Here is a 56,241-nt window from a genome sequence, read left to right as displayed (position 1 = left end):
CCGCACCGGATCTCCGGTGCGGGCCACGGCCGCGTGCTGGGATGGGCTACATCAGAAGCCCATGCCGCCCATCTCGTCGCCACCCGGCATGGCGGGCGCGGCGGGCTCGGGCTTGTCGGCCACGACGGCCTCGGTGGTGAGGAACAGCGCGGCGATCGACGCGGCGTTCTGCAGCGCCGAGCGGGTCACCTTGACCGGGTCGTTGATGCCGGCCTTGAGCAGGTCCTCGTAACCGCCGGTGGCGGCGTTCAGGCCCTCGGCGCCCGGCAGGTTGCGGACCTTCTCGGCCACGACGCCCGGCTCGAGGCCGGCGTTGTGGGCGATCTGCTTGAGCGGGGCGCTGAGCGCGAACTTGACGATGTTCGCGCCGGTGGCCTCCTCGCCCTCGAGGGACAGACCATCGATGGCGACCTCGGACTTGACCAGGGCGACGCCGCCGCCGGCGACGATGCCCTCCTCGACGGCCGCCTTGGCGTTGCGCACGGCGTCCTCGATGCGGTGCTTGCGCTCCTTGAGCTCGACCTCGGTGGCCGCGCCCGCCTTGATGACGGCGACGCCGCCGGCGAGCTTGGCGAGGCGCTCCTGGAGCTTCTCGCGGTCGTAGTCGGAGTCCGAGTTCTCGATCTCGGCGCGGATCTGGTTGACCCGGCCCTCGATCTGACCCTGGTCTCCGGCACCCTCGACGATGGTGGTCTCGTCCTTGGTCACGACGACCTTGCGGGCCTTGCCGAGCATGGAGATGTCGGCGGTCTCGAGCGAGAGGCCGACCTCCTCGGAGATGACCTGGCCACCGGTGAGGATGGCGATGTCCTGCAGCATGGCCTTGCGGCGGTCACCGAAGCCCGGGGCCTTAACGGCGACGGACTTGAAGGTGCCGCGGATCTTGTTCACAACCAGGGTCGACAGGGCCTCGCCCTCGACGTCCTCGGCGATGATGAGCAGCGACTTGTTCTCGCCGATGACCTTCTCCAGCAGCGGGAGCAGGTCCTTGACGGTGGAGACCTTGCCGGAGACCAGCAGGACGTACGGATCCTCCATGACCGCCTCCTGGCGCTCCGGATCCGTCTGGAAGTACTGCGAGATGTAGCCCTTGTCGAAGCGCATGCCCTCGGTGAGCTCGAGATCCAGACCGAAGGTCTGGGACTCCTCGACCGTGATCACGCCCTCCTTGCCGACCTTGTCCATGGCCTGGGCGATGAGCTCGCCGATGGCCGGGTCGCCGGCGGAGATCCCCGCGGTGGCGGCGATCTGCTCCTTGGTCTCGATCTCCGTGGCGGAGTCGATCAGGTGCTTGGTGACGGCCTCGACGGCCTTCTCGATGCCGCGCTTGATGCCCATGGGGTTGGCACCGGCGGCGACGTTGCGCAGGCCCTCGCGCACGAGCGCCTGGGCGAGAACGGTGGCGGTGGTGGTTCCGTCGCCGGCGACGTCGTCGGTCTTCTTGGCGACCTCCTTGACCAGCTCGGCGCCGATCTTCTCGTACGGCTCCTCGAGCTCGATCTCCTTGGCGATGGAGACGCCGTCGTTGGTGATCGTGGGGGCGCCCCACTTCTTCTCCAGCACGACGTTGCGGCCCTTGGGGCCGAGCGTGACCTTGACGGCGTCGGCGAGCTGGTTGAGACCGCTCTCCAGGCCGCGCCGGGCCTCTTCGTCGAACGCGATCATCTTTGCCATGGGGTGAATCATCCTCCGGGTATGGGGTGACACGCGTGTGGTCAGCGTCGGTGCCCGCGACGGACGGTGCGGACCGTGTCGGATCCGCGCCTCACCTTGCGACCTCGGTTCTCAGATCTTGCTGGCACTCAGGGTAACCGAGTGCCAATCGCTTTTCTAGCACTCGCCCCCGACGAGTGCAAAGGCCCGGACGACTGATTCGCGCTCGGCGAACGACCCTCATGTCGTCCGGTCCTGCCCTACCATCGAGACGCCGTCCCACCCGTTCGCCCGAAAGGCTCGTCAATGCCCACCGAACCCGCCGCAGCAGGCGCCATCGAGAGCTCCATCGAGATCGACGCCCCGCCGGCCCGGGTCTGGGAGGTCATCTCCGAGGTCCGCAACGCCACCCAGTGGAGCAGCCAGGCCTGGAAGATCTTCCCCCTCGGCGGTCGCACCGCCAAGGGCACGTGGGCACTGAACATCAACAAGCGTGGGCCGCTCCTGTGGCCCACGACCAGCCGTGTGGTGGAGTTCGAGCCCGGCCGCCGGTTCGCGAACCGCATCACCGAGAACACCACCGTCTGGGTCTTCGACCTCGAGCCGACCCCCGCCGGCGGCACGCTCCTCACCGAGCGCAGGGAGGTCCCGGACGGGCTGACCTTCATCTCCCGATTCCTCACCGACAAGGTGTTCGGAGGACAGAAGTCGTTCACCAGCGAGCTGGACCGGGGCGTGTCCACCTCCCTGCAGCGGATCAAGGCGCTCGCCGAGCGGAGCTGAGGCCGGGATGGCCCGGGCCGCCGCGGCCCTCATCGCGGGCTCGCTCGTCGCGTCGCTCTCCGGCTGCGCCCTGTGGTCGGGCGACGGCGACGACGTCGACGCCCCTGCCCGCGAGCAGCCCGGGCCCACCCTGGCCGCCGGCCCCCCGCCGGCGGACTGGCAGGACGTCCGCAGCCCCACCGGGCTCGTGTACTCGGTTCCGCCGGGGTGGGAGGTCGGGGACCCGTCCGGGGTCGACGACGACGCCGGCGACCCCGGATCGGACTGGGGATCGGGCTACGTCACCACCGCCAACGCCATCGCCGACCGTGGCTACTGCCGGCTCGGGGGCCTGAGCTTCCGGACCCTGGTCGGCATCAGCGCGACGGCACTGCCGGGCGAGGCGCGTGAACAAGCCGAATCGGCGTCCCGGGCCATGGCGGACTCGATCGACCGACGGTTCACCCAGGCCGGTGCCGACGTCCCCGTCCCCGATGCCCGCAGGATCGGGGTCTCGGGGGTGCCCGCCTGGTACGTCTCGCTGCGCGGCGAGGTGCGTCCCCCGCGCAACGACTGCACCCCGCCGACCATCCGCTTCGACACCATCGCGGTGTCCACGCGGGGCCCGGACGGCGCGCCGGCCTCACTGGTGTTCGTGCTCATGTCCGATGAGGGCGAGGCCGGCGTGCAGCCCACGGAGACGATCGACGCCGTGGTGGCGTCCCTGCGCTACGACATCTCGGTGTGACGCCACCCGGGCGCGGCCACCCGGTTCAGGCCGCGGTGGCGGAGTCTCGTCCGCCCGTCGCGGGATCGCCCCCGGCGGACGGTGCGATCACCTCGTCCGTCCGCGCGTCACGCGGCAAAAACTCCGCCCACCCCTGGTCGCAGCGGGCCCACGCCCAGCCGGCGTCCGCCGCGGCGTCGGCCGCGTCGACCGGGACGGTCCGTCGGCACACGGGGACGTCCGGCCCGTCCTTCGCCTGGATGAGCAGGCAGTCGCCAGACCGCTCGAAGCGGAAGCAGCGTTCGCCGTCGACCTCCAGCTCCAACCGGTCGCCGTCGATCAGGAGCTTGCCGATCAGCTGGCCCAGGAGTTCACGGGTGACCCACGGCAGCGTGCCGCGGGGTCGACCGCGCACCGCGTGGTCGGCGATCCCCGCGCCCACCATGGTGGGCCGACGGTGGACGTCGACATCAATGCGCTCGCGCGGGTCGGCCACCAGTCCCAGCTCGGGCGAGGTCACGCGGAGCTGGCGCGGGGCGGCGTACCGCATGACGGCGTTGACCACGAGTGGGCGGGTGATCACCTCGGGCCGGATGACCACGCCCACGCCGTCGATCTCCGGGCGCGAGCACAGAGCGCCGGTCTCGCCGATCGCCTCGGCCTCCGGGAACCGCTCCGACAGCTCGTCGCACAGCGCCTCGAGGTCCGCCCGCACGCGTGCGGGCAACTCGTCGACGGAGGTGAGCTCGCGGAGCTCCTTCTCAGCAGGGGTGACGATGATCACAAAGCTACTCATGTGCACACCATACTTCATGCTGCGTTCACTTTCCGTTCATGTCGCCGAGTCGTGTCGGAGCGGGCAACTACTCTGTGCGCATGGCCGACTCCCCCGCGTTCGCTGACCCCCACGCCGATCTCGCCCCGCTCGCGGCCGCGGTCGCCGCCCAACTCGACCGGGCCCGCTCCGATCTCGCCGATCTCGTCGCCCTACCGTCGGTGCACGATGCCGAGCCGGAGGCCGGCGCACAGGCCAGCGACCTCGTCCGCGGCCTGCTCACGGACCTGCCGATCCCGGGCCTGGGCCCGGACTCGGTCGAGGTGATCGAGACGTCCGACGGGTCGCGCGCGGTGTTCGCCCACCGCCCGGCCGCACCCGGCCGCCCCACCGTGCTGCTCTACAGCCACTACGACGTCCAGCCCTCCGGGGACCCGGGCGAGTGGACGTCCTCGCCGTGGGAACTGACCGAGCGCGACGGCCGGTGGTACGGCCGCGGTGCCGCGGACTGCAAGGGAAACCTCGTCGTGCACCTCGCCGCCCTGCGCGCCCTCGCCGCCCTGGGTGACGACGACGAGGTCGGCGACCCCGGGGCGGACCCGCTGGACGGCCTGGGGATCCGACTCGTCGTGGAGGGCTCCGAGGAGACCGGCGGAGGGGGCCTGGACGATCTCGTGGCGTCGCGGCCAGACTTGGTGGCGGCGGAGGCGATCCTCATCGCCGATTCCGGGAACGTCTCGGTCGGCACCCCCACGCTCACGACCAGCCTCCGGGGGATCGCCAACCTCGTCGTCGTCGTCGACACCCTGGAGGCCGGGGTCCACTCCGGACAGTTCGGGGGCGCGGCGCCCGACGCGCTCGCCGCCCTCATCTCCATCCTCGCCTCGCTGCGCGACCCCGCCACCGGCGCCACGACCGTCGACGGCCTGGACTTCACCGGCGAGTGGGACGGGCAGGCCTACCCCGAAGAGGCGTTCCGCGCCGACGCCGGGATCCTCGACGGGGTGGAGGTCTCCACGGCGGCCCCGCTCGCGGACCTGGTGTGGTCACGGCCCGCGGTGACCGTGCTGGGGATCGACTGCCCGCCGGTCGAGGGGGCGATCGCCGCCGTCCAACCCCGAGCCCGCGCCCTGATCAACCTGCGCGTTCCACCCGGGATCGACCCGGTCGAGGCGCAGCGGCTACTCACCGCGCACATCGAGCGGCGCAGGCCGTGGAACGCCCGGGTGACGGTGGAACCCGAGGCCGTCGGCCACCCGTTCCGCTCGGTGCCGGCGGGCGGCTCGGACCCGGTCCACGACCTGCTCTCGCAGTGCCTGGTGCAGGCCTACGGTGCGGAGGAGGTCGCCGTGGTCGGCTCCGGCGGATCGATCCCGCTGTGCACCGCGCTGCAGCGGGCGCATCCCGACGCGAGCATCGCACTGTTCGGCGTCGAGGATCCCGCGGCCGCTATCCACTCCCCCGACGAGAGCGTCGACCCGCGGGAGATCGAGCGCATCGCACTGGCGGAGGCGGCGTTCCTGCAGCGCTACCGCTGAGCCCCCCGGCCCGGAGAACCGGTAACGGTGTGATGCCCGTGGGCCGATACTGTCACCAGAGGCGGCGCGACCAGGTCTCGGCTGCCCGGAAGAAGGAGCCGCCATGCCCGTGCCCGCACTCGCCCACCGCGTCACCCGCGCAGGCCGCGCCCTCCTCGCGACCGCTGTCGCCGCCGCGCTGACGGTGGGGCTGCTCCCCGCCCCCGCGCAGGCGCAGGGGCTACCGGGGTCGATCAGCCCGGAGCAGATCGCCAACGGTGCTCTCGGCACCATCTCGCCGGAGAGCCTCAGCCAGCTCCTCTACTTCGGCAACCTGCCAGGCTCGTCCGGGTCATCGATGATGGGCATCGCCAACCGACTCGGATTCTCCCCCAACATGTTCGCCGGACCCCCGCCGCCGGCGCCCCAACCCAACCCGAACATCACCGAGACCCGTGTCGTGCGCAAGGACGTCGACGGCCGCTACGAGCGGTGGCTCATCGACTCGGCCGACATGAAGCGCGGGATCACCGTCGAGGTCTACCGCGCGCCCGACGGTAATCAGAACGCGCCGTTCCTGTACCTCCTCGACGGCGTCGGTTCCGAACTCCCCAGCGGCTTCATGCAGTGGGGCGCGGCAGAGCAGTTCGCGGACGAGAACGTCAACCTCGTCATCCCGACCGGTGGCCAGGGTTCGATGTGGGCGGACTGGAACGAGCCCGACCCGGTGCTGGGCATCAGCAAGTGGGAGGCGTTCATCACCCGCGACCTGCCCGCCCTGGTCGAGCCCGAGGTCAGCACCAGCCGCAGCCGCGCGATCGGCGGCATCTCGATGGGCGCCGGCGCGGCCGTGACCATCGCCACCCGCCACCCCGATCTCTACCGGGCCGTCTTCGGCGTCTCGGGCTGCTACTCCACCGGCACGCTCGGTCAGATCCTCACCCGCTACACCGTGGAGAGCCGCGGCGCGACCCTGACCAACATGTGGGGCGAGCCGGGCACCGCGCAGTGGGCGGCCCACGACGCGCTGATCAACGCGGAGGAGCTGCGCGGAAAGGCGATCTACCTCTCGTCCGGCACGGGCGTGGCCAACCCGGGCGACTGGGAGGACTACAACAACGACGCCGCCAACTTCATCGCCGGCATGGCGCTCGAACAGGCCACCGGGCAGTGCACGCGCGCGGCGGACCGTCGCCTGCGGGACCTGGGCATCCCGGCGACGATCGACCACCTGCCCACCGGGCTGCACAACTGGTCCTACTACTCGCGTCAGATCCCCGTCGCCTGGAACGCCATCCGCGGCGCGCTGTAACCCCACCGGGGACCCAGAGGAGCCGGCGCTCGCCGCGATACGCTCACCTCCGTGAACCCCCGCCCGGATCTTGACCTGACCCTGCGCCTGTCGGCGTCCGCGGCCGACTCCCGACGGGGAATCGTCCGCGCACACCCGGAAGTGATCCTCGCGCTGGGGATGCGCGAGTGGGATGCCATCGAGATCATCGGTGCCCGCACGACGGGCGCCGTGGTCGCCGCCGCGGCCACGGGCGCGCCGAGCGGCGTGCTGGTCGTCGACGAGGTGGTGGCCGCCAACTGTGGCCTCGGTGAAGACGCGCGGGTGACCGTGCGGGCCGCGGAGGTGACGGGCGCGCAGTCCGTCGAGGTCCAGGGCCTCCCGCCGGCGGGTCGCGGAGTCGCCGAGCGTGTGCTGCGGTCGGCGCTGCTGGGCAAGGTGGTGCGGGTCGGGGACTCGGTCACGCTGATGCCGCGCGACCTCGGCCCCGACTTCCCCACCTCCGACACGACCCGCACCCTGCGCAACACCATGGGCGCGGCATGGGGCACCGAGCTGCTCACCGTCACCGCGACCGTGCCCGGCGGGACCGTCTCCGTGCAGCCCACCACGGCGATCGTGACCGGCGTGGGCACCGGGGGCGCGGGGGCCGGGGGCACCGGTCCGACGGCGAGCTCCCCCACCGCGGCGGCTCCTGCCGCCGCCGGGGGCAGCGCGGGCCCGGAGACGGCCGGCGGCTCGGCCATCACTGCCGTCGCGAGGGAAGACCTCGTCGGCGTCGCCGACCGGGCCGAGGTGCTGGAGCAGTGGCTCTCCCTCGCGCTGGACCGCTCGGAGTTGTTGCGGACGCTGGGCGCGTCGCCGCACCTCGGGGTGCTGGTGGCGGGACCTCCGGGCGTCGGCAAGACGACGCTGGTCCGCTCGGTCGCCGGCCACCGGCGGCTCGAGGTGGTCGACGGGCCCTCGGTCGGAGCGCTCGACCCCGCCTCACGACTCGAGGCGGTACGTGCCGCCGCCGAGCGGGCCCGCGAGAATGGCGGGATCCTGCTGGTCACCGACGTCGACGCACTGCTCCCCGCCCAGCCCGAGCCGGTGTCCACGCTGGTCCTCGACCGACTGCGGTCGGTGGTGGCGTCCCCAGGATCGGTGCTGGTGGCGACCTGCGTGCGCCCAGAGGACGCCGACGCCCGGCTCCGGGAACCCGACCTCTGCGACCGCGTGCTCGACCTGCCCCTGCCCAACGCGGCCGACCGCGCCGCGCTGCTGGAGGTCATGCTCAGAAACGTGCCCACCGGGACGCTGGACCTGCCCGCCATCGCCGAGCGCACCCCCGGGTACGTCGCCGGCGACATGAGGGCACTGACCCGGGAGGCGGCCCTGCGGGCGGCCGGGCGGGCCGCGGGCGACAGCGCCGCCGACCACGCTGCACCCGACCGTCCCGCGCCAGACCACCCCGCCGCCCGTCTGGAGCAGGACGACCTCCTGGGCGCGATCAGCGTGATCCGGCCGCTGTCCCGGTCCGGCACCGAGGAGCTGAGCCTCGGATCGATCACCCTCGACGACGTCGGGGACATGGAGGAGGTACGTCAGGCGCTCACCGAGACGGTGCTCTGGCCGCTGCAGCACCGCGACTCCTTCGAACGGCTGGGGGTGCAGCCGCCGCGGGGCGTGCTGCTGTACGGCCCCCCGGGGTGTGGCAAGACCTTCGTCGTGCGGGCCCTCGCCGCGAGCGGCCGGCTGACGGTGCACATGGTCAAGGGCGCCGAGCTCATGGACAAGTGGGTCGGGTCCTCGGAGAAGGCCGTCCGCGACCTGTTCCGCAAGGCCCGGGACTCCGCGCCGTCGCTGGTGTTCCTCGACGAGATCGACGCGCTCGCCCCGCGGCGGGGCCAGTCCGGCGATTCGGGCGTCGGCGACCGGGTGGTCGCGGCCCTGCTCACCGAACTCGACGGTGCGGAGCCACTGGGTGATGTGGTCATCCTCGGCGCCACCAACCGGCCCGAACTCATCGACCCCGCCCTGCTGCGTCCGGGGCGGCTCGAACGCCTGGTGTTCGTCCCCCCGCCGGACGCCGAGGCCCGGGCGGACATCCTCCGGGCGGCCGGCCGGGACGTCCCGCTGGCCGACGACGTGGACCTGACCGAGCTCGCGACCGACCTGGACGGGTACTCGGCCGCGGACTGCGCCGCACTGCTGCGGGAGTCGGCGCTGACCGCGATGCGTCGCGACATCGACGCGGCCGAGGTCACCGCCGACGACGTGGATCGCGCCCGCCGCGCGGTCAGACCCTCTCTCGACCCCGTGCAGGTGGAGGACCTCCGGCAGTACGCCGAGCGTCGCGAGAGCTGAGCAGCGCGAGGGTGCCGCGCGCGGGGGCGGGGCGCCACGGGCTTGCCGGGATTTACGCCGGCGGCCTAGAGTGTCTGACCATGCGGAAGATTCTCGTAGTAACCGGACGTAACGGGGCCTGACAGACCGGCACCCCCGTTGCGTGGTTGCTCCTTCTGACGTCGGTCATCTCACCGACGCACCAGAAGCGAGAACTCCATGACCCCCACGGCGAATCCCACGTTCGGCGGACCCCACGCGACCACCGGCTCTCCCATCTGCCCCTTCGCGGATCGATTCGGCCGCCGGCTGCCACGAGGGTTCGCCTCCGAGGCCGCGGGCCTGGACTGGCGCACGCTGCTCGACACCTACGCCCCGTCCTCCGACCGCTTTCATCTGGCCGATTTCTCCCGCCGCCCGCTGGGTCGGGGCATCATCGCCTACGAGGCGATCCTGGCCACCCGTGCCGCAGGGGACGCGCCCGGCGAGTTCACCGCCCGCCGCCTGACCACCGAGTCCTGCGGTGACGTCACCGCGATGTCCGACATGCTGGGCCAGGTCGGCGCGCGTGCGGAGATCGAGCAGTTCCACCAGTACGAGGGCCACCGGCACGGCGGCCACGCCTTCGGCGAGGCCGGATCGTGGTGCACGATCCTGCGCGCCAGCTGTGGTCGCCGCGAGACGTGGGCGCTCGGGTTCGGGCAGACCTCCACCGAGGCCTCGATCGCGGCGCTGCTCAGCGCCGCGACCCGTCTCCACCTGCGGTGAAGTCGGCTCGGAAACACCGTTCTGTAAAGTGATCACAGGAACCACGCCCCGGTCGACCACCGACTCCCCGCCGCCTCGCGGCGGATACGTCCGCATGTCGTCGTCCGTTCGACGCAAGGAAAGGAGCCGCCGGTGATCGTGATCCTCGCGGCCCATGCCGTGGCCGCCCTGATCGCGATCCCGTTGGTGTCCAGGTTCGGACGCCGCGCCTTCCCGCTCCTGGCGTTGGTCCCCGCCGCCGGCGCGGTCTGGGTGGCCGCGAACCTCGACCGGGTACCCACGGAGTCCATCCAGTGGGCTCCCGGCATCCACCTGGCGCTCGACCTGCGGATGGACGCCCTGTCCGCGCTGATGTCCCTCATCGCACTGGGCGTCGGTGCGTTGGTGCTGTTCTACTGCACCTGGTACTTCGACGACTCCGAACCGCGACTCCACCTGTTCGCCGCGGAGCTCGTCGCCTTCGCGGGCGTCATGTTCGGCCTGGTCGTGGCCGACAACATGATCCTGCTGTACATCTTCTGGGAGATCACCTCCGTTCTGAGCTTCCTGCTGGTCGGCCACTACGCCGAGCGGGCCTCGTCCCGGCGTGCCGCCACCCAGGCACTGCTGGTGACCACCCTCGGCGGCCTGGCGATGCTCGTCGGCATGATCATCCTGGCGCAGGAAGCCGGGTCGTACCTGCTCAGCGAGATCATCGCGGCCCCACCGTCGGGGCCCCTCGTCCACTGGGCTCTCGCCCTGGTCATCATCGGCGCGGCGAGCAAGTCCGCCATCGCTCCCCTGCACTTCTGGCTACCGGGGGCGATGACCGCCCCCACCCCGGTGAGCGCGTACCTGCACTCCGCGGCCATGGTCAAGGCCGGCGTCTTCCTCGTCGCGGCGTTCAGTCCCGGGTTGTCCGGCTCGTCCACCTGGCAGCTGCCACTCATCGCCCTGGGCCTGGTCTCCCTGCTCATGGCCGGGTGGCGGGCGCTACGCGAGACGGACCTCAAGCTGGTGCTGGCCTTCGGCACGGTGTCCCAGCTGGGTTTCCTGCTCGTGCTGGTGGGCATCGGCTCCCGGGACACCATGCTCGCCGGGCTCACCATGCTGCTCGCACACTCGCTGTTCAAGTCGTCCCTGTTCATGGCGGTCGGCGTGATCGACAAGACGACCGGCACCCGCGAGATCCGCGAGCTGTCGGGCCTCGGCCGCTCGCGGCCCGCACTGGCGGTGTTCTTCACCCTCGCCGCCGCCTCGATGGCCGGGCTCCCGCCCTTCCTCGGGTTCATCGGCAAGGAGTCCGCGTTCGCCACCGTGCTGACCGAGGGCCGACTACACGGGATGCCCGCGATTGTTGTCACCGCGGGCCTCGTACTGGGCTCGGTGCTCACCTTCTCGTACACCGCCCGCCTGGTCATGGGCGCATTCCGGGACAAGCCGACCTTCCCCGACGGGATCAGCCCCGCGGTCGCCGACTCGAAGCCCGTCAACCCGATGTTCCTCTCGGTGCCCGCGGTCCTCGCCGTCGCCGGCCTGGTGCTCGGCCTGTGGTCGGCGCCCGTCGAGAACCTCCTCGTCCGGTTCGTCGATGTCGCGTTCCCGCCCGGCAGCCCGTGGCGCGGAGACGAGGCCTACCACCTGGGACTGTGGCACGGCGTCGGCATCCCGTTGGCGCTCACGGCGGTCGTGTACGTGCTCGGAACCATGCTCTATGTCGCCCAGCGGACCGTCGAGCGGATGCAGTTCGAGTCGCCCGCGCTGGGTAACGCCGACCGCATCTACGACGCCGTCCTGCGCTTCTTCGACCTCCTGTCGCTGCGCCTGACCGCGAGCATCCAGCGCGGCTCCCTCCCGCTGACGCTCGGCATCATCCTGTTCACCCTCGTGCTGTTCCCGTTCGCGTCCCTCATGGTCGGCACCCGCGAGGGCCTGCGGATGGAGCTGGCGGGCAACCCGGTCGTGCTGTTCGTCATGATCCCCATGACCGTCGCCGCGATCGCCGCCACCGTCCTGCGCAACCGCCTCGCCGCGGTGATCAGCATGTCCGTCACCGGCTACGGCGTCGCCATCATCTTCGCCTTCCACGGCGCCCCGGACCTGGCCCTCACCCAGGTGTTGGTGGAGACGCTGCTGATGGTCGCGTTCGTCCTGGTGCTGCGCACGATGCCCGCCGAGGTCCCGTTGTCGGACGGCTTCCGCCGGACCCGCGCCTGGCTCGGCATCGGGGTGGGCCTGCTCGTGGTGATCGTCGGCGCCTACGCGATCAACGCCCGCCAGCGGCCCGCCGTGTCCACCGTCTTCCCGGACCTCGCCTACGACATCGGCAACGGCGCCAACGCGGTCAACGTCACCCTGGTCGACATCCGCGCCTGGGACACCCTCGGCGAGATCACGGTGCTGCTCGTCGCCGCCACCGGTGTGGCCAGCCTGGTCTTCCGCAACCGCCGCTACGGCTCGGGCCCGCGCCTCGCCGACGCCGGCAAGACGCGTTCCGGCCGGCGCGGCATCGAGGCCGCCCGGATCGTCGTCGAGGCTCCCGGCGCCTCCCCCGGCCGCTGGCTGGTCGGGGCGACCGTCCGCGATCCGCGCGCGCGTTCCCTCGTCCTCGAGGTCACCACCAGGCTCATCTTCCCCACCATGATGATCCTGAGCCTGTTCTTCTTCTTCGCCGGGCACAACAACCCCGGCGGTGGCTTCGCCGGCGGTCTGGTGGCCGGTCTGGCCCTGGTGCTGCGGTACGTCGCCGGTGGCCGCTACGAACTCGGGGAGGCCATCCCCATCGACGCCGGCCGGATCCTCGGATTCGGGCTCCTGCTGGCCGCCGGCACGGCCACCGCCTCGATGTTCTTCGGGGCACCTCCCCTGTCCAGCGCCACCTTCGAGGGAACGCTTCCCGTCTTCGGGGACGTCAAGTTCGTCACGGCGCTGTTCTTCGACGCGGGGGTCTACCTCATCGTCGTCGGTCTCGTCCTCGACATCCTCCGCAGCCTCGGCGCCCGACTCGACCTGGACGCCGAGGACCTCGAGGAACTCCGCGCCGTCTACGTCGACGCCACCGACTCGCCGTCCACCGCCTCCCTGCGCCGCGTCCCCGGCGTCGACGGCGCCGCACCGCGGTCCGACCTGGCCGCCCGCCGCGCCGACCGCCTGAGAGCCGCCGAGAACCAGGGCACGACCTCCCGGGGGATGCCATGACCGCCGACTTCGCACTGCTGCTCCTGGCGGGCATCCTCAGCGCCGCCGGCGTCTACCTACTGCTCGAGCGCGCCATCATCAAGATCCTGCTGGGGATCATGATCCTGTCCAACGGCGTCAACCTGCTGCTGCTGGCGGCCGGCGGCGCCCCCGGGAACCCGCCCATCCGCGACCGGACCTGGGGCGGCAACGCCACCGACTCCGATCCGCTGGCCCAGGCCATGATCCTCACCGCCATCGTCATCACCGCCGGTGTCGGGGCGTTCATCCTGGCGCTGGCCTACCGCTCGTACCAGTTCACCACCGTGGACGAGGTCGCGGACGACGTCGAGGACACGAAGATCGCCCGACGCTCCCCCACCGACGCCTGGTCCGCTCCCGACCGTGACGCCTCCGACGACCACGCCACCGGTCAGCCCACCGAACTCGGTGACCACGTCGACTACGACGACGAGGACCTCGAGGAGGCCGAAGCCGAGGCCGCCGCCGAAGCCCGAGCGGAGGCCCGGGCCAGAGCCGAGGCCGACGCTCGCGCGGAGGCACGGGCCCGCGCCGAGGCGGAGGCCCGACGTATCGATCGACGCGTGAAGCGCAACAAGGACGCCGGAAAGGAGGAGGACCTGTGATCTCCCCCGAACTCTTCGGCTACCTCATCCCGTCGGTCGTCCTCGCCCCGATGCTGGCGGCCGCCCTCTGTCTGGTGGTCTCCCGCCGACCGCGGGTGCAGAACGTCATCACGATCGCCACCCTGACCGGGGTGTTGGTCATCTCCGGCATCCTGCTGGTGCTGACCGAACAACACGGGATGCACACCGTCCAGGTGGGAGGCTGGGACGCCCCGGTCGGCATCACCCTGGTCGCGGACCGGCTCAGCGCGCTGATGCTGTGCGTATCCGCCGTGATCCTGCTGACGGTCATCATCTACGCCGTCGGCCAGGGTGTCCGCGACGGTGACGGCGACCAGCCGACCTCGGTCTTCCTGCCCACCTACCTCGCGCTGGCCGCCGGCCTGAACGCGGCGTTCATCGCCGGCGACCTGTTCAACCTGTTCGTCGGGTTCGAGATGCTGCTGGCCGCGTCGTACGTGCTGCTCACGCTGGGTGCCAGTCAGGAACGTGTGCGCGCGGGCGTGTCGTACACCGTTGTGTCGATGGTGTCCTCGATGGTCTTCCTGCTGGGCATCGCGCTGACCTATTCCGCCGTCGGAACGCTCAACCTGGCGCAGGTCGCCACCCGGATGGCCGAGGTCCCGGACGGCCTGCGGCACACCATCTTCGCCGTGTTCCTCGTGGCGTTCGGCATCAAGGCCGCCGTGTTCCCGCTGTCCACGTGGCTGCCCGACTCGTACCCGACCGCGCCCGCCCCGGTCACCGCCGTGTTCGCCGGTCTGCTCACCAAGGTCGGCGTCTACGCGATCATCCGCTTCCACACCCTGGTGTTCCCCGGGGGCAGCATGGACGGCGTCCTCCTGGTGGCCGGCCTGTTGACGATGGTCGTGGGCATCCTCGGTGCGATCGCCCAGTCGGACATCAAGCGGATCTTGTCGTTCACCCTGGTCAGCCACATCGGCTACATGATCTTCGGGATCGCCCTGTCCACCGAGTCCGGGCTGAGCGCCGCGATCTACTACGTCGGCCACCACATCGTCGTGCAGACCACACTGTTCCTGGTCGTGGGCCTCATCGAACGGCAGGCGGGGTCGTCCTCCCTCCGCCGGTTGGGGTCCCTCGGCGTCGTCAGCCCGGTCCTCGCCGTCACGTTCCTCATCCCGGCGCTCAACCTGGGCGGGATCCCGCCGTTCTCCGGCTTCGTTGGCAAGCTCGCCGTGGTCCAGGCCGGCGCAGAGGTCGGCGGGGTACTCATGTGGGTGCTCGTCGCCGGCGCCATGGTCACCAGCCTGCTGACGCTGTACGTGGTCGTGCGCGTGTGGTCCAAGGCGTTCTGGCGGCCCCGGGCGGACGCCCCCGAGGGCGCGATCGCGCTGGCCAAGCCGCTCGCACTGCTGCCGTCCGACGAGTACGTCGAGTTCGACGAGCGCGACGAGGTCGGGCGGATGCCGTGGAGCATGCTGGCCCCGACGTGGGCGCTCATCGTCGTCTCGCTTCTCATGACCGTCTTCGCCGGCCCGCTGCTCGCGGTCACCGACGGCGCCGCCGAGAGTCTGCGGGAGCGTGTCGAGTACCTCGTGACCGTCCCCACCGACGCCACACCCGAACGCTTCGTCGACTCCGTGACGGGGGTGCGCTGACATGGCCCGGAAGATGACGTTGGAGCCGCGGGTGCTCGGCGCCCGCCTGTTCATGACCCTGTGGCTGGCATTCGCCTGGGTCCTGCTGTGGGGCAGCATCGACATCGGCACCATCGCCGCCGGACTCATCGTCGCGACCGTGGTGATGGCCGTCCTCCCGCTCCCCCGCGTCCCCGTCGAGGGTCTGCTGCGGCCGGTGTCGATGGTGTGGCTGGTGATCGTGGTGGCCTACTACCTCGTCCGGTCGTCGATCGCCGTCGCCTGGCTGTCGGTCCGGCCCCAGGCTCCCCCGCGCTCCGCCGTGCTGCGCGCCCCGATGCGGCTGAAATCCGACTTCACACTGGCGCTGGCCGTCAACACCCTCAACCTCATGCCGGGCGGCATCGTCGTCCGCGTGGATCCCGCGGCCCGGTACGTCTACATCCACGTGCTGAACACCGGAACCGACGACGCCGTGGAGCATTTCAGATCCCAGACCGCGCACATCGAGACGCTCTACCAGCGCGCCTTCGAGCGCGACGAGGACTGGAAGCCGAGCCCGGAGCACTACTCCGCACCCGCCGACAGCGCCCCGACGACCGTGGGCACCGCGGACTCCGCGGAATCCGCACCCCACGCCGCTAACCAAGCCGCGCCAGCTCACGCCGCCGCAGACCACACCGACGCAGAAAAGCCCGAAGCTGCACGAGCCGAAGCAGAGCAGGCCGCAGCCGAGCACGCGGCACACCACGCGGACGACGCCGACGGCCCCACCCCGGAACAGGAGGCCCCCCGGTGAACATCATCTCGCTCATCCTGTGGAGTCTGGCCATCATCGCGCTGACGGCCGCGCTGTTCGCCACGATGATCCGGCTCGTCGGCGGCCCCAACACCCTCGACCGCCTGATCTCCCTGGATGCGCTCGTCGCGGTCGCCCAGGGTGGCATCGGCGTCTACATCGCCTGGTCCAAGGACACCACCCCCGCCGCCGCGCTCGTCGCGCTCGCCCTCGTGGCGTTCCTCGGCTCGGTGTCCGTGGCCCGTTTCCGCGTGAACGACACCGTCGGAACGCCCGAGGAGGCCCTCCCATGACCAACGACCTGGTGGAGATCATCTCCGCACTGTTCGTCCTCGCCGGGGCGCTGCTGACACTAGCGAGCGCGATCGGCCTCGTCCGCTTCCGCGACACCCTCAGCCGCATGCACCCGGCCGCCAAGCCGCAGGTCCTCGGCCTCGTGCTGATCCTGCTCGGCGCCGGGATCCGGATCTTCCCGGACATCGACCTGGGCATGCTCGTGCTGGCCGCCATCGTCGCCGTGTGCACGGCGCCGGTGATCGCGAACCGCGTGGGCAACCTCGCCTACCGGGAGAGCGTCGAGGACGGCACCATCACCCACGAGGCCCCCGTGTTGGAGAAGTTCACCGGGTCGGGCCTCGACGGCAGCGCCGCCAACTGACCCGTCGCGCGGCCGGGGCCGGCCGCCGGCTCAACGAGGAGAGCGTCCCGCACCTGTCCCTCTCGGGGACCGTGTGCGAGACGCTCTTCTCGACGTCCGGGGGTGGTGCCGACCCGTCAGGTCAGGGTCGGGCTGCTCAGGGGGCGGGCTGCGCCGGGGCGTTGCCGGCCTGTTGTCCGGTTCCCGGGACGACGATGCCGTCATCTGTGGTGGCCTGGCCGCCGCCCTCGTCGCCGCCCTCGCCACCGGGAGTGCCCGTCTCCGTCACGCCGGGCTCGAAGTCGCCGGCACCCTCGGGCACGTCGGTCTCCTGCGTCTCCGGGATCGAGCTCGTCGGCGCGGCGTCCTCGGTGTAGCTGGGCAGCGTGTACGGCGCGTCGGCCTCGGCCGGCTGCTCGTTGGGCGGGCTGCACGCGGCCACGGCGAACGCGAGGGCGAGTGCGGGAGCCGCGACCAGGAGGCGGCGGGCGGTCTGACGCGGGGCCATGGGGGCTCCTTCGATCTCGGGAAGCTGCAAGTCGCTAGTGAGCACGCAACCCGCGGAACGGAATGCGTGGGCTCATCATATCCTCAGGGGTCAGCGGTCGAGATCCTGGGTGACGATCACGATCACCCCTGGCGCCTCGTCCGCGAGATCCGCCGGCCGCGGCTTGGCGGTGATGCCCAACTGGGAGGCGATCGCCTGTGCAGCCTGCTGTTCGCCGGGGCCGGAGCCGTAGAAGGCGGTCGACTCCGCCACGACGCCGCGGTTGGACGGCATGTTGGCCACCTCACCCACGGCGTACCCGTTCTCGCGCAGCGTCTCACCGGTGCGGCCGGCCAGCCCGGTCACGGTGCTGTTGTTGAAGATCTGCACGGGCACGGACGTCACGTCCGGCACCGCTCCGCCGGGGACCTGCCCGGCGGGCTGGCCCGGGGCGGGCGCCGCGGGGTCGCCCGACTGCGGGTCCTGCCCGTCGGCTCCTCCGCCGGGCGCACCGTCCGCGCCGCCGGCACCGTCCTGACCGGCCCCGGCGTCGCCCGGGGCGGTGGCAGCGCCGGCGCCGTCGGTTCCGGTCTGACCATCGGCACCCTGTCCGGCCGAGGCGTCCTGCTCGACCTGGGAGGTGGTGTCGTCGGCGGTGGGCGTCGCCTCGTCCTCGTCACCGCCGAACAGCTGGACCAGTCCGACGCCGACCGCCAGCACGACCGCGGCCAGCAGCACCATCGCGATTGCGCGGTACGGCGGGCCGGTCGGCTCGTCCATGGCCGGGCCGTCGCCCTGCGTGTAGGGGTCGTCGGCGCCGTGCGCGCCGCCGTACTCGGGATCGCCGTACTCGGCATCGCCGGGCTGCGGGCTGTCGTACTGCGGGTTTCCGGACTGGGAGCTCACGCCGCCGAGTCTAGGTCAGTCGAGCCGCATTCCCAGGTTGCGCGCCGCGCGTGCCTTCTGTCGGCTGGAACGCATCCGGCGCAGCCGCTTGACGAGGAGCGGGTCCGCGGCCAGGGCCTCGGGGCGGTCGATGAGGTCGTTGAGGATCTGGAAGTAGCGCGTGCCCGACATGTCGAACTGCTGCCGGATCGCCTCCTCCTTGGAGCCGGCGAACTTCCACCACTGCCGCTCGAACTCGAGCATGGCCCGGTCGCGTTCGGACAGGACGGGATCCGCGGCGTGGAGCTCGGCCGTTCCCTGCTCGCGGTCCTTCTCGCGCTGCACCTCGCGTGCCGCGGTGGCTGAGCGACCCATGTGCCTGCCTCCTGACCCTGATGACCTCTGTTGACCACTGATGACCTCTGACAACCACGACGCTGAAGTACACCGTTGTGATTCCCCCGTAGTGAACCACACGCCTCCGACACGTCGCCATGTCCGGCGCTCTAGAATCGACCACCATGGCCGTCCGTCCCATCGTCATCCTCGGCGATCCCGCGCTCCACGCCGCCACCGAGCCCGTCACCGAGTCCCCCGAGGAACTCGCGGCGCTGGTGCAGGACCTCTACGACACCATGGACGCCGCCAACGGGGTGGGCCTGGCCGCCAACCAGATCGGCGTGCGCAAGCGCCTGTTCGTCTACGACTGTCCCGACCTGGACACCGAGGACGGCGAGGGCGTGACCCGCGAGGAGGTCGAGGCGCGCGGCGGCTGGCTGAACCGGCGCGGATGCGTGGTCAACCCGGTCCTGGAGACGTCCGAGATCCCGGAGACCATGCCGGATCCGGAGGACGACCTCGAGGGCTGCCTGTCCGTCCCGGCGGTCAACTTCCCGCGCGGTCGCGCCTGGTGGGCGCGGGTGACGGGCACCGACGAGCACGGCGAGCCCGTCTCGGTGGAGGGGTACGGACTGTTCGCCCGCTGCCTGCAGCACGAGGTGGGCCACCTCGACGGTTTCCTCTACACCGACGGCCTCATCGGACGGAACCGGAAGGCCGCCAAGCGCCACATCCGCGACGCCGGGTGGGGCGTGCCCGGCCTGAGCTGGGATCCGGCCTCCGACCCGGACCCGTTCGCCGATGAAGACGATGACGACCACGACAACGACAATGACTACGACGACGAGGTCGGCACCGACCATGGCTGAGCAGGACCGGGGCCTGTCGGAACGGTCCCGGTGGAACGCCGGCCGCCGGGTGGCGGTGGGCGATCGCGTGGTGGTGCGTCGCCACCTGGAGGCGGGCCAGACCTCGCATCTGTACACGGACGTCATCGGTCGCGTGGTGGAGTTCGAGCCGGAACTGGTCGTGGTACGCGAGTCCGGTGAGCAGGTGCGGATCGCGGACGCCGACATCGCGGTGCTCAAGGTGATCCCGCCGCGGCCGGTGCGGGCCCGCGACATCCGGGCGCACGAGTACGCCGGCGCCCTGGCGTGGCCCGGACCGGAGTACGAGGTGGTCGACGGCTGGTTCTGCCGCGCCGGCGACGACTGGTCCTACCGCGGGAACTCCGCGGTGCCCGTCCTGCCGTGGGCCAACTGTGAGGACCTGGACGGGGTGCGCGACTGGTACGCCGCCCGCGGCCTGCCGCTGCGCCTGGTGGACGTGGACCGGCTGGTGAAATCCGAGCGAATGAAACTCGACGGCGCCCCGGTGGACGCCTCGCGGATCCATGCCGACCGCGACCTCCTGCTGTGCACCGCCGACAGCCGCGACCTGCTCGCGGTGGTCGACGAGGCGTTCCCCGCCCCCACCCGGCCGGCGGTCACCCTGGCCGAGCGCCCCGACGACGACTGGCTGGCGCTCTACCACGCCACCGCCGACCTCGACCCCGAGCGAGTCCGGCCGGCGATGCTCGCCACCGCGGGGCTCGTCGCCTCCGGACCGGACGCCGGCGAACCCGGCCCCGGCGGCCACGCGGTGTTCGCCCGACTCGAGGAGGACGGGGACCTGGCCGCGATCGCCCGCGGCGCCGTCACCGCCGGGCCCGACGGACACCCGCGGATCGCGGTGTCCTGCGTGCAGACCGCGGACGCCCACCGCCGCCGCGGCCTGGCCGAGGTGGTCACCGGCTCGCTCGTGGAGTGGGGACTGGGCCTCGGCGCGCAGGAATGTCACCTGCACGTGTTCGCGGACAACTCCGCCGGGCGCGGCCTGTGGGCCAAGCTCGGACTGCAGCCGCACCATTCGCTGCGCCACCTCGTCGTCGTCGACTGACACCGGCTCCGCTCCCACGGTGACACCGCCGCGCGGAGGGCAATACACTCGGGCGCATGCGTCTGGCCACCTGGAATGTGAACTCGATCCGTGCCCGGAAAGACCGCGTGCTCGCGTGGCTCGAACGGTCCGACGTCGACGTCCTGGCAATGCAGGAGACCAAGTGCAAGGACGAGCAGTTCCCCGAAGACGCGTTCCGTGAGCTCGGGTACGAGGTCGCCCACCACGGGCTGAGCCAGTGGAACGGGGTCGCCGTGGCCTCCCGGGTGGGGCTCGAGGACGTGCGTCTGGGCTTCGACGACATGCCCGGCTTCCACAAGGATCCCGAGGTCTCGCAGGACCCGGAGGCCCGCGCCATCTCGGCGGTCTGCGACGGCGTCCGCGTGTACAGCCTCTACGTCCCCAACGGCCGTGAGCTGGGCGACCCGCACTACACGTACAAGCTGGAGTGGCTGGCCCGCCTGCGTGACCACGCCGCCGCCGAGTTGGCCGCCGACTCCGCCGCCCAGATCGCCCTCGTGGGTGACTGGAACGTCGCGCCGCTCGACGAGGACGTGTGGGACCCGGAGGTCTTCGAGGGCAAGACCCACACCTCCGGACCCGAGCGGCTCGCGTTCGCCGCGTTCGACGGCGCCGGCTTCCGCGAGGTCACCCGCGAACACACCCCCGGGCCCGGCGTCTACACCTACTGGGACTACACCGGACTCAGCTTCCCCAAGCGCAAGGGCATGCGGATCGACTTCCAGCTGCACTCCCCCGCCCTGGCCGCCCGCGTGACCGGGGCGTCCATCGACCGCGAGGAGCGCAAGGGCAAGGGCGCCTCCGACCACGCGCCCGTCGTCGTGGACCTCGACTGAGCCATGTCCACGTTCCAGCTTCGGCGCTACATCGACCGCCTGCGCGCCGAGGGGTTCACGGTCCGCGACGACCACGGCGAGGACCCGGATCTCATCGACATCCACGGCCGGGCCGTCGACACCTGGCGGGAGAACTACCCGTACGACGAGCGACTGGACCGCAACCAGTACGAGGTCGAGAAGTACCTGCTGCAGATCGAGCTGCTGAAGTTCCAGAACTGGCAGGCCGAGACCGGGCACCGGCAGGTGATCGTGTTCGAGGGCCGCGACGCCGCCGGCAAGGGCGGGACCATCAAGCGGTTCACCGAGTACATCAACGTCCGGCAGGCCCGGGTCGTCGCGCTGGTCAAGCCCACCGAGACCGAGATGTATCAGTGGTACTTCCAGCGGTACGTGGCTCATCTGCCCAGCCGCGGCGAGCTCGTGCTGTTCGACCGCTCCTGGTACAACCGCGCCGGCGTGGAGCGGGTGATGGGGTTCTGTACGCAATCGCAATACGAGACGTTCATGGAACAGGCGCCCAACTTCGAGAAGATGCTGGTCGACTCGGGGATCGGGCTGACCAAGTTCTGGTTCTCCGTCACCCGGGAGGAGCAGAAGACCCGGTTCGCGATCCGCCAACTCGACCCGGTGCGGCGCTGGAAACTCTCGCCCATGGACCTGGAGTCGCTCGACAAGTGGGACAAGTACACGGACGCCAAGGAGGAGATGTTCCGGCGCACGGACACCGACCACGCGCCGTGGATCACCATCAAGTCCAACGACAAGAAGCGGGCCCGCATCAACGCGATGCGCTACTTCCTGAACCAGTTCGACTACCCGGACAAGGACCCCCAGGTGGTGTTCGACCCGGACCCGAAGATCGTCCGCCGCGGCAAGGACGCTGTCGGGGACTAGCGGAGGGAGCGCCAGCGAGCGGAGCGATGTCCCCGCGCACACGTACCGTCGGGGACTGACTGAGCCTGCTCAGGAGGGCCCCGCGCACAGGCCTGGCGGAGCCGCGCCGGGAATGTCTGGGCGACGGCGGGCCTTGCACTGGGTATGAGCCATTCCAATGACCACGCCGTCATCACGCGCCTGCTCACCGAGAAGGGCCGCTGGGCCGTCGCCGGCCTGTCCAGCAACTCCGCGCGCACCGCGTACGGGATCGCCGCCTACGTCCGCGACCTGGGACATGAGATCGTCCCGGTCCATCCCAAGGCCGAGACCGTGCACGGTCAGCAGGGCTATCCGGATCTCGCGTCCGTTCCCGGTGAGATCGATGTGGTCGACGTGTTCGTCAACTCGCAGCTCGCGGGCGGCGTGGTGGACGATGCGATAGCCAAGGGAGCCAAGGCGGTCTGGTTGCAGCTGGGGGTGGTCGACGAGGCCGCGGCGCAGCGGGCGAAGGATGCAGGGCTGGACGTGGTGATGGACGCGTGCCCTGCGATCGAAGCCCCTCGTCTGGGCCTGGCCTGAACCGCGGACCCGGCCGGGTCTAGAAGCCGCTCGAGGCCAGTCCCACCATTGCGAAGATGAAGATGAAGTACAGCACGATGAGGACTGCCACGATCGCCAGCGAGATCATGCCGAGCTTCTTGGCGGTCGCGCTGGCGGCCTCGGCTTCGGCGTGGCGACCGGCGGCCCACAGCGGGTAGACCTCGAGGGCGCGGGTCATCGCGACGAACGACAGCGGCCAGAAGAAGAGGATCGACGCGACCGCCCAGCCGACGTTCGACGGCGGGCCGGGGCGAGCTCCCGAGGTGGTCCCGTACCCGCCCGCCACGGCGAAGGACGGAGTCTGCGCGCCGTAACCGGTCGGGGTCTGCGCGCCGTAACCGGTCGGGGTCTGCGCGCTGTAATCGGTCTGTCCGTACGAGCCCTGGCTGTACGGACTCTGTCCGTATGTGCCCTGGCCGTATGTGCCCTGGCTGTAGGTGCCCTGCCCGTACGGGTTCTGGCCGTAGGAGCCCCGACTCGCATCGTCGCCACCGGTCGAGTCGCCGTCGGCAGTGTTCCCCTGGGGCGGGTAGGTCATGGGGGTCCTCCGGGTAGCTGGTCGTCTGGGGTCAGACTACGTCCCGCTCCCCCGGCCCCTTCTCAGCCGCTCGTCGGCCGGCTGACAATGGTCACCGCGGGCCACGGTCACCGCCCCGCGTCTGTCACGGCTGGGCGACCAGGAGCTGATATTCCGGGAAGCGAACAAGGAACCGCCGCACGTAGCTGCAGACCGGCCGGATCTTGAGCTCGTCGAGCCGCATGCGGGTGAGCACCAGGCTGACCAGCAATCGCGCGATCCCCTGCTGTCCGTACCGCTCCTCGATCACGGTGTGGAGCAGGATGTAGACGTCGCCGTCCTTCTCGTAACCGACGAGACCCATGAAGGTCTCGCTGTCCCACAGTTCGAAGCGGTCTCTATCGGTGTTGTGGACCAGCTTGAGCGACGTTACAGGGGACATCAGAACTCCTTCGGCAGGGCGTGTTCCACCCGCGATGCTACTCGTCGGGTTACGCTCGCCCCGGCACAATCACATACTCGTCCACACGGGAGTCCGCTTCGATGCGCGGGCTGAGAGGACGACCAGCCGGGTCGTCGACCGTAGAACCTGTCCGGATCATGCCGGCGTAGGGAGATCAGGAAACACCATGGGCACAGCTCTATTCACCGACGGCACCGATTCCACCCCGATCGACGCCGTGACGTGCGGCCCCATCCATTCCAGCACCAAGGCCCACCTCGAGGTGCCCGGCGAATCGGGTCACGCCCAGCGCGTGCCCGTGCGCCGAATCGCGCTCACCGATGGCACGACGTTCGACGTCTACGACACCTCCGGCCCGTATACCGCCTACGCGAGTGCGGCCGACTGCCATGACCTGGGCGCGGGACTCCCGCCGACCCGCCGCGAGTGGCCCCACCCCGGGGCCGTCCCCGCCTCGCCGGAGAACCCCACTCCCGTCCGGACGCAGTTGGCCTGGGCCCGGGCGGGGCTGACCACCCCGGAGATGCGGTTCATCGCCGTGCGCGAGGGAATCGATGTCGAGGTGGTGCGTTCGGAGGTCGCCGCCGGTCGGGCGGTCATCCCGGCCAACCATCGTCATCCGGAGAGCGAGCCGATGATCATCGGCAAGCGCTTCCTCACCAAGATCAACGCCAACATCGGCAACTCGGCGGTCACCAGCACGATCGCCGAAGAGGTCGAAAAGATGGTGTGGGCGGCCCGGTGGGGCGCGGACACCGTCATGGACCTGTCCACCGGCCGGGACATCCACGAGACGCGGGAGTGGATCCTGCGCAACTCCCCCGTCCCCGTGGGCACCGTGCCCATCTACCAGGCGCTGGAGAAAGTGGGCGGCGACCCGGCCCTTCTGACCTGGGAGTTGTACCGCGATACCGTCATCGAACAGTGCGAACAGGGCGTGGACTACATGACCGTCCATGCCGGCGTGCTGCTGCGTTATGTCCCGCTGGCGGCCAAGCGGGTCACCGGGATCGTGTCGCGTGGCGGATCGATCATGGCGGCGTGGTGTCTGGCGCACCACCGCGAGTCGTTCCTCTACACCCACTTCGAGGAACTGTGCGAGATACTCGCCCGCTACGACGTGACGTTCTCCCTCGGCGACGGTCTGCGGCCGGGGTCGATCGCCGATGCCAACGACGAGGCGCAGTTCGCCGAACTGCGCACGCTCGGGGAGCTCACCGGGATCGCCAAGAGCCACGGCGTGCAGGTGATGATCGAGGGTCCTGGTCACGTGCCGATGGACAAGATCGTGGAGAACGTGCGCCTCGAGGAGGAGTGGTGCGAGGAGGCCCCGTTCTACACGCTGGGCCCCCTCGCCACGGACATCGCGCCGGGCTACGACCACATCACGTCCGCGATCGGTGCAGCCCGCATCGCCGAGGCGGGCACGGCGATGCTGTGTTACGTCACGCCCAAAGAGCACCTAGGCCTGCCCGACCGGGACGACGTCAAGACCGGCGTGATCACGTACAAGATCGCCGCGCACTCGGCCGATCTGGCGAAGGGTCACCCGGGCGCGCAGGCCCGCGATGACGCGTTGAGTACCGCCCGGTTCGAGTTCCGGTGGCGGGACCAATTCGCCCTCGCCCTCGACCCGGACACCGCCCTGGCGTACCACGACGCGACGCTGCCCGCGGAGCCGGCGAAGACCGCGCACTTCTGCTCGATGTGCGGTCCGAAGTTCTGCTCGATGCGCATCTCCCAGGACATCCGCGACTACGCCGCGGAGCACGGGATGGAAACGGTGGAGGCGATCGAGGCGGGGATGGCGGAGAAGTCGGCCGAATTCGCCGACCTCGGTGGCCGCGTCTACCTGCCGATCACCGAGTCGTAGTTCTCACCGGCGGCGAGGGCCGCGCCGGTCCCCACCGCGCCCGACGGGCCGGGACGTCGGTGCTCAGTAGGTCGGATCGGCCGACCGAGCTCAGGCGTCCCGGCGCAGTGTCATCAGCACCCCGACGACCCAGAGGGCCACGCACACGGCCGCGAACCAGGCGACCGCCGGCCACTCGCCCCACGTGATGTACCCGCGGACGCTCTCTCCCTGGGTCCAGAAGTCACCGTTGGCGAACGGCATCCAGGCGGCGATGTCCTCGCCGACCCGCGGGATCAACGAGACCATGCCCTCGAGGGCCAGTATCCACACGAGGAACAGGGAGATCGTGCCGGCGGCGTTGCGCATGATGTACGCCAGGCCCGTGACCGCGATCGTCCCCAGTGCGGCGTAGACGGGGAAGCGCCACAGGTAGGTCAGCCCGTCTCCGGAGAACGGGGTCCAGCCCTCGTTTCCGGAGAGCGCCCCGGCCACGAGGAGCGCCAGGATCACCGCGATGGCTGTGACCACCATCGAGAGCACCGTGAACAGGGCGGTCTTGGCCACGATGGCAGGCCAGCGCGACGGCGTCGTCAGGAACGTGGCCTTGATGGTGTGATAGCGGTACTCGCCGGTCACACCGACGATCGCGGCGATCCACGCCAGCAGGACGGTGAACGCACTGACGCCGAGGATCGCGAACAGCGGGTCACTGCCGCCGCCGGGCGCACCGGCCATCGGGTCCCCTGTGGCGGGCTGCTCGAACTGGCCGATGACCACCGCGAGCACCACTGCCAGGCCGATGCCGATCGCGTACAGCCAGTAGGCACTCTTGGTGGTGGTGACCTTGATCCACTCGGACTTCAACTGGTTCATCGGGTGGACTCCTGACCGTGGTACTCGACGTCCTGGTCGGTGAGGGCCATGAAGGCCTCCTCCAGCGACGCCCGCTTCTCGTGCAGTTCGTGGACGGTGATCCCCAGGCTGGCGGCGACATCGCCGACCTGCGGCGCGCGGAGGTTCTGGATGAGGAAGACACCCTGTTCCGCGTCGAACGTGGCCTCGATGCCCTCATCGCGCGCGGCGGCGGTGAACTCGTCGACGTGCGGGGTGCGCAACACCACCGAGGATGTGGCGGCGTCCAGGAACTCCTCGACGGAGGTCTGCGCGCGCAGCTTGCCGCGGCCGATCACGACGAGGTCCTGGGCGGTCTGCGCCATCTCCGACAGCAGGTGCGAGGAGACGAGCACGGTGCGGCCCTCTGCGGCGCGCGCGTGCATGAAACGGCGGATCCACAGGATCCCCTCGGGGTCGAGTCCGTTGACGGGCTCGTCGAACAGCAGGACCTCGGGGTCGCCGAGCATGGCGGTGGCCAGACCGAGTCGCTGGCGCATGCCGAGCGAGTAGCCCCCGACCTTGCGGCCGGCGACGTCGGTGAGGCCGACCAGGCCGAGCACCTCGTCGACGCGGCCCGGGGCCACCCCGCCCGCCGCGGCGACCATCCTCAGGTGCGCGCCGGCGGAACGGTTGGCGTGGGTCCAGGACGCGTCGAGCAGACAGCCCACCTTGTGGGCGGGGCGATCCAACTCGCGGTACGGGGTGCCGTCGATCAGTGCCTGCCCGGACGTGGGGGTGTCGAGACCGACCATCATCCGCATCGTCGTGGACTTCCCGGCGCCGTTCGGGCCGAGGAATCCGGTGACGACGCCGGGACGGACCTCGAAGCTGAGGTCGTCCACGGCGGTGGAGGCGCCGAAGCGCTTGGTGAGATTCCGTACCTCGATCATGGTCCCCAGTCTGCCTGCCGGGGCGCGGGCAGCGTGCGTCCACCTACTCAGCCCGCGTACAGGTAGTGCAGTACTAGGCTCGTGACCATGGATGACGCCACGCCCGAGCCGGATCGCCATCTGCCGTCGGTCCGCGCCTCCGACGCCGAGCGCGACGCCACCGCCAGGCTCCTCCAGGAATCCTTCTCGGAGGGGAGGCTCACGCTCGCGGAATTCGACGACCGGACGTCGCGGGCGTACGCCGCACGCTTCCGGTCCGAACTGATCGAGCTAATACACGACCTGCCCGTCGTCCACCACGAGCACGACTCGACGCCCGCGACCCGGCCACATGGGGCCCCGGCGCGTCGCGTCACCGGGGCCAGCGGGCCCGCCTCGTCGCTGGCGATCATGGGAGGCGTCGAGCGGGCGGGGGCGTGGACCCTTCCCGCCGTGCATACCGCGTTCGCCCTGATGGGCGGGGTCGAGATCGACCTGCGCGGCGCCTCCCTGCAGTCCCACGAGACGACGATCCGGGCGTTCGCGATCATGGGCGGCATCGACATCTACGTCCCCGACGACATCCATGTGGAGATCGAGGGCCTGGGGCTGATGGGGGGCTTCGGCGAGGAGTCCGGGAACTGGAAGCCCGATCCGCGACCGGTCCGCCAGGCCCCGCCCGGAGCCCCGGTCATCAGGGTCACGGGACTGGCGCTCATGGGCGGGATCGGCGTGCGGCGGGTGCCGCGCACCGAGGACTGACCGTCGGCGGGGTGGCGGACAGGTCGCGCGCATGCTGTCGGGCGGCCGGTAGGGCCTCAGTCGACCGGCGGGCTGGACGCCTGCGCCCAGAAGCGTTTGGGGATCCGCCCCGCGAGGCGGGCGGCGTGCCCGGCCCGGACCGCCTCGCGCATCGCCGCGGCCATGAGCGGCGGGTTCTCCGCCCGGGTGACGGCAGTGGCGAGCAGGACACCGTCGCAGCCGAGCTCCATGGCCAGTGCTGCGTCGGAGGCGGTGCCGATCCCCGCGTCGCAGATCACCGGGACCCCGGCGCGCTCGACGATCATCTCCAGGTTGTGCGGGTTGCAGATGCCCAGCCCGGTGCCGATCGGCGCGCCCAGGGGCATGACCGCAGCGCAGCCCACGTCCTCCAGTCGGCGGGCCAGGACCGGGTCGTCGGTGGTGTAGGGGAGGACGACGAAACCGTCGTCGACGAGGTCCTCTGCGGCCTCCACCAACTCCACCCCGTCGGGCAGGAGCGTGCGCTCGTCGGCGATCACCTCGAGCTTGACCCAGTTCGTGCCCAGCGCCTCCCGCGCGAGCCGGGCGGTCTTCACGGCCTCGCTGGCGGACCGGCAACCGGCGGTGTTGGGCAACGGGCGGATGCCGAGCTCTTTCAGCATCCCGAGCAGCCCGAGTCCGCCTGCGCCGTCCATGCCCAACCGCAGGTCGACCTTGCGGATCGACACGGTGGTCAGGGCGGTACCCGAGGCGATCAGTGCCTCGCGCAGGACCTCCTGGTTGCCGGCGCCGCCGGTGCCCGTGATGAGCCGCGAGGAGATCTCCTCGCCCGCGATCACCAGGGGCGAGTCCAGCACCGCGGCGACGTCAGACGGGTACGCGGACGGCCCTGCGACGCCCCGAACCGGGGTCGCGGCCGAGGTCGGGTCAGCCACCCTGGACCGCCGTGAGGACGTCGATCTCCGCGCCCGCACCGAGCGGGGCGTCGTCCCAGCCCGAGCTGGGTACCACCACGCCGTCGACGGCGATGGCGACGCCCTCATCGGGCAGGTCGAGCTCGGTGACGAGTGCGCGGACGGTCGCGCCGTCGGCCAGGGTGCGGTCCTCGCCGTTCACCGTGACGATCATGGGCCCTCCTACTTCCGGGTCGCGGCTGTACGTCTCCACCGTAGTCGCCTGCGCGGGGTGCCCGGCGACGTCGGTGCGGTGGCCCACGGCGACCGCACCCGGGGCTCACCCGCGGGTGAAGCGGTCGGGAGCGGCCGCACGCGCCGCCGCCGGACCGCGCACCGCGTGCAGTGCCGCCCAGACCGCCGCGACGGTCACCGGGGTGAGCGCGATGCCGTTGCGTCCGTGCCCGGTGGCGTGGATGACGCGCGGGTCCGTCGGGTCGGCGCCGAGGAACGGCAGGTTGTCCGGCGACATCGGCCGGAGCCCGGCGGTCGCCTCGGCCAACTCGTACTCCCCGATCCCGGGGAAGATCGTCTCGGCGTCGGCGAGCAGGTCGCGCACCCCGGCGACGGTGACCTGCCGGTCGTCGCCGTGTTCGTACTGCGTGGCGCCCACGACCAGACCACCGTCGCGCGGGACCAGGTACAGCGGTCGCCCGCGGACGAACGCCCGCACCACTCCCCGGGGCGGGTCCTCGCAGCCGGGCCGGGCGCGTAGCCGGAGCACCTCGCCCTTGACCGGGCGCACCGGCAGCCCCGCCAGTTCGGCGGACCCGGAACCTGCGGCCAGGACGATGCGGTCCGCGTCGACGTCGTCGAGCGAGGTCACCGCGCTGCGCACCCACCTCACACCCTCGGCGCGGCAGGCGCGGGTCAGGGCGGCCAGCAGGACGCGGTTGTCGACGGCCCCCTCGGAGTCCATGCGATAGGCGGCGCGGGCGACGCGGGCCAGGGACGGCTCGGCCTCGCGCAGCTCACGCCGGGTGATTCGGCGCAGGTCGGCGTCGGTGGAGTCCGGCTGGCGGACGGCCCACTCCATGGCCATGTCGAGGTCACGGGCGTCGGCCTCGTCCACCGCCAGCATGTGCGTGTGGGTGGCGGTGCGGACCGGTGGGCCGGCAGGGACGTACGGCTCGAGGGCGTCCAGCATGTCCGGCCACCGCCGCAGGGAGTCCACTCCGAGCGCGAACACGGCCTCCTCTCCCGGCCAGGCCTCGCTGAACGGGGCGAGCATGCCACCGGCCACCCACGCCGCGGCCGCGGCGGGCACACCGTCGGGGCCGGACTCGTCGGGCTCGTAGATCACCACTTCCGTGGCCAGCTTGGTCCTGGCGGCCGACCACGCGCAGGCCAGGCCGATCACCGAGCCGCCGATCACGGCCAGCCGCCGGGCCCCGATACGCGCGATACCGTTATCCGCGGCCACCCGGGCCGCGGCGACGGCAGCGGCACCGGCACCGGGGCGGAGGCCGTCGGCGGCGGCGGCACGGGAGGTCATGACGGCCAGCCTAGTGGTGCCCTGGCCTACGGTTGTGACCATGACCTCCCGCGCCGACCGCCTCCGTGCCCGCCTCGCCGACGCCCGTCTCTACCTCTGCATCGACGCGCGTCGGCACCTCGACGAGCAGGCGCGCGAGCAGGGGTGGTCGGGCGACTTCCCGGCGCTGCGCAGGGACGTCACCGCGACCCTGGCGGGCGGGGTCGACATCGTGCAGCTGCGGGACAAGAACTCGGCCGGCGAACGCGACCTCGGGCCGCTCGAGGCCGGGCACGAATTGCGGGCCCTGGCGGTGATGCGCGAGGTGTGCGATTCCCACGGGGCGCTGCTGTCGGTGAACGACCGCGCCGACGTCGCCGTGGCGTCCGGGGCGGACGTGCTGCACGTCGGGCAGGACGACCTGCCGGTGGAGTGGGCGCGCCGGATCGTCGGAGACGACGTGGTGCTCGGCCTGTCCTGCCACGCGGTGGACGAGGTCGACAGGGCCGCGGCGAACCCGCTGGTCGACTACTTCTGCACGGGCCCCGTGTGGCCCACCCCGACCAAGCCGGGCCGCGTCGCGCCGGGCCCGGACCTCGTGCGCCACGCGGCAGGGACCACCGCGGGGTCGGGGTCGGCTGCGGGGTCAGGGTCGGCTGCGGGGTCGGCCGGGACGCCGTGGTTCGCCATCGGCGGGATCGACGCGACGAACCTGCCGGAGGTGCTGGCAGCGGGTGCGACCCGGGTGGTGGTGGTCCGCGCCATCACCGGCGCCGCCGACCCCACCGCCGCCGCCCGCGAACTCCGCGCGGCCCTGACCTAGCCGGTCGACGGTGTTGGTCTAGCGCGCGGCCTCGGTCCGGACAGCCCCACTCGGACCAGCCCCGCCCCGGAGAGCCCCGTCCCGGTCCGCGTCCGTCCGGTCGGCCGATCCCCGCGGAGACAGGCCCTCCCCCGTCAACTCCTTGCTCAGCGTCCTGCGCAACACCTGCCGGGGCTTGCGGCCCAGCGAATCGCCCTCTCGCCGTCGTCGTCGTCCCCATGACTCCGGCGTCAGCCCCGGCACCAGGGTGAGGGCCTTGCCCAGGCCGCGCGCGGGCCACTCGACGGTGGCGTGATCGACCTGCACCGTGGCGCGGCGGCCGCGCAGGACCAGGGTCATCACCCCGTTGTCGAACCAGAGGCCGTCGGTGACCCGCCACCGCGCCTCGGGCTCCCGCACCCCCACAGCCCGGGCCAGCCGTCGCGTCACGGTGGGCACGGGCTCGCGGACCGACAGACGGTTCACCGCCCGGATCGACTTCTGTAGAGGATTGCGGAACGGAGACATCACCAGCTGGTGGACGCGGGTGGGTGAGTCCGCCACCCGCTCCGCGGTGAGGTCGACCTCCTCGAGGTACGAGCAGTGCACGTCGCCGCCCAACAGGAGGATCGACGCGGGCGCGGGCCCGTGATCGCCCGCGGCCACCTCGGTGAGCAGGCCGACCAGGTCGTCGAAGCTGTTGCGGAACGCCGCCCAGTGCTCGAGGTCCACGGTGAGGCGGATCCACTCGCCGACCCGCGCGGTGGCCGGCTTGTCGGGCTGGTCGCGGGACACCGCCTCGTTCCAGCCCTCGAGGTTGTGCAGGGCAGGCAGCATGAACGCCGGGAGGGACGAGCCGATCACCAGGTGGTCCACGTCGGCGTCCAGGCAGGACTCGCGCGTCCACTGCCATTCGTTGGCGTCCATGACCCGCCGGTCCTGCGGGTCCAGATGCCGCGACGCCCGCACGTCGAGCATCACCACCCGCACCCGACCGAAGTCACGCTTGAAGCTCCACTGCTCGGTGCGGCGCTCGGAATCGGTGGACAGCGCGAAGTCGTCCAGCAGCGACTCCCTCTCCGCGTCCGAACCGGCGGACCGCAACGCCCGGTACATCTCGTTTCGCTCCAGCTCGTCGGGGGCGAGATTGCCCAGGTGCTGGTAGACGAAGTAGCTGCCGAACGCGCCGATCACCCGGTCGCTCCACCACGGCTGGGCGGTCATCTCGCGACGCCACGCGTGGGAGGAGTTCCAGTCGTCGCGCAGGTCGTGGTCGTCGAGGATCATGCAGCTCGGCACCGTCGACAGCAACCAGCGCACATCCGCGTCACGCCACGACTCGTGGTAAAGCCAGGAGTACTCCTCGAAATCGCAGATCTCGTCGGAGACGTCGCGGTCTCCCCCGGCGCCGGCAGAGTCCCGCACCGACTGCGGGCCACCGCCCGCGCGCCGACGCTCGGCCAGCCGCTCGGAGATCTCCCGGCTGGGGATGTCGGCGTACACCTGGTCGCCGAGCAGGAGCATCGCGTCCGGCCACTCCTCCTGCGGGGTGTGCGCCATGCGGTGCGCCAGGGCGACCAGTGCGTCGGCCCCGATCCTGCGCAGCGCCACCGGGGTCTGGCTCTCCCCACGCCGGCACGACCCGAACGCCAGCCGCACCGTGTCGTCGGCGCGAGGCGTGCGGATCACGCTGGGCCGACCCGGGTCGACGGGCCAGGCGAGCCGGTCATCGAGCGACACCTCGTACGGCGTCATCTCGCCCTCGGGCAGCCGGCACAGGTGCAGTACCGCGAAGTGGTGGCCGTGCACGCCCCAGGAGCGCTCGGTGACCACCTCGTCGCCGGCACGGATGGTCACCTCGCACGGCGCCGACACCTCCACCCACACCGTGGCGTCGGTGCTGTCGACGTAGCGCAGCATCGGGCCGACGAGGATCTCCGGGGGCAGGGTCATGCGTTCCAGTGTGCACCCGCGGGGCGGTGCGGCGCGCAGATCCAACCCGTCAGGTCGGGTGGACCCGGTGAACCGGGCCGGGACCGGGGCGGGGCCGGGGTCGGACCGGGGCGGGGCCGGGGTGGGACCGGGGTCGGACCGGGGCGGGGCCGGGGCGGGACCGGGGTGGGACCGGGCCGGCGTGCGCGCGTGCTACCCGAGGAGGGCGCGGGGTCCGACGACGACGACGTCGCCCGGCAGCCTGTCCCGCAGTCCCCGGTCGGCCGTCACCACCACCACCCGGCGGGGCCCGCCATCCAGCTCGGTGGCCAGATCGACGATCGCGTCGTCGCCGGACCCGGACGCGCGGTGGACGACGAGCGGGCCCTCGTGCTCGGCGGCCTTGGCGACGCCCTCGATGACGGCGTGCGCGCGGGCGACCCAGCCGAACCCCCCCGGCAGTTCGAGGGTGCGGGGCATCCCGGAACCCAGGTCGTCGAGCAGTCGCGAGGTGGAGCCGGCCCGGTCCTTCCACCAGCCGTCGGGGCGGGAGCCGAGCACGTTGGCCACGTCCACGACCAGCTCGACGGGGTCGGTGCGCAGCCCGTTCGCCCAGGCGTGGGCGAACGCGGGCATGAGCGGCAGCTCGGCCACCAGCGTCTCGGGCACCCAGCGGAGTTCGAGACTCTCGTTGTTGGGCACGGTCTCCAGCGCGCGCGGGGCGTCCGCGATGACGGTGGTGTACGTCCACTCCACCGCGTCGGGCGACTCCTGGACCAGCGGCGGGACGGTGCGGGGGCGGGCGGAGCCCGACGGGTTCTCGGGCAGCTCGTCGTGGCGCTGGTCGGGCCGCAGCCGGCTCAGCAGCTCGGCCGCGTGCCGCAGGTCGAGTCCGGGCCGGTGCCACACGGTCCCGGGCATGCGGGAGGTCACGACCTGCGCGCGGACCACCACGTCGGCGGGCCGGATCTCGGCCTCCTCCTCCGTCTCGCGCAGCGCCGCCACGGGCGCGTCCTCGTACGAGTCCCGCGCTCCGCCCGGCAGCGCCCACGTGTCGCCCGAGGCCGTCCACACGGCGCGGTGCTGCAGCAACACGAGCGGGGTGTCGGGATCGGACGGGTCGGCGGCCCGCAGGAGCAGCCCGGCGGCACCGAACCGACCCCACCGGCGATCGCCCTCGTCGGACACCACCCAGCCGTTGCCGTCACCTTCGCTCGCCGCCACCGGTCGTCCACCTCCCCTGGACCCGTCCACCCCCGGATCGGGCGGAACCTTGAGTCCTCGTCGACCAGTCTGCCCGACTCCGCGCCGCCACTTCACTAACCTGGGAGACACTCCCGTCGGATCGTCGGCTCGGCGGGCGGAGACCGGGGAGGTGAGCGAGCAGATGCGCGCCCGAACCTTCTCGCTGCGCCACGCCCGCGGTGCGGCCGCCGACACGCCCGCACCCGGCGACGCACCGGTGGGCGGCGCCCCGGCCGGGTCGACGTCGGCATCCACGCCCGCGGCGTCCGCCGCCGGGGCCACGCCTGCGTCCGCGTCCCAGTCAGGCTCCGCGTCCCAGTCAGGCTCCGCGTCCCAGTCAGGCTCCGCGTCCCAGTCAGGCTCCGCGTCCCAGTCAGGCTCCGCACAGTCCACCCCGGCATCCTCGGCCGACGCCGCTCCCCGGGCCGGCGCCGCACCCGCATCAGGTGCCGCCTCCGGCTCCCGGTCCGGCTCCGCCTCCACGTCGGCCTCCGGCTCCCGGCCCGGCTCCGCCTCCACGCTCACACCAACGCCCGGCTCGGGTGGCGAGTCGTCATCCACCCTCCAACCCCGCAGGCCGGTCCGTCGCCGCGCCGCCCGCTTCTGGAACGACGTGCTCACCACGCCGGGCCGCATGTCGGTCTTCGCGTTGCTCGCGATCATCACGGTGCTCACGGGCGGGATCGTGGCGTCCTCGACGATCACCCAGCGGCAGAGTTATCACGAGACGCTGCTGGCCGAGGTCGAGCCCGTCGCCAACGCGTCGCAGACGTTGTACAGCTCCCTGACGATCGCGGACTCCGCGGCGAACACCGCGTTCATCACCGGCGGTATCGAGCCTGCGGAACTGCGCGAACGCTACCTCCAGGCGATCGCGACCTCGTCGTCGTCGATCATCGCCGCCTCCCAGGGCCTAGACCGCACCGACACCGAGTCCATCGAACAGCTCGCCCTCATCAACGCCCAGCTGGCCACCTACACCGGCCTGGTGGAGACGGCGCGCACCAACAACCGCGTGGCCAATCCGGTCGGCTCGGCGTATCTGGCGTCGGCGTCGACGCTGATGCAGGACACGATCCTGCCCGCCGCCGCGGACCTGTACGACCGGCAGTCCACGTCGGTGGGACAGTCGGACAGGGAGTGGTCGTCGCCGCCATGGGGGTCGTTCTTCCTGCTGGGGCTGGCGATCGCGGTGCTGTTGCTGTTGCAACAGTGGCTGTGGCGGCTCACCGGGCGGCGGTTCAACCCGGCGCTCGCCCTGGGCTCGCTGCTCATGGTGGCGACGTTCCTGCTCACGATGATCGCCGGGTTCCTCGCGGCCAATGACAACGCCAAGGGCCTGTCCGAGGGCGCGGCACCGATGAATGAGCTCACCCGCCAGCGCATCAACGCCCAGAAGGTGCGCGCGCAGGAGACGCTCAACCTGGTGCGGCGCACCGATCCGGAAGGGTCGGCGGCCGAGCGGGCGACCACCCTGGGCAACGTGCGTGACACCCTGACCGTCTACCTCGACGACGAGGACGACGCGGACTCCTCCGGCCGCATCAACCTCGACTCGCAGGGTGCGGTGACGGACGCGATCGAGGCGCTCGACGCCTGGATGGCCGCCCAGAACCGCGCCGACTCCCTGTACCAACAGGGCGACTACCAAGGCGCGATCACCATCTCCTCCGGCCAGAGCGAGGGCGACTCGGGGGCCGCGTTCGAGGAGTTCGACGAGTCCATGCAGGACGCCATCGAGGAGGCCCGCGACACCCTGCGCACGCGCATCGACAACGCCCGCCGCACCTCCTCCAACGGGCCGGACCTCATCATCGCGCTGTCCACCCTGGCCGCGTTCGCGGTGGTCGTGGGGATCGCGCCGAGGATCAGGGAGTACCTGTGACGGCGGGGGTGCGGACCGGGTCGGGCGCGCGGGGACACGGCGCGCGGCGCCGGGCGAGGCGGGTCGCGCTCGGGGGCATGTTGGTGGCGGCCCTGGCGTTCGGGGCGGCGTGTGGGGTCGACGACGACGAGGGCGGCCCCGGCGCCGGCGGGCCGGAACGGGACGCGACCGCGGAGTCGGCCGGGATCGCCGGGGCGGGGATCCCGGAGATCGACGCGGTGATGCCGCTTCCCGCCGGCGCGGTGATCAGCACGGACGTCCCCGCCAGCCTGCCCGACGAGAACGACGAGAGCTGCGATCCTCTGCCCAGTCTGCGGCCGAACGACGCCACCCCCGCGGAGCGGGTGCCGCGGATCCTCGAGCGGGGTCGACTGATCGTGGGACTGGACCAGGGCTCCAACCTGTTCTCCTTCCGCGACCCGGCCAGCGGCCAACTCACCGGCTTCGACGTGGACCTGGCGCGCGAGATCGCCGCGGACATCTTCGGCGATCCGCGGCAGGTGGAGTTCCGGTCGCTGACGTCGTCGAACCGGCTCGAGGCGCTGGAGAACGACCAGGTGGACGTGGTGATCCGGTCGATGTCCATCACGTGCGCACGGCGCGAGCGGGTGACGTTCTCGGTGCCGTACTACCAGGCCTACCAGCGGGTGCTGGCGGTGCGCGGGTCGGGGATCACGGAGATCGAACACCTCGAGGGCAAGCGCGTGTGCGTGGCCGCCGGGACGACGTCGGCGTCGCGGTTGTGGGAGGAGTTGGATCGGATCACGGTGCTGTCGGTGAACACGTGGGCGGACTGCCTGGTCGCCATCCAGCAGAACCAGGTGGACGCGATCACCACCGACGACGCGATCCTCGTGGGCATCACCGCGCAGGACCCGTACCTGGAGATCGTGGGGCCGCAGCTCGACGCGGAACCGTACGGGGTGGGCATCGCCAAGTCCACGCCGGGCGACAACACCGACGGGCTGGTCCGTCAGGTCAACTCCACGCTCGAACGGATCAGGGCGGACGGCACGTGGAACCGCATGTATTCGACGTGGTTGTCCGGGCTGGGGCCCAACCCCGGGATGCCGGTGCCCAGGTACGTGCCGGAGGAGCAGCGATGAGTTACCGGAAGTGGGACGACCCGCTCGAGGAGGGCGAACCCAGCGTCGGTACGCAGGCCACGATGCGGACCGAGGCGGTGGCGGTGACGGAGGCCGCCACGGCGACCGGACTGACCGAGGCGACGGGCGCGTTGGAGGCCACGGGCGCCATGGAAGCGACGGGCGCGATGGAGGCCACGGGCGCCATGGAAGCCACCGGGGCCATGGGGGCGACCGGGCAGCTCGAGGCCACGGGCCCGCACGTCCATTCGGGAAGCATGGCGGAGACCGGGGCGGTCGAGGCCACCGGCGCGGCGTCGATGACCGGGTTCCTCGCCGACACCGACCCTGGTGGCGGCAGCAGCCCGGGCCGGGCGGGCCCGGCGCGCGCGGCGGGCGCGGGGCGGAGTCATGATCCCGAGTCCCGCACCGAGTCCGTCCCCGGCGCGCGGTCCTCCGCCCGGACCGGCGAGGTGATTACCGGCGACCGGTCGACCTCGGCACCGTTCCGCATGCGGCACCCCGACAAGCCGGAGGACCGCCCGAGCCAGGCCGCCGAGGGTCTGGTCGACCTGCCGTACATCATCCCCGTCGACCCCACCTCGGCAATGTTGGAGCCGGAGGACATCGAGGCCGAGTGCGCGGCCTCCGACGGCAGGCTGCCGCGGCCCGAACTGTGGCCCGGAGACATCGTCGCCGACCAGTACGAGGTCCGCGGTGCGCTCGCCCACGGCGGGATGGGCTGGATCTACCTGGCGGTCGACCACAACGTGTCCGACCGCTGGGTCGTCCTCAAAGGCCTGCTCCACGCCGACCAGGCCGAGGCCCAGGAGGTCGCCGTCGCCGAGCGGGAGATCCTGGCCGAACTGTCCCACCCGTCGATCGTGCGTATCTACAACTTCATCCACGACGACTGGGCCACGTCGCCCACCCATGGCGGGTACATCGTCATGGAGTACGTCGGCGGCCCCAGCCTGCGCGACGTCCGACGAGCGGCACCCGGGCGGGTGCTGCCGGTGGAGAAGGCCATCGCCTACGTGCTCGAGGTCCTGCAGGCGCTCTCCTACCTGCACTCGGTGGGACTGGTCTACAACGACCTCAAACCCGAGAACATCATGCTCACCGAGGACCACGTCAAACTGATCGACATGGGCGCGGTGTCCGGCGTCGGGGACTACGGGCACATCTACGGCACCCCCGGTTTCCAGGCCCCGGAGATCCCCCGGACCGGGCCCACCATCGCCTCCGACCTGTACACCGTCGGTCGCACCCTCGCCTCGCTCATCGTGCGGCTCCCCGTGGTCGACGGCCGCTACGCCGACGGCATCCCCTCCCCGATGGAGGAGCCGGTGTTCAGCCGGTACGACTCGCTGTACCGGTTCCTCCTGCGCTCGACCCACGAGGAACCCGACTCGCGGTTCCGCAGTGCCAACGGGATGGCCAACCAGCTCATGGGCGTCCTGCGGGAGGTACTCGCGCTGCGCACCGGGGTCCCGCACCCGGCGTTCTCCTCGGTGTTCTCACCCCAGCGATCGACCTTCGGCACGCTCTTCACCGTCGAGCCGACCGACTTCCTCGTCGACGGCCGCGCCCGCGACACGACGCTCACCGGGTCCGAACTGGTCGACGCCCTGCCGGTGCCGCTCATGGAGGCCTCCGACCCCGCCAGCCGCATTCTCGCCGCGACCTCGTACACCTCGGTCGAGCAGCGGATCGACACCCTCCTCGAGCTGTACTCCGACACCGAGTCCGAGGCCCGCGAGAGCGTCGGCGTGATCATGTCACTCACCCGCGCCTACCTCGAGAGCGACGATCTCGCCGCGGCCGAGGCGCTGCTGGAGGAGAACGCGCACCGGATGCCCGCCGAATGGCGGCTGGTCTGGTACGACGGCGTGACCGACCTGCTCAAGGGCGACCCCGTCGGGGCGTATCCCAAGTTCCAGAGGGTGCTCTCGGCCATGCCCGGCGAGAACGGCCCCAAGCTGGCCCTGGCCGCGACGGCCGAACTGATCCTCGACGTGTGCCCCGAGAGCGACCGGGCCCGCTGGGCACGCTCGAGCGAACACTTCTACCGCACGGTGTGGTCGGTCGACCGGTCGGTGATCAGTTCCGCGTTCGGGCTGGCGCGCCAACTCCAGCGGCGTGGCGAGGTCAAGTCCGCCATCGAGGAGCTCGACCGCGTCCCACCCAACTCCCGGTACTCAGCGCTGGCCAACCTCACCGCGATCCTCCTGCTGTGCCAGGGCCGCCCGCTCGATGAGACCGAGGAGTCCCACCTCCGCGAGGCCGCCCGCCGGGTGACCAACCTGTCCGCCGGCGAGCACAGGGCGTTCCAGATCCGGCTCACGGTTCTCACCACCGCACTCGCCTGGATTCAGCTGCCGGACAACGAGCCGTCCCCGTCACCTCTCATGCGCGGCGTGCCGTTCACCGAGTTCGGGCTGCGCTCCGGCGCGGAGACCGTACTGCGGACCCTCGCGCGCTCCACGGAGACCCGTCAGCAGCGGTTCCGTCTGGTGGACCAGGCCAACAGCATCCGTCCACGCACCCTGTTCTGAGTCCGCGGGGGTTCCACCGACTTCAGGGGTTCTCCCCTCGGGACGGGCGGCTCAGCCCTCGCGGTCGAGAGCGGGGTCGAGAGCGGGGTCGGTGGCGAGGGCCGGGTCATCGTGGCGGCGGCGTCGCCTGGCGAACAGGATGAGTGTCGCGCCGGCCGCCGCCGCGGTGAGCGCCCACAGCACGAGCTCGGCCCCGCTGACGCCGGTGGTGGCCAACGACCCGCGGACCTCCGAATTGGCGCGGATCCACGCGTCCGACGGCGCCCCCTCGCGCGGGGTCACCGCACTCTCGGCGACCCGGCCGGTGGCGCCACCCTCGTCGGTGGCGGGGTCCGCGTCAGGCGTGGTGGCCGCGGTCGCGGGGGCGGTGGGGGCAGAGGCGGTGGGGGCGGTGGTGCCCGCCAGCGAGTCCGAACCGGCGGAGCTACCGGGGCCACCGGGACCACCGGGGCCACCTGAACCGGATGAACCGGACGAGTCGGACGACCCACCGAGCGAACCGGCCAGGGAGCCCAGGGCGGGGCCGACGACACCGACCACCACGCCGATGACGCCCCCGACGATGACCGGCCACACGATGTCCGGCAGGTCCGTCGAACCGCCGCCGGAGGCGGGGTGGACCACCACGCGCCGGACAGAGGTGTAGGTGGCCCCTCCGGGCATGGTGACCGAGAACGAGATGTCATAGGTACCGGCGCGGGTGGGAGTACCGGTCAGGGCCCCGTCCTCGAGTCGCATGCCGGGCGGCAGCGTGTCGGTGACCACGTCGAGCACGGTGCCCTCGGGCGGGGTCGGGAGGAACCGTTCGGGCCCGTACTCGTGCCCCGCGGTCACATCGGGCAGCCGGTTGAGCGGGTCGGACGGATCGGTGCCGATCAGGTCCTCGGTGGTGTCGGGCAGTCCGTCGCCGTCGCGGTCGAGGCCGTCGACATCGGAGAATGACACCCACATCCTCGGGCTGACACTCTGCCGCTGCGCACTGTTGCGGACGTCGAGCGGAACGGAGACCTCGTCCACCACGCGCGCCGACTCCCCCGGCTCCAGTTCCAGGGCGGCCACCGTGGCACCGCGGGCCGGAGAGCCCCCGGCCTGCCCGGTTCCCGCGCCGTACAGCATCACGGTCCCCGAGTCGGCGGCCGTCGCGCCGGTGATGCTCGAGCGCACCTCGAACTCGGCGCCCTCCGACACCACGAAGTCACCGACCCCCACCGCATACCGGCCGGTGCGGCCGGAGTCGGCCGCATTACGGACGTGATAGGTGCGGTCAACGGATTCGCCGGGGAGCATCGCGCACGGGTCCACGTCGGGGATGCTGGCGCTCGCCCCGGGCGGAACGGGGCTTGCGGGCGGAGCGGGGACTGCGGGCGGATCGGGGACCCCGGCCCCACCGGCCGGGTCGCAACCCCACGAACCGAGAGCGAGATCCGGGGCGTCCGTCCAGGTGGAACCATCCAGCGAGAACTCCAGATCGGCGTGGGCATCGAGGGCCGGCACCGTCACCGCCTGCGCCACGGACGCCCCGCCCAGGACCAGGGTGGCGACCGCAGCCAGGATGAGCGGCACGATCCCACGCTTCCTGGGCGGACCCTGCGTCGGGCCGGGGCGCGGCCCGCGCTCGGGCCGGGTGTCCGGGGAGGAAGGTGAGGCGTGGGGCATCGTCCGACTTCGTTCAGCCCGGACTCGGATGCGGGGATCACCCCGCACTCTATAACTAAAGCTGTTCTTAGCAAATGTGGACGACGTTATCGTCCCAGGCCCAGCACGTCGTCGCACGCCCTCGCGATCGCCAGTTCCTCGTCGGTGGGCACCACGAGCACCGTTACGCGACTGTCAGGGGTGGAGATGACCCGCTCGCCGGTGCCGTTCTCGTTGGCCTCGGCGTCGATCTCCACACCCCAGCCGCGCATGGTCGACAGCGCGTCGGCCCGCAGGCGCGCGACGTTCTCCCCTACCCCTGCCGTGAACGTGATCGCATCCACGTCGCCGAGGACCGCCCAGTAGCCGCCGATGTAGCGACGCAGGCGATGGATCACCACGTCGTAGGCCAGCATGGCGTCCTCGTCACCGTCGTCGACCCGCGTCAGGAGTTCGCGGAAGTCGCGCACCCCCGACAACCCCTCCAGTCCCGACCGGCGGTTGAGCAGAGTGGAGACGTCCTCGGGCGACATGCCCCGGTCACGGATGAGGTGGATGATCAGGCCGGGGTCGAGGTCTCCGGGTCGTGTACCCATGACCAGTCCCTCGAGGGGCGTCAGACCCATGGACGTATCCATGGCGCGGCCACCTTCGATAGCGGACGCCGACGCCCCGTTGCCCAGGTGCAGGACGATCTGGTTGAGCTCGCCGTACGGGCGGCCCAGGACGTCGGCGGTACGGCGGGAGACGAACTCGTGGCTCGTGCCGTGGAAGCCGTACCTGCGCAGGTCCCACTCGCGTGCCGTCTCGCGATCGATGGCATAGGTGTGGGCGGCGGCGGGCAAGGTGTGGAAGAACCCGGTGTCGAACACGGCCACGTGCGGCAGCCCCGGCAGCAGGTCGCGGGCCACCCGGATGCCACGCAGGTTGGCCGGGTTGTGCAGAGGGGCGAGCACCTCGAGCTTCTCGATGTCGGCCTCCACCTCCGGCGTCACCTCGACCGGCTCGTGGAAGGCCGGCCCGCCGTGGACCACACGGTGGCCGATCGCCTCGACCCCCAGGCCGGTGGGATGGACGTGCAGCTCCTCCGCCAACTCCAGTACGTGACCGAGCGCGGCGGTGTGGTCCGGGAACTCCGCCTCCGCGGTGCGTTCTTCCGCACCGGCACCGGCCAGGTCGCTGCGACGCACGGTCAGCGTGCCCACGGGCTCACCGATCCGCTCGACCAGAGCCCAGGCCAACTCACCCTCGACGGCGGTGTCGAGGATCTGCAGCTTCAGGGAGGAGGAGCCGGAGTTGATGACGAGCACGCGGGTCATGAGTCGCTTCCCTGGAGGTCTCCGACGCCCTGCGCCTGGACTGCGGTGATGGCGACCGTGTTGACGATATCCTCCACGAGCGCACCGCGGGACAGGTCGTTGATCGGCTTGCGCAGCCCCTGGAGGACCGGGCCGATCGCGACCGCGCCCGCGGTCCGCTGTACGGCCTTGTAGGTGTTGTTGCCCGTGTTGAGGTCGGGGAACACCAGGACGGTGGCCCGGCCGGCGACCGGGGAGTCGGGCATCTTCTTGGTCGCGACGGTGGGGTCGACGGCGGCGTCGAACTGCAGGGGCCCGTCCACGACGAGGCCGGCAGCCGGATCACCCTCGGTCGCCTCGGCGATCCGCGACCGCACAAGTGCGGTCGCCTCGCGCACCTTGTCGACGTCGGCCCCACTGCCGGAGTCCCCGGTGGAGTAGGAGAGCAGTGCCACACGCGGGTCGATCCCGAACCGCGAGGCGGTCTCGGCGGACGACACCGCGATGTCGGCGAGCTGCTGGGCGGTGGGGTCGGGCACCACCGCGCAGTCCCCGAACGCCAGAACGTGGTCGGCCAGGCACATGAGGAACACGCTGGAGACCGTCTGCACGCCGGGTCGGGTCCGGATGATCTCCAGGGCGGGGCGGATGGTGTGGGCGGTGGTGTGGGCGGCGCCCGAGACCATGCCGTCGGCGAGCCCGGTGTACACCATCATCGTGGCGAAATAGGAGATGTCGAGGATGCGGTCACGGGCCACGTCCAGGGTCATGCCCTTGTGCTTGCGCAGCTCGACATATTCGTCGGCGAACCGATCGGCGTGCTCGCTCGTCCGCGGGTCCAGCAGTGTCGCGCCGCTCAGGTCGATACCCAACTCGTCGGCACGCCGACGGATCGCCTCGGGGTCACCGAGGATCGTCAGGTCGGCCACGTCGCGCCGCAGGAGCCGGCCGGCGGCGTGCAGGATGCGGTCGTCGTCGCCCTCGGGGAGCACGATGTGGCGCTTGTCTGCGCGGGCACGCTCGAGGAGTTGATGCTCGAACATCTGCGGCGTCGTCACGTCGGGCGCATCGACCCGCAGCGGTGCGAGTAGTTCCTCGGTGTCGACGTGCTTCTCCATCAGGCTGAGCGCGGTCTCCACCTTGCGCCCCGAGCCCGAGAACACGCGCCCGCGGGTCTCGGCGGCCAGACGGGCGGTGTCGTAGGTGCCGTGACCCGTGCAGATGATCGGGAGGGTGGAGCGCATCCCGCGGACGAGCCTGTCCAACGCCGCGTTCGGCCTGACCCCACCGTTCCAGATCATCCCTGCCAGCGAGGGGAAGCCTTCGGCGGCGTGTGCGGCGAGGATGGCCAGGACCGCGTCGGTGCGGTCGGCGGGGACGATGACGACCATCCCGTCGACCAGTCGCTCCAGGATCCGGTCACCGGTCATGCCGCCGACCATCACGGCCATCGCCTCGCGGTCGAGCAGGGCCGGGTCGCCAGAGTAGAGCTCGCCGTCGACCGCCTCCATGAGCTCACCCATCGTGGGCGCGGTGAGCAGCGACTGGGAGGGCAGAGTCCAGGCCGGCACGTCCAGCGAACCGAGCTCGGCCCGGATCTCGTCCAGCGCGTCGGGATCGCACCGGTTCACGACGACTCCCACGGGGTGGGCGTGCTCGACACGCAGCTCCTCGAGGGTGAGTCGGGCGTTGGTGGCGATCTCGGCCGGGGTGCGGTCGGATCCGCGGAGCACCAGCAAGACGGGGGCGCCGAGGTTCACGGCGATCGTGGCGTTGAAGTCGAACTCGGTGGGGCTGGGCACCCCGGTGTAGTCGGTGCCGACGATCACGACGACATCGCACTGCCGGGCCACCGCCTCATATCGGTGCACGATCTCGCTCAGGGCGGCGTCGCGGTCGGAGTGCACGCGCATGTTGGTCACGCCGATGCAGTCCTCGTAGTCGAGGTCCACGGTGGTCTGCTGCAGCAGCATCTCCACGATGCGGTCGCGTACCGGTTCCTCGTCCTCGACGCCGGGACCGGCGGGGCGGGGCGCGACCGTGACGGGGCGGAACACCCCGACCCGCTGGACGGTCCCGGCCAGGATGCGCAGCAGCCCCAGCGCGACGGTCGACTTGCCCGTGTCGCCCTCGGGGGCCACGACGTAGACCGCGGACGAGGAGAGCGGCTCACCGCCCGACTGGGACGGGATCGAGAGTGCGGCGACGTCGGAGTCGGACAACTCGGCCCCGGTGGGATCGCCTGGCCCCGAGGCGCGGGGTTCGGACGCGAGAGTCTCGGACGCTGGAGTGTCGGACGCGAGGGTATCGGACGCTACGGACTCGGGAGGAAGGGATTCGGGCACGGGGGCATTGTGACAGCGCCGGCGGCGCAGCACACCTGGTACACACCCGACGGGCCGATCCCCCACCCCGGTCCGGGGCGGGTCGTCACACATCGGTGAGCCTGTCGACGCCGGGAGGCAGCCACGTGCACAGGCCGGGCGCGGAGGGGTTCACCACGGTTTTCCACCCTCCGGGGCCGTCGCCGACGAACCCGTGGTGGACGGGACAGCCGAGTGCCCCGTTGGCGACCGTCGTCGACCCGCCCCGTGACCACTCCCTCACATGGTGGAACTGACTTCGCCTGGCCGGGGCGGTGCACCCGGGGAAGGTGCACCCTCCGTGGGCGGCGTAGAGGACCAACCGCTGGATCGCCGACGCCAGGCGCCGGTCGGGGTGTGCGTCCACGTCGATCCGGTGCAGCTCCTCCCGGCCGTCGCGCAGCAGGGAGACGAACCACGGCATCGTTCCGGCCATGGAGACCGCCTGCCGCACGCTGAGCTGGGTGCCGGCGTCGGTCTGCACGAGCGTCGTGGGGTCCTCGAGCTGCTCCGGTGTCACCCGCACGACGATGGTCGCGATGCCCTTGGGGCGGGCGGGGTCGACGGTCGAGCCGAGGGCCCACTGGTGCACCAGGGCGTCGTGGGCGCGCTGTTCGGGGGCACGCTCGTCGGACCCGGGTTCACACTCCACGGCGCCGCCGGGCCCGCCGAAGTCGCACAGTGCCCTCTCGACCAGGGCGCGGCCGCGGGGCGTCAAGGTCATCGTCAGGGTGCTGGTGCCGTCGGACCGAACCGCGCCGAGCCGCGCCGAGCGCTGACGTTCCTGGTGCTCCTCGCGGTCCCGTCCGCGGTCCGGGCACAGGGCGGCGACCCGGCGGGCGGCCTCGGCCCGCAGGTCGGCGGGCGCCGCCGTGCGGGCGAACTCCGTGAGCTCCTCGGCGAAACACACCTTGGCGTCGCCGCCCATCGTTCCGGGCAGACCGGAGACGGCTCGGGCGATGATCCGCTCGTGCTCGCCGGTGATCTCCCCGTTCGCGGCCGCCCGCCCGGCCGGGGTGGCCTGACGTCCTCCGGCGTCGATCCGACCGTGCACCGTGCCCTTCGCCAGTCCCAGCTTCTCGGCGAGGAGCGCGGCGACGCCACCGGCGGTGCGTCCCTTCTGACGGTGCAGCGCGGCCAACTCCGCAGTGGCCCGGGAGCCACTGGCGTCCAGCCGCCGGGCCACGACCTCCACGCGACCCACCGCGTGGGCGAGCGCGTCCGCGTCGTGCTCGGCCCAGTCGACCGCGCACAGCGTCTCCACCGACGCCTCCAGGAACGCGAGAACGTCGGTCAGCGGGGCCGGCTCGTCCCGCTCACCGCCCCGCCCCTCCGCATCCCATACTCCCTGTTCCATACCCCGAAGCATAGAACACACGTACGACACGAACCGGTCCGGAAGCGCATCGTCGCAGGTCGGCCCGCGTCATCCCCGCGAAGTCATGAGGCGGAACTTGAGCTCGTCGAGCATCGCGCCGATCTCCGTGCTCACCAGCGCGCGATCCAGTGCGACGAGCCGGGGCAGGACGGCGTCGGCGGCGTCCCACCGGCGGCGGTCGAGGTGCTGCGACGCGCGCGAGTACAGCAGTTCGAACTCGGCGAAATCCCGAACCCGGTCCGTCGCCAGCTCTCCCAACCACATACCTTCGCGGCCCCGACTGTCCGCCGCCTCGATGACCCGCCGAACGGAGACGAGGGTCGCCCGCGGCCCGGCCCCGCCGTCGGCGGCGCCTCGCCCGCCGCCGTCGGCCCGGTCGAGCTCGGCGACGAGCCGATCCGCTACCCGGGCGATCACGTCCAGCTCGTCGAGCAAGCCGCTCACCAGGTCCCGCTCGGCCGCGACGTGCGCCCCGCTCCGGGCGGCCTCGGCCCGGGTGCCGGCGCGCGCGACCTCCCCGCCCAGCCGGAACAGTTCAGCCGCCGCCGAGTCGACGGCGGCCCCGGCCGCGCGGGCCTCCCCGAGAAGGCCGCGGGCCCGATCGGCGAGATCCGGGGCGCCCCGGGGGGTCACGGTGTACCCCTAGTCGACGACGACGAGGACCAGCCCGAAGTCCCCGGCGTCGTCGGTCCACACGGTCGGGCCGACGAACCCGTGGCCGGCGAGGTCGTCGGCGAGTGCGTCCGGCTCGAACTTCCGAGCGATCTCGGTGCGGATGCCCTCCTCCGCGGCGAGGGTTCGCGAGCGCCCCAGCGTCGGGAAGTCGACGTGCACGTCGCGGACCGCCCGCAACCACATCTCGATCCTGCTCTCGGCGGCGTTCCACACGGCCTCGTGGCGGAAATCGCGCCTGTCCAGCCCGGTGCACTCGACGGTCCGGGCGATCACGTCGAGCATGTTGAGGTTGAATTCGGCGGTGACGCCGTCGGCGTCGTCGTAGGCCGCGACCAGCCGCTCGGGGCTCTTGACGAGGTCGAAGCCGAGCGCCAGCCGGTCGCCCGGGTCCATGACGCCGCGCAGCATCGCGAGGAACTCTGCTCGCTGGGCCTCGCTGAAATTGCCGATCGTGCCGCCGAGGAAGAGCACCAGCCGCCCGCCCGGCTCGCCCGGTAGCGGGCCGTCGAGGGCGGTGAGGTCTCCGACGACCGGGACGACACGCAGTCCGGGGTACTCGGCCGTGAGCGCCCGGGCGGAACCGAAGAGCATCTCGGTACTGATGTCGACCGGAACGAACAGTGGGCCGGCTGGATCAGTGGCGCCGGTCGGGCGGGAGGCGAGGACGTCGAGCAGGACCCGCGTCTTCTCGCAGGTCCCGGCCCCGAGCTCGACGAGTGTGTCGGCATCGCCGACGATGTCGACGGCCCGCGACCGCAGGATTTCCGCCTCCGCGCGGGTGGGGTAGTACTCCGCGAGCCGGGTGATCCGGTCGAAGAGCAGGCTGCCCTTCTCGTCGTAGAACCAGCGGGGCGGCACGGTCGGCGGGTCGTCGAAGAACCCGGCGCGCAGATCCGATTCGAGCGCGGCGGTGTCGGGATCGGCGGTGCTCGTCGTCGTCGTTGTCATCGTTGTTGTCGTCGTCGTTGTCGTTGCTGTAGTTGCACCGGGGCCGTCGGGCCCGGCGGCACCGCACTGGGCGGCCACCTCGCGCGCGCCGGTCACCGGGCGAGCCTCAGTCCCGCGGCCGCCCACCTCGAGGCGGCGGGATAGAAGTTCCGGTACGTGTGCCGCGTGTGGCCGGCAGGCGTGAACGCGCTGCCACCGCGGAGGACATGCTGGTCGGACATGAACTTGCCGTTGTACTCGCCGGCCGCGCCCTCCTCGGTGACGAACCCCGGATACGGCAGGTAGGCGCTGGCAGTCCATTCCCACACGCCGCCGATCGTCCGCTCCGCGGCGGGCCGCGGGTGGCAGCGGTCGGGGTCGAGCTCGTCGCGGATCTCCCAGCCGGTGGTGGCGACCTCCCACTCGAACTCGGTGGGCAGCCGTGCGCCGGCCCAGCGGGCGTAGGCGTCGGCCTCGTAGAAGGACACGTGGATGACGGGCTCGGCGTCGACGACCGGCCGCCGGCCGCTCAGCGTGAAGGTGGTCCACTCACCGTCGGCGGCGGTCGCGGGGCCAGCGGCGGTCGCGGTGTCGGCGGCGCGGCCGACCGGGCTGTCGTCCTCACGTCGCCAGTACCCGGGCGCATCCCAGCCCTCGGCCTGGACCGTGGCCCAGCCGTCGGACAACCACAGTTCGGGCCGGGAGTAACCGCCGTCGGCCATGAACTGCTTCCACTCGCCGACGGTGACCTGGCGGGTGGCGACCTCACCGCCGGGGATCCACACCCGGTGGCGGGGACGCTCGTTGTCATAGGAGAACGCGGGGCCTGCGGCGGTGGCGGGGCTTGCGGCGGTGGCGCCCAAGCCGTCCCCGACGTCGGAGTCGCCGGGAGCCGGGGCGCCGACCTGCGCGACCCCCTCGGCGACGGCGAGCCACTCGGTCTCCCCCGGCGCCGCTCCTGCCGGGTCCGCCGCCCTGTGGACGTAGACCGGGTCGGTCGGGTTGTGCGAGAAGAGGTGCTTGATGTCCATGAGCAGCAACTCCTGGTGCTGTTGCTCGTGATGGCAGCCCAGCTCCAGCAGTTCGAGGCCACGCTCGTCGACCCGGCCCGCCTCGAGGGCGTCGACGACGGCCTCGTCGATGCGGGCGCGGAAGTCCCCGATCTCCGCCACCGACGGGCGGGTGATGAGCCCGCGCTGCGGCCGCGGCTGCCGTGGGCCGACCGCCTCGTAGTACGAGTTGAACAGGAAGCGGAACACCGGCTCCGGCGAGGTGTAGCCCGGCAGCCGACCCAGCACGAACTCCTCGAAGAACCACGTGGTGTGCGCCCGGTGCCACGCTGCGGGGCTGGCCGCGGTCATCGACTGGGGGATCTGGTCCTCCGGGCTGAGCCGGGACGCGAGCAGGTCGGTGAGCCCCCGGACCCGCTGGAACATCTCGACCACGCTCTCGGCGCGGGCAGTGGTGGCGACGGTTCCGGCTGTCATGGCTTCCCCCGTGGGTTGTGGTCGACGGCAGGCGGTCCGCGCCGGCGGACCCCTCGGCCCCCGACGCTGACCGCCACACTAACCACGGTGTGGCCGCCGTCCCACCGATCCGGCCGTGCCCGGACGAACGGCGGCGATGCCTACCGGAACGGGAGCGGGCCCGGCTTTCCGGCACGCTCGGCGGCGATGTTGCGTCGCTCGTGCTCGAGCAGCCGCAGCCGGTACTCGGGGCAGTTCCCCATTCCGCCATCGGCGCGGATCACCCGGTGGACGGGGATGACGAACGGCACCGGCACCAGCGTGCACAGCCGGCCGACGCGACGGGCGTTGCGTGGCCGGCCGGCGTCGATACTGACCTGGCCGTAGCTGGAGGTCTCGCCGTAGGGGATGTGCTGGATCTCGCGGTAGACCTCACGTGAGAATTCATCGTGGACCCCGGCCGCGGCCCAGTCCAGCGGGACGTCGAACCCGCGGAGCCTCCCGGCCAGGTAGTCCTCCACCTGTTCCGCCAGGCGGGCGAGGTGCTCCGCCGCGGCGCCGGGCTCGGGATCGCGGTCCTCGTCGTCGTCGTGATGTTTCACGTTGAACCAGGTCGCGGAGGCATCCCTGTGGTCGAGCTGGTCTGCGTCGAGCTGGTCCGCGTCCACCTGGACGAGGCGCGCGATGCCGTCGGGGGTGGCCTCGACGAGCATCAGCCCGGCCGCGGTGGTGAGTACGTGCGTGACACCGCGGGGCGTCCGGGGCGCAGGCGCGCTCACACGGGGCCCACTCACACCAGCCTCACTCACACCACGCTCGGGCGGTCCGGGTTGGTGACGTCGGCGTCGGCGGTGTCGAGCCGCTCGAACAGGGCGTCGGCGCCGTCGCGTCCGATGGCGGACATCTCCGCGGTGGTGATCGGCACGGCCTGCAGGCGCGTGAGCAGGGGGCCGGTGCCATCGAGGCCGCCGGTCTCGTCGACCACCTGCAGGTCGGGCCACAGGAACGGCGGCGTGAGGACCAGGTGCTCGCACGTGCGGCCGGGATCGACCAGCCCGACCGCGTTGGGGATCACCGCGCCGGGCGCCACGTGGATGGAACCGGTGGCCACCGCGAGCGCGCACGCGTCCAGGACGTCGGCCATGGCGCGGTGACCGGTGCGGCCGACGGTGACGAACTCGGAGCGGATCTGTCGCCCCTCGGGCGTGGTGACGTTGGTGGGGAGCTCGCGGGCGCCCACGGTGGCGTAGGTGGAGAAGCCGGGCGCGGGAACGTCGTCGACGACGACGATGTCGCAATGCCACTCCGTGGTCTGACCCTCCTCATCCGGCTCGGTCTCGTGCGGATAGCGCAGGACGCGGACCGATTCCTTGTGGCCGAGGATGCCCTCGAGGCCGGAGAGATCGGCCGTGTCCGGGCCGGGGAGGTTGTTCTCGTTACTCATGCAAGGGCTCGCAGTCGCGGTTCGAGGTCGGTGCGGAACAGGTCGAGGAAGCGTTTCTGGTCGTGGCCGGGGGCGTGAAAGACCAGGTGGTTCAGGCCCGCGTCGACGTATTTTTTGACCTGCTCGACGGCCTCGTCGGGGTCCGAGGCGACGATCCACCGCTTGGCGACCTGCTCGATCGGCAACTCATCCGCGAGGCGCTCCATCTCGCGCGGGGAGTCCACCGAGTGCTTCTGCTCCGGTGTCAACGACAGCGGGGCCCAGAAGCGGCAGTTCTCCAACGCGGCGGCCGGGTCGGGGTCGTAGCTGATCTTGATCTCGATCATCCGGTCGATCTGCGAGGAGTCGCGCTGGTTGATTCCCGCGCCCTCCTCGACGGCCGGGAGCAACTTGTCGGTGTACAGCTCCATCCCCTTGCCGGAGGTGCAGATGAACCCGTCGCCCACCCGGCCGGCGTACTTGGCCACCACCGGACCACCCGCGGCGACGTAGACAGGCACGCCACCCTCGGGCACGTCATAGAGGAACGCGTCCTTGGTCGAGTAGTAGTCGCCCTCGAAGCTCGTCGTCTCGCCGGTCCACAGTGCGCGCATCAGCCGGACCGACTCGCGCAGTCGGGCGAACCGTTCTTTGAACTCCGGCCATTCGCCCTGGTGGCCGGTGGCGATCTCATTGAGCGCCTCACCCGTGCCCACACCGAGGAAGATGCGGCCCGGGTACAGGCACGCCATCGTCGCGAACGCCTGCGCCAACACCGCCGGGTTGTAGCGGAACGTCGGGGTGAGCACCGAGGTGCCGAGCTGCAGCCGCTCGGTGCGCTCGCCCACCGCCGTCATCCACGCCAACGAGAACGGCGCGTGACCGCCGTCGTGACGCCAGGGCTGGAAATGATCCGACACCGTCGCCGAATCCATCCCCGCCTGCTCCGCCATCACGGCGAACTCCACCAGATCACGCGGACCGAACTGCTCGGCCGACGCCTTGTAACCGAGCTTCAGGGACGGGGTGTCGGGCATCGGCTTCTCCTGCAGGTAGGCATGTGACCAGATTCACCTCTGGCGCGCGCGGGGCACGGGGCCGAGTATGCCAACAGGGCCGGGCAGGGGTGCACGTGTTGACAAGCGCCACCCCTGCGACGCGTTGAGCTCGATAAGCAGGACGCCGCATTCCGATTCAGACTCACAGCCACGGCCAGTGTCATCCGCGTTCCCCGATAGTCAGGAACACCATCCCCAGCGACGCCCAGCAGGGGCTTGCGGCGCTCGCGATCTGGCTGGGCAGCAGCGACCCCGGCGCAGCGTGGGCCACCTTCACCTCGGACGACCCCGCCGCGCACGGCTGGCGCTGGGCCGCCATCAACCAGGAGACCGGCACCGTGGTCTACATCCGCTGACGGCCGGTCGACACGCCACAACCAGAGTGATATCGGACACACCCGGGGGTGCTGTAACGATGCTTCGGCCGGGAGCCATAAACTAGTTGAAACGGCGATCACTGCGGCCCCGCCCGCACCAGAGCCCCCTCCTCTGGACCGATCTCCACCAGACGGCCCTTCGGAGGAGTCATGCGCATCCGGCACGCGGCGACCACGCTGGTCGCACTCGGTGCCGCCTCCGTCTGCGCACTCGGCGCGACGATGATCGTCCAGGACCGCGACGAGCAGACCCGCGAGTCCGAACTGCGCAGCTCGGCGTGGTCCGTCCAGGCGTCCACCGACTTCGGTACGACCTGGACCGCGCCCATCTCCTCCTACGGCGGCCACTTCCCCGTCCGCGTGGACACAGCCGGCCTGCGCAACCGCTCCGCCTATCAGCCTTTGACACTGCGCACCACCGTCGACTCCCGGTCCGAGGCCCACGTCGACATCGGCGAGGGCGCCCTCGTCGAAGGCGACCCCGAGACCGCGTCCCATGTACGGGTCCGGGCCGTCTCGGCCCGCGGCGGAGCATGCGCCGCGCCGACGTTCGATCTCGATTCGCCGAGCATCCTCGCCGGCGACAGTGACCGCCCGGTGCCACTCGACGCGCCCACCGTCGACGAACCACTGGTCCTGCCCGGCGCCACCCGCACCACGCCCGGATCCCCGGTCACCGTGTGTCTCGAGCTGAGTATGGACGCGGCCGCCCCGGCCACCGACTCGATGCTCACGCTGGCCTGGCCGGTCGACATCGCCCGCGGCGACGCCGACTCCTAGCCGGCCCGGCGCAGGGCCCCGGCCCGGCCCGGCCGAGCGCAGCCACCACCCCACCGCGCCCCGGCCCCCGGGACGCTCAGCGGCGCCCGGCGGCCTCGGCATAAATCCGCGCATGGGCCGCGATGACGCTCGTCGGATCAGCGCCCTCGACCCGCGGCGGGACGGCCCGGGGATTCTCCAACGCCGCCCGCACCGCCACCGCCACCGCGGACGGATCGTGGGGATCGTAGACCTCCCCGGAGTGATCGCCCGGATCGCAACGGTCGAACCACTGCTCCCGCAGGCACCCCACCGCCGGGAACACCGGCGACACGCCCAGGTCGCGGCACAACTCCAACCAGGTGGAATGGGTGGCGAACCGGTACGGCAACACGCACACGTCGAGCGCGGCGAACTCGGGCAGCAACGGCGCCAGGTCCAACGACTCGTACCGCACCAACCGCACCGACTCCCAGCCGCCCTCGGCCGCCAGCTCCGCCACCAGATGGTGCCCGCCGGCCTCGCGGTCCTCGCCGCACGCGTCGCGCCACGCCTGCGCCTCCACCACGATCCGCAGGTGCGCGCCCCGCCGCCCGTGGGCGACGGGCGCCAGCTGGTCCAGCAGCTCCGGGCCGTCGATGTTCTCGCCCATCCGCTCCAGCAACACCCCCACCACCACCGGATCGCCGGGACCGCGTAGGTGCTTGCCGGCGCGGATGGCGGAGGAGACCTCGTCCTCGTCCAGCAGCCGCGGGTGCGGCACGACCACCGGTTCGACGCCCCACCGCACCCACAGTTCGTGCGCCGCCACCTCGGTCAGCGTGACCACGGCAGCGGCGGCCTCGACCAGTGTGCCGGTGTGATCCCGGTGCGGGAGTTCGTCCTCATGGGACGGGTAGACGATGTCGTGGACGGTGAGCACCATCGGCACACCGGCCCGCGCCAGGTGCTCCACCACCCCGTCCACGCTCTCGGGCTCCAGGTAGTCGTACCCGAAGTGCACGTGCGCCAGGTCGACGCCGCCCAGCGGGTCCCCGTCGCGCTGAATCTCGCCCGACGCCTCATGTCCGGGATCGAACTCCGCGGGAGTCACCGCATCGGGCGGGGTCTGCCCGTTCACCACCCCGGGCCGGACGGGCACCAGCTCCACATGGCCCAGCCCGTCCAGGCCGGTGATCCGGCGAACCGCGGGGTGGGCGGCGGGCAGGACCGCTACCCGGGTCCGGGAATGTTCACCCCGATCAGACATACGATCAATCTAGACCGTCACCCCAGACCGCGACGCAGGTCCTCGATGAGGTCTCCGGCGAACTCGAGCCCCACCGACAGTCGGACCACGTTGTCGCCGATGCCCACCGCGGCGCGGGCCTCCGGCTCCATGGACGCGTGGGTAGTGGTCGCGGGATGGGTCACCAGCGTCTTGGCGTCGCCGAGGTTGTTGGAGATGTCGATGACCTCGAGCGAGTTGAGCAGGGCGAAACACTCCTTCTTGCCGCGGCCGCCCTCGTCGTCGTCGTACTTCAACCCGAACGTCACCACCGACCCGCCGCCCGACATCTGCGCCCGCGCCAACTCGTACTGGGGGTGCGACTCGAGCATCGGGTATGTCACCCGCTCCACGGCCGGGTGCGACTCCAGGAACCGCGCCACCTCCAGCGCGTTGGCACTCATCCGCTCGACGCGCAGGCTCATGGTCTCCAGGCCCTTGAGCAGGACCCACGCGTTGAACGCGCTCATCCCGAACCCGGCGTGGCGCATGAGGTTTTGCACCGGCCCGGAGATGTACTCCTCGGTGCCCAGCACGGCGCCGCCGAGCACGCGGCCCTGGCCGTCGATGTGCTTGGTGGTGGAGTACACGACGATGTCCGCGCCCAGCTCGAGCGGCTTCTGGTGCAGGACGGTGGCGAAGACGTTGTCCACCACGACCTGCGCGCCGGCGGCGTGGGCGAGATCGCACACCGCGCGAACGTCGACCAGCTCCTGCATGGGGTTGGAGGGGGTCTCAAAGAAGACTGCGTCGGTGGGCTCGCTGAGCGCCTCGCGCCACTGGTCGAGGTCGGCGCCGTCGACGAACACCGTCTCCACACCCCACCGCGGCAGGATTTCGGCACAGATCACGTAACAGGAGCCGAACAGCGCGCGCGAGGCCACCAGGCGCGACCCGTTCCCACACAGCGCGGCCAGGGCCACGAATACCGCGGACATGCCGGAGGAGGTGGCAAAGCACGCCTCGGCGCCCTCGATCTGCCGCAGCCGCTCCTGGAACATCGCGACCGTCGGGTTGCCGTAGCGGGAGTAGACGAACCGCTGCTTCTCGCCGTTGAACGACGCCTCGGCCGCCTCCGCGGACTCGTAGACGTAGCCGGAGTTGAGGAACATCGGCTCTGTGGTCTCCTCGAAGCCGGTGCGCATCTGCCCGGCCCGCACGCCCAGGGTGTCGGGGTGGAGACCGTCGGGGAGCTCGTTGTTTCTCATCGCTGCTTTCTTGTGTGTGGTGCGTGGGTGATGCGGCGGGGCGAGGGGCGTACGGGCGTGGCGGGCTGGCCGTGGTGGCCCGGTCAGGACTGGCGCCAGGCCAGGCCCGCGACCTTCCACCCGTTGACGGTGCCGCGGTGTCCGGCGGCGTCCGGGTCGCCCTCGAACCCCTCGGCCACGTTGTAGGCGGTGCGGTATCCGGCGGCGGTGGCCAGGCTCGCGGCGGCGGCGGACCGGCCACCACTGCGGCACAGGAACAACACCGGTGTCTCCGCGGCGACACCGGCCTCGCCGAGGTGCTCGACGAACCGCTCGTTGGGCTGGCCCGCCGAGGTCATCCACTCGATGCCCAGCGTGCGCTTGCCCAGCTCGGACAGATCGGCGCCGCCGACCCACTGCCACTCGGCGCTGGTACGGACGTCCACCAGGACCGCGTCGGGATCGGAGGCGAGCAGATCCCAGGCCTGGCGGGGCGATAGGTCCCCGGC

The 56,241-nt window shown here is 71.4% G+C and carries 51 protein-coding genes and 1 riboswitch (1 of these 52 running past the window's edge); of the genes, 24 read left to right on the top strand and 27 right to left on the bottom strand.

Annotation, left to right across the window (positions count from 1 at the left end; genetic code table 11):
* Positions 1 to 51: 51 nt before the first annotated feature.
* A complete protein-coding gene (gene groL, locus Q2K20_RS02025; RefSeq protein ID WP_120286075.1) occupies positions 52 to 1,674 on the bottom strand; it encodes a chaperonin GroEL in 1,623 nt (540 codons plus the stop codon).
* A 285-nt stretch (positions 1,675 to 1,959) separates the two neighbouring features.
* Between groL and Q2K20_RS02020 the strand changes: the two genes are divergently transcribed.
* Together Q2K20_RS02020 and Q2K20_RS02015 are read left to right on the top strand one after the other, a co-directional pair.
* Entirely contained in the window at positions 1,960 to 2,436 is a 477-nt protein-coding gene (locus tag Q2K20_RS02020) for an SRPBCC family protein (protein ID WP_163376342.1), read from the top strand.
* A gap of 7 nt (positions 2,437 to 2,443) precedes the next feature.
* On the top strand, positions 2,444 to 3,163 hold the full coding sequence (locus Q2K20_RS02015) for a hypothetical protein (protein WP_096906760.1): 720 nt from the start codon (positions 2,444 to 2,446) through the stop codon (positions 3,161 to 3,163).
* A 25-nt stretch (positions 3,164 to 3,188) separates the two neighbouring features.
* Here the strand turns inward: Q2K20_RS02015 and Q2K20_RS02010 are convergent, their stop codons facing one another.
* Positions 3,189 to 3,938, bottom strand: a complete 750-nt coding sequence (locus Q2K20_RS02010) for a hypothetical protein (RefSeq protein ID WP_317176588.1) — start codon at positions 3,936 to 3,938, stop codon at positions 3,189 to 3,191.
* Between the two features lie 80 nt (positions 3,939 to 4,018).
* On the opposite strand from Q2K20_RS02010, the gene Q2K20_RS02005 reads away from it, so the two are divergent.
* From Q2K20_RS02005 to Q2K20_RS01960, 10 genes are all read left to right on the top strand, one after another.
* Complete coding sequence (locus tag Q2K20_RS02005; RefSeq protein WP_096906759.1) at positions 4,019 to 5,455, top strand: M20/M25/M40 family metallo-hydrolase; 1,437 nt, start codon at positions 4,019 to 4,021, stop codon at positions 5,453 to 5,455.
* A gap of 103 nt (positions 5,456 to 5,558) precedes the next feature.
* Complete coding sequence (locus tag Q2K20_RS02000) at positions 5,559 to 6,746, top strand: alpha/beta hydrolase (protein WP_067719275.1); 1,188 nt, start codon at positions 5,559 to 5,561, stop codon at positions 6,744 to 6,746.
* A gap of 51 nt (positions 6,747 to 6,797) precedes the next feature.
* Entirely contained in the window at positions 6,798 to 9,074 is a 2,277-nt protein-coding gene (locus Q2K20_RS01995; RefSeq protein ID WP_163376341.1) for an AAA family ATPase, read from the top strand.
* Positions 9,075 to 9,272: 198 nt separating this feature from the next.
* Positions 9,273 to 9,821, top strand: coding sequence for a hypothetical protein (locus tag Q2K20_RS01990; protein ID WP_069388499.1), 549 nt, complete (start codon positions 9,273 to 9,275; stop codon positions 9,819 to 9,821).
* 132 nt (positions 9,822 to 9,953) lie between these two features.
* A complete protein-coding gene (locus Q2K20_RS01985; protein WP_313312300.1) occupies positions 9,954 to 12,998 on the top strand; it encodes a Na+/H+ antiporter subunit A in 3,045 nt (1,014 codons plus the stop codon).
* Entirely contained in the window at positions 12,995 to 13,624 is a 630-nt protein-coding gene (locus Q2K20_RS01980) for a Na(+)/H(+) antiporter subunit C (RefSeq protein WP_067719286.1), read from the top strand. Before Q2K20_RS01985 ends, Q2K20_RS01980 begins: the two co-directional genes overlap by 4 nt.
* A complete protein-coding gene (locus tag Q2K20_RS01975) occupies positions 13,621 to 15,246 on the top strand; it encodes a Na+/H+ antiporter subunit D (RefSeq protein WP_313312298.1) in 1,626 nt (541 codons plus the stop codon). Before Q2K20_RS01980 ends, Q2K20_RS01975 begins: the two co-directional genes overlap by 4 nt.
* Position 15,247: 1 nt before the next feature.
* Positions 15,248 to 16,024, top strand: a complete 777-nt coding sequence (locus tag Q2K20_RS01970) for a Na+/H+ antiporter subunit E (RefSeq protein WP_096906756.1) — start codon at positions 15,248 to 15,250, stop codon at positions 16,022 to 16,024.
* Positions 16,025 to 16,089: 65 nt separating this feature from the next.
* Entirely contained in the window at positions 16,090 to 16,317 is a 228-nt protein-coding gene (locus Q2K20_RS01965; RefSeq protein WP_241504579.1) for a monovalent cation/H+ antiporter complex subunit F, read from the top strand.
* Complete coding sequence (locus Q2K20_RS01960; protein WP_067719292.1) at positions 16,314 to 16,682, top strand: monovalent cation/H(+) antiporter subunit G; 369 nt, start codon at positions 16,314 to 16,316, stop codon at positions 16,680 to 16,682. The genes Q2K20_RS01965 and Q2K20_RS01960 overlap by 4 nt, the downstream gene beginning before the upstream one ends.
* 136 nt (positions 16,683 to 16,818) lie before the next feature.
* On the opposite strand, the gene Q2K20_RS01955 is transcribed toward Q2K20_RS01960, so the two are convergent.
* The 3 genes from Q2K20_RS01955 to Q2K20_RS01945 all read right to left on the bottom strand — a co-directional run bounded on the left by Q2K20_RS01955 (position 16,819) and on the right by Q2K20_RS01945 (position 18,408).
* Positions 16,819 to 17,169, bottom strand: coding sequence for a hypothetical protein (locus tag Q2K20_RS01955; protein ID WP_069388497.1), 351 nt, complete (start codon positions 17,167 to 17,169; stop codon positions 16,819 to 16,821).
* A 90-nt stretch (positions 17,170 to 17,259) separates the two neighbouring features.
* Complete coding sequence (locus Q2K20_RS01950; RefSeq protein ID WP_244200877.1) at positions 17,260 to 18,054, bottom strand: LytR C-terminal domain-containing protein; 795 nt, start codon at positions 18,052 to 18,054, stop codon at positions 17,260 to 17,262.
* Positions 18,055 to 18,069: 15 nt separating this feature from the next.
* The gene (locus tag Q2K20_RS01945) at positions 18,070 to 18,408 is read right to left on the bottom strand and encodes a DUF3263 domain-containing protein (RefSeq protein WP_119192767.1); all 339 of its coding nucleotides are present in this window, start codon (positions 18,406 to 18,408) and stop codon (positions 18,070 to 18,072) included.
* Positions 18,409 to 18,554: 146 nt separating this feature from the next.
* Between Q2K20_RS01945 and Q2K20_RS01940 the strand changes: the two genes are divergently transcribed.
* The 5 genes from Q2K20_RS01940 to Q2K20_RS01920 all read left to right on the top strand — a co-directional run bounded on the left by Q2K20_RS01940 (position 18,555) and on the right by Q2K20_RS01920 (position 22,625).
* Complete coding sequence (locus Q2K20_RS01940) at positions 18,555 to 19,241, top strand: peptide deformylase (protein ID WP_317176587.1); 687 nt, start codon at positions 18,555 to 18,557, stop codon at positions 19,239 to 19,241.
* Positions 19,234 to 20,310: a GNAT family N-acetyltransferase gene (locus Q2K20_RS01935; RefSeq protein ID WP_317176586.1), complete on the top strand. Its 1,077-nt coding sequence runs from the start codon at positions 19,234 to 19,236 to the stop codon at positions 20,308 to 20,310. The genes Q2K20_RS01940 and Q2K20_RS01935 overlap by 8 nt, the downstream gene beginning before the upstream one ends.
* Before the next feature lie 56 nt (positions 20,311 to 20,366).
* Positions 20,367 to 21,167 carry an exodeoxyribonuclease III gene (locus Q2K20_RS01930; RefSeq protein WP_119192770.1) on the top strand — a complete coding sequence of 267 codons (801 nt, stop codon included), beginning with the start codon at positions 20,367 to 20,369 and terminating at the stop codon, positions 21,165 to 21,167.
* Between the two features lie 3 nt (positions 21,168 to 21,170).
* The gene (ppk2, locus tag Q2K20_RS01925) at positions 21,171 to 22,064 is read left to right on the top strand and encodes a polyphosphate kinase 2 (protein WP_269504278.1); all 894 of its coding nucleotides are present in this window, start codon (positions 21,171 to 21,173) and stop codon (positions 22,062 to 22,064) included.
* Between the two features lie 144 nt (positions 22,065 to 22,208).
* A complete protein-coding gene (locus Q2K20_RS01920; protein WP_317176585.1) occupies positions 22,209 to 22,625 on the top strand; it encodes a CoA-binding protein in 417 nt (138 codons plus the stop codon).
* A 19-nt stretch (positions 22,626 to 22,644) separates the two neighbouring features.
* Here the strand turns inward: Q2K20_RS01920 and Q2K20_RS01915 are convergent, their stop codons facing one another.
* Together Q2K20_RS01915 and Q2K20_RS01910 are read right to left on the bottom strand one after the other, a co-directional pair.
* On the bottom strand, positions 22,645 to 23,184 hold the full coding sequence (locus tag Q2K20_RS01915; RefSeq protein WP_317176584.1) for a CD225/dispanin family protein: 540 nt from the start codon (positions 23,182 to 23,184) through the stop codon (positions 22,645 to 22,647).
* A gap of 124 nt (positions 23,185 to 23,308) precedes the next feature.
* Positions 23,309 to 23,605, bottom strand: coding sequence for a GNAT family N-acetyltransferase (locus Q2K20_RS01910; protein ID WP_067719316.1), 297 nt, complete (start codon positions 23,603 to 23,605; stop codon positions 23,309 to 23,311).
* A 75-nt stretch (positions 23,606 to 23,680) separates the two neighbouring features.
* Positions 23,681 to 23,795: riboswitch (TPP riboswitch) on the top strand.
* Here Q2K20_RS01910 and thiC point away from each other — a divergent pair.
* Positions 23,793 to 25,499 (top strand): phosphomethylpyrimidine synthase ThiC, encoded by a 1,707-nt coding sequence (thiC, locus tag Q2K20_RS01905; protein WP_317176583.1) that lies wholly within the window; start codon positions 23,793 to 23,795, stop codon positions 25,497 to 25,499. Its footprint overlaps the riboswitch before it by 3 nt.
* Before the next feature lie 90 nt (positions 25,500 to 25,589).
* Here thiC and Q2K20_RS01900 read toward each other — a convergent pair whose 3' ends face one another.
* Both Q2K20_RS01900 and Q2K20_RS01895 read right to left on the bottom strand, forming a co-directional pair.
* Positions 25,590 to 26,354 (bottom strand): ABC transporter permease, encoded by a 765-nt coding sequence (locus Q2K20_RS01900; RefSeq protein ID WP_269504284.1) that lies wholly within the window; start codon positions 26,352 to 26,354, stop codon positions 25,590 to 25,592.
* Positions 26,351 to 27,265, bottom strand: a complete 915-nt coding sequence (locus tag Q2K20_RS01895; RefSeq protein WP_269504286.1) for an ABC transporter ATP-binding protein — start codon at positions 27,263 to 27,265, stop codon at positions 26,351 to 26,353. The genes Q2K20_RS01900 and Q2K20_RS01895 overlap by 4 nt, the downstream gene beginning before the upstream one ends.
* Before the next feature lie 87 nt (positions 27,266 to 27,352).
* Here Q2K20_RS01895 and Q2K20_RS01890 point away from each other — a divergent pair, with 87 nt between their 5' ends.
* The gene (locus Q2K20_RS01890; RefSeq protein WP_269504289.1) at positions 27,353 to 28,006 is read left to right on the top strand and encodes a DUF1707 domain-containing protein; all 654 of its coding nucleotides are present in this window, start codon (positions 27,353 to 27,355) and stop codon (positions 28,004 to 28,006) included.
* 56 nt (positions 28,007 to 28,062) lie between these two features.
* Here the strand turns inward: Q2K20_RS01890 and Q2K20_RS01885 are convergent, their stop codons facing one another.
* The 3 genes from Q2K20_RS01885 to thiO form a co-directional block, all read right to left on the bottom strand.
* The gene (locus Q2K20_RS01885; protein WP_269504317.1) at positions 28,063 to 28,842 is read right to left on the bottom strand and encodes a thiazole synthase; all 780 of its coding nucleotides are present in this window, start codon (positions 28,840 to 28,842) and stop codon (positions 28,063 to 28,065) included.
* A 70-nt stretch (positions 28,843 to 28,912) separates the two neighbouring features.
* Positions 28,913 to 29,113: a sulfur carrier protein ThiS gene (gene thiS, locus Q2K20_RS01880; RefSeq protein WP_017836465.1), complete on the bottom strand. Its 201-nt coding sequence runs from the start codon at positions 29,111 to 29,113 to the stop codon at positions 28,913 to 28,915.
* A gap of 105 nt (positions 29,114 to 29,218) precedes the next feature.
* Positions 29,219 to 30,433 carry a glycine oxidase ThiO gene (gene thiO / locus Q2K20_RS01875; protein ID WP_317176582.1) on the bottom strand — a complete coding sequence of 405 codons (1,215 nt, stop codon included), beginning with the start codon at positions 30,431 to 30,433 and terminating at the stop codon, positions 29,219 to 29,221.
* Positions 30,434 to 30,473: 40 nt separating this feature from the next.
* Here thiO and thiE point away from each other — a divergent pair, with 40 nt between their 5' ends.
* Positions 30,474 to 31,235: a thiamine phosphate synthase gene (gene thiE, locus Q2K20_RS01870; RefSeq protein ID WP_317176581.1), complete on the top strand. Its 762-nt coding sequence runs from the start codon at positions 30,474 to 30,476 to the stop codon at positions 31,233 to 31,235.
* An 18-nt stretch (positions 31,236 to 31,253) separates the two neighbouring features.
* Here thiE and Q2K20_RS01865 read toward each other — a convergent pair whose 3' ends face one another.
* Both Q2K20_RS01865 and Q2K20_RS01860 read right to left on the bottom strand, forming a co-directional pair.
* Positions 31,254 to 33,167 (bottom strand): alkaline phosphatase D family protein, encoded by a 1,914-nt coding sequence (locus Q2K20_RS01865; protein WP_317176580.1) that lies wholly within the window; start codon positions 33,165 to 33,167, stop codon positions 31,254 to 31,256.
* Between the two features lie 192 nt (positions 33,168 to 33,359).
* Positions 33,360 to 35,066, bottom strand: a complete 1,707-nt coding sequence (locus tag Q2K20_RS01860; protein ID WP_317176579.1) for an NUDIX domain-containing protein — start codon at positions 35,064 to 35,066, stop codon at positions 33,360 to 33,362.
* On the opposite strand from Q2K20_RS01860, the gene Q2K20_RS01855 reads away from it, so the two are divergent.
* The 3 genes from Q2K20_RS01855 to Q2K20_RS01845 all read left to right on the top strand — a co-directional run bounded on the left by Q2K20_RS01855 (position 35,026) and on the right by Q2K20_RS01845 (position 39,919).
* Entirely contained in the window at positions 35,026 to 36,276 is a 1,251-nt protein-coding gene (locus Q2K20_RS01855) for a hypothetical protein (RefSeq protein WP_254050595.1), read from the top strand. The genes Q2K20_RS01860 and Q2K20_RS01855 overlap by 41 nt on opposite strands.
* 77 nt (positions 36,277 to 36,353) lie before the next feature.
* Positions 36,354 to 37,382, top strand: a complete 1,029-nt coding sequence (locus Q2K20_RS01850) for a glutamate ABC transporter substrate-binding protein (protein WP_096907468.1) — start codon at positions 36,354 to 36,356, stop codon at positions 37,380 to 37,382.
* Positions 37,379 to 39,919, top strand: a complete 2,541-nt coding sequence (locus Q2K20_RS01845) for a serine/threonine protein kinase (RefSeq protein ID WP_283467916.1) — start codon at positions 37,379 to 37,381, stop codon at positions 39,917 to 39,919. The genes Q2K20_RS01850 and Q2K20_RS01845 overlap by 4 nt, the downstream gene beginning before the upstream one ends.
* 51 nt (positions 39,920 to 39,970) lie before the next feature.
* Here the strand turns inward: Q2K20_RS01845 and Q2K20_RS01840 are convergent, their stop codons facing one another.
* The 10 genes from Q2K20_RS01840 to fgd all read right to left on the bottom strand — a co-directional run bounded on the left by Q2K20_RS01840 (position 39,971) and on the right by fgd (position 52,121).
* Positions 39,971 to 41,482 (bottom strand): hypothetical protein, encoded by a 1,512-nt coding sequence (locus tag Q2K20_RS01840; protein ID WP_317176578.1) that lies wholly within the window; start codon positions 41,480 to 41,482, stop codon positions 39,971 to 39,973.
* Positions 41,483 to 41,661: 179 nt separating this feature from the next.
* Complete coding sequence (locus Q2K20_RS01835; protein WP_317176577.1) at positions 41,662 to 42,873, bottom strand: acetate kinase; 1,212 nt, start codon at positions 42,871 to 42,873, stop codon at positions 41,662 to 41,664.
* Positions 42,870 to 45,197 (bottom strand): phosphate acetyltransferase, encoded by a 2,328-nt coding sequence (pta, locus tag Q2K20_RS01830; protein WP_410494163.1) that lies wholly within the window; start codon positions 45,195 to 45,197, stop codon positions 42,870 to 42,872. Before pta ends, Q2K20_RS01835 begins: the two co-directional genes overlap by 4 nt.
* An 85-nt stretch (positions 45,198 to 45,282) precedes the next feature.
* Positions 45,283 to 46,572, bottom strand: a complete 1,290-nt coding sequence (locus Q2K20_RS01825) for an HNH endonuclease signature motif containing protein (protein WP_132062476.1) — start codon at positions 46,570 to 46,572, stop codon at positions 45,283 to 45,285.
* A gap of 69 nt (positions 46,573 to 46,641) precedes the next feature.
* Entirely contained in the window at positions 46,642 to 47,226 is a 585-nt protein-coding gene (locus Q2K20_RS01820; protein WP_132062474.1) for a hypothetical protein, read from the bottom strand.
* A gap of 9 nt (positions 47,227 to 47,235) precedes the next feature.
* Positions 47,236 to 48,216: an L-histidine N(alpha)-methyltransferase gene (gene egtD, locus Q2K20_RS01815; protein WP_096906736.1), complete on the bottom strand. Its 981-nt coding sequence runs from the start codon at positions 48,214 to 48,216 to the stop codon at positions 47,236 to 47,238.
* A gap of 92 nt (positions 48,217 to 48,308) precedes the next feature.
* Complete coding sequence (egtB, locus tag Q2K20_RS01810) at positions 48,309 to 49,682, bottom strand: ergothioneine biosynthesis protein EgtB (protein WP_317176576.1); 1,374 nt, start codon at positions 49,680 to 49,682, stop codon at positions 48,309 to 48,311.
* A gap of 140 nt (positions 49,683 to 49,822) precedes the next feature.
* Entirely contained in the window at positions 49,823 to 50,440 is a 618-nt protein-coding gene (locus Q2K20_RS01805; RefSeq protein ID WP_317176575.1) for a methylated-DNA--[protein]-cysteine S-methyltransferase, read from the bottom strand.
* Between the two features lie 26 nt (positions 50,441 to 50,466).
* The gene (locus Q2K20_RS01800; RefSeq protein ID WP_256820956.1) at positions 50,467 to 51,105 is read right to left on the bottom strand and encodes a suppressor of fused domain protein; all 639 of its coding nucleotides are present in this window, start codon (positions 51,103 to 51,105) and stop codon (positions 50,467 to 50,469) included.
* On the bottom strand, positions 51,102 to 52,121 hold the full coding sequence (gene fgd / locus Q2K20_RS01795; RefSeq protein WP_317176574.1) for a glucose-6-phosphate dehydrogenase (coenzyme-F420): 1,020 nt from the start codon (positions 52,119 to 52,121) through the stop codon (positions 51,102 to 51,104). The genes Q2K20_RS01800 and fgd overlap by 4 nt, the downstream gene beginning before the upstream one ends.
* Positions 52,122 to 52,669: 548 nt before the next feature.
* Here fgd and Q2K20_RS01790 point away from each other — a divergent pair.
* A complete protein-coding gene (locus tag Q2K20_RS01790; protein WP_259820668.1) occupies positions 52,670 to 53,299 on the top strand; it encodes a hypothetical protein in 630 nt (209 codons plus the stop codon).
* A 76-nt stretch (positions 53,300 to 53,375) separates the two neighbouring features.
* On the opposite strand, the gene Q2K20_RS01785 is transcribed toward Q2K20_RS01790, so the two are convergent.
* The 3 genes in view from Q2K20_RS01785 to Q2K20_RS01775 are tightly spaced (at most 17 nt apart) and all read right to left on the bottom strand, a layout consistent with a single transcriptional unit that may run on beyond the window.
* Complete coding sequence (locus Q2K20_RS01785; protein WP_259820666.1) at positions 53,376 to 54,527, bottom strand: hypothetical protein; 1,152 nt, start codon at positions 54,525 to 54,527, stop codon at positions 53,376 to 53,378.
* Positions 54,528 to 54,544: 17 nt separating this feature from the next.
* Complete coding sequence (locus Q2K20_RS01780; protein ID WP_259820665.1) at positions 54,545 to 55,873, bottom strand: O-succinylhomoserine sulfhydrylase; 1,329 nt, start codon at positions 55,871 to 55,873, stop codon at positions 54,545 to 54,547.
* Positions 55,837 to 56,241, bottom strand: the 3' portion of a protein-coding gene (locus tag Q2K20_RS01775; protein ID WP_067719351.1) for a rhodanese-like domain-containing protein. It continues 12 nt past the right edge of the window; 405 of the gene's 417 nt are visible here — the last part of the coding sequence; its start codon lies off the right edge, out of view; the stop codon is at positions 55,837 to 55,839. The genes Q2K20_RS01780 and Q2K20_RS01775 overlap by 37 nt, the downstream gene beginning before the upstream one ends.

It is taken from the genome of Dietzia sp. IN118 (genome assembly GCF_032905965.1).
Taxonomy (GTDB): Bacteria; Actinomycetota; Actinomycetes; order Mycobacteriales; family Mycobacteriaceae; genus Dietzia; species Dietzia kunjamensis.
Note: the sequence above shows the minus strand (reverse complement) of the source record. Positions and strands in the feature narration are given on the sequence as shown.

Coding starts and splice junctions, on each gene's coding strand:
- groL (WP_120286075.1), bottom strand. CDS start 1,674: ATGGCAAAGATGATCGCGTTCGACGAAGAGGCCCGGCGCGGCCTGGAG.
- Q2K20_RS02020 (WP_163376342.1), top strand. CDS start 1,960: ATGCCCACCGAACCCGCCGCAGCAGGCGCCATCGAGAGCTCCATCGAG.
- Q2K20_RS02015 (WP_096906760.1), top strand. CDS start 2,444: ATGGCCCGGGCCGCCGCGGCCCTCATCGCGGGCTCGCTCGTCGCGTCG.
- Q2K20_RS02010 (WP_317176588.1), bottom strand. CDS start 3,938: ATGAGTAGCTTTGTGATCATCGTCACCCCTGCTGAGAAGGAGCTCCGC.
- Q2K20_RS02005 (WP_096906759.1), top strand. CDS start 4,019: ATGGCCGACTCCCCCGCGTTCGCTGACCCCCACGCCGATCTCGCCCCG.
- Q2K20_RS02000 (WP_067719275.1), top strand. CDS start 5,559: ATGCCCGTGCCCGCACTCGCCCACCGCGTCACCCGCGCAGGCCGCGCC.
- Q2K20_RS01990 (WP_069388499.1), top strand. CDS start 9,273: ATGACCCCCACGGCGAATCCCACGTTCGGCGGACCCCACGCGACCACC.
- Q2K20_RS01980 (WP_067719286.1), top strand. CDS start 12,995: ATGACCGCCGACTTCGCACTGCTGCTCCTGGCGGGCATCCTCAGCGCC.
- Q2K20_RS01970 (WP_096906756.1), top strand. CDS start 15,248: ATGGCCCGGAAGATGACGTTGGAGCCGCGGGTGCTCGGCGCCCGCCTG.
- Q2K20_RS01965 (WP_241504579.1), top strand. CDS start 16,090: ATGATCCGGCTCGTCGGCGGCCCCAACACCCTCGACCGCCTGATCTCC.
- Q2K20_RS01960 (WP_067719292.1), top strand. CDS start 16,314: ATGACCAACGACCTGGTGGAGATCATCTCCGCACTGTTCGTCCTCGCC.
- Q2K20_RS01955 (WP_069388497.1), bottom strand. CDS start 17,169: ATGGCCCCGCGTCAGACCGCCCGCCGCCTCCTGGTCGCGGCTCCCGCA.
- Q2K20_RS01945 (WP_119192767.1), bottom strand. CDS start 18,408: ATGGGTCGCTCAGCCACCGCGGCACGCGAGGTGCAGCGCGAGAAGGAC.
- Q2K20_RS01940 (WP_317176587.1), top strand. CDS start 18,555: ATGGCCGTCCGTCCCATCGTCATCCTCGGCGATCCCGCGCTCCACGCC.
- Q2K20_RS01935 (WP_317176586.1), top strand. CDS start 19,234: ATGGCTGAGCAGGACCGGGGCCTGTCGGAACGGTCCCGGTGGAACGCC.
- Q2K20_RS01930 (WP_119192770.1), top strand. CDS start 20,367: ATGCGTCTGGCCACCTGGAATGTGAACTCGATCCGTGCCCGGAAAGAC.
- ppk2 (WP_269504278.1), top strand. CDS start 21,171: ATGTCCACGTTCCAGCTTCGGCGCTACATCGACCGCCTGCGCGCCGAG.
- Q2K20_RS01920 (WP_317176585.1), top strand. CDS start 22,209: ATGAGCCATTCCAATGACCACGCCGTCATCACGCGCCTGCTCACCGAG.
- Q2K20_RS01915 (WP_317176584.1), bottom strand. CDS start 23,184: ATGACCTACCCGCCCCAGGGGAACACTGCCGACGGCGACTCGACCGGT.
- Q2K20_RS01910 (WP_067719316.1), bottom strand. CDS start 23,605: ATGTCCCCTGTAACGTCGCTCAAGCTGGTCCACAACACCGATAGAGAC.
- thiC (WP_317176583.1), top strand. CDS start 23,793: ATGGGCACAGCTCTATTCACCGACGGCACCGATTCCACCCCGATCGAC.
- Q2K20_RS01900 (WP_269504284.1), bottom strand. CDS start 26,354: ATGAACCAGTTGAAGTCCGAGTGGATCAAGGTCACCACCACCAAGAGT.
- Q2K20_RS01895 (WP_269504286.1), bottom strand. CDS start 27,265: ATGATCGAGGTACGGAATCTCACCAAGCGCTTCGGCGCCTCCACCGCC.
- Q2K20_RS01890 (WP_269504289.1), top strand. CDS start 27,353: ATGGATGACGCCACGCCCGAGCCGGATCGCCATCTGCCGTCGGTCCGC.
- thiS (WP_017836465.1), bottom strand. CDS start 29,113: ATGATCGTCACGGTGAACGGCGAGGACCGCACCCTGGCCGACGGCGCG.
- thiO (WP_317176582.1), bottom strand. CDS start 30,433: ATGACCTCCCGTGCCGCCGCCGCCGACGGCCTCCGCCCCGGTGCCGGT.
- thiE (WP_317176581.1), top strand. CDS start 30,474: ATGACCTCCCGCGCCGACCGCCTCCGTGCCCGCCTCGCCGACGCCCGT.
- Q2K20_RS01865 (WP_317176580.1), bottom strand. CDS start 33,167: ATGACCCTGCCCCCGGAGATCCTCGTCGGCCCGATGCTGCGCTACGTC.
- Q2K20_RS01855 (WP_254050595.1), top strand. CDS start 35,026: ATGTCGGTCTTCGCGTTGCTCGCGATCATCACGGTGCTCACGGGCGGG.
- Q2K20_RS01850 (WP_096907468.1), top strand. CDS start 36,354: ATGTTGGTGGCGGCCCTGGCGTTCGGGGCGGCGTGTGGGGTCGACGAC.
- Q2K20_RS01845 (WP_283467916.1), top strand. CDS start 37,379: ATGAGTTACCGGAAGTGGGACGACCCGCTCGAGGAGGGCGAACCCAGC.
- Q2K20_RS01835 (WP_317176577.1), bottom strand. CDS start 42,873: ATGACCCGCGTGCTCGTCATCAACTCCGGCTCCTCCTCCCTGAAGCTG.
- Q2K20_RS01825 (WP_132062476.1), bottom strand. CDS start 46,572: ATGGAACAGGGAGTATGGGATGCGGAGGGGCGGGGCGGTGAGCGGGAC.
- egtD (WP_096906736.1), bottom strand. CDS start 48,216: ATGACAACGACGACGACGAGCACCGCCGATCCCGACACCGCCGCGCTC.
- egtB (WP_317176576.1), bottom strand. CDS start 49,682: ATGACAGCCGGAACCGTCGCCACCACTGCCCGCGCCGAGAGCGTGGTC.
- Q2K20_RS01800 (WP_256820956.1), bottom strand. CDS start 51,105: ATGAGTAACGAGAACAACCTCCCCGGCCCGGACACGGCCGATCTCTCC.
- fgd (WP_317176574.1), bottom strand. CDS start 52,121: ATGCCCGACACCCCGTCCCTGAAGCTCGGTTACAAGGCGTCGGCCGAG.
- Q2K20_RS01790 (WP_259820668.1), top strand. CDS start 52,670: ATGCGCATCCGGCACGCGGCGACCACGCTGGTCGCACTCGGTGCCGCC.
- Q2K20_RS01785 (WP_259820666.1), bottom strand. CDS start 54,527: ATGTCTGATCGGGGTGAACATTCCCGGACCCGGGTAGCGGTCCTGCCC.